Raw genomic sequence first — 41,254 nt, forward strand, 5'->3', positions numbered from 1 at the left:
GCGGTGGCGCGGTACCTCCCGCCGGCTCGAGACAAGGTCCCGGGCCGTCTCGGAGGGCAGACCCCGGGTGGGCGCCAGGACGGGCCGCGGGTTCCTGCCGTTCGTGCTCGAGTCGGGCTGCCTCATAACCCTTGTCCTGCCGCCTGGTAGGCCTCGGTGATGCCGCGCCTCGCCGCATCTCCCCAGGCTGCCACCACAGGGAGGGATCCGCTCGTCCACCCGTTCGACAGCACGCCGCGCCTGCGGGCGGGGGCACCCCCTGCATGCTGACTGTGCGACCCATTCTCCCGAGGATCGAGGACGGCATCCACCTCGTCGTCGCGGCGCTCCTCGTACTGTTCGCGGGGCTCCTCGCCGTCGGGGGCCTCCCTGACATCATCAGGTCGATCCAGGAGCCGTACCGCGAGGAGCCAGGCGGAGAAGTCCTTCCGGTGGAACGTCGAGGGGATCCAACTGCTCATCCTGGCGGGGCTGATCCTCGTGATGGCGACGGCGGTGTACGTGTGGCGGCGCTCGAAGCCGCCGGGAGACTACTTCCCGCCCCAGGTCGCCGGAGCCCTCACCCACCCCGGTGCGCGGGCCCTGATCCGTCACCTTCCGCAGCCCCGGCAGCCCGCACCCGTTGCTCCTCGCGAGCAGAGCCGACGTCCCGTTCCAGGGGTGTGCGGCTCACTGCTGCCGCGAGGTCCTCCAGGGCCCGCTTCTGCAGTTCCGCCCCGCGCCGCAGCACCGGGCTCCGGTCCCCGGCGACGCCTTCCCACGCGTGGAGCGCCTCCTCCACGCGCCCCCAGTCGGGATTCCTGTGCTCGCGCACGTCGTCTGCCGCCTGCGCGGTGTCCGCCTCCAGGGCCTCGGCGAACCGCTGCGCCTCGGGGACGAAACGACTGTCGGCCCGCGGGACGTGGCTCTCCATGAGCATCGCTGCCCGGTCGAACCCCTTGAGCGCCTCCTGCGCATCCTCCGCCTCGCGCGACGTCAGACCCCGGGGGCGGACCGGTTCCTGCCTTGCCTGGTCGTAGGCCTCCTGCCAGGCGGCACGCGCCTGCCTGCTCGCCAGCAGGGCCCTGCGCATGTCGGCCCGATGCTCCCGGGTCGGTTCGGCGTAACTGCGGAGCACCGCGGCCGCGTAGCGGCCGTCGGCGGCGAGCCAGTCCGCGAGCCGGCCCGGCAGCCGGGGGGTCTCCCATGCGGGGAACACCACGTACGCCAGCATGGCCAGGGCCCCGCCGAGCAGGGTGAGCACCACCCGCTCCGGGACCGTCTGCTCCCATGCCTGGCCGCCCATGCCGAGCAGGAAGACGACGTACGCGGCAGTGAAGCACTGGGAGTAGGCGTAGCCGGTACGGAGCAGCGTGTACGACAGGGCCGCCGAGACCACCGCCAGCGCCCCGAACACATGGGCGTCCGGGCCCAGGGCCCGCACCATCCCGGTGGCGAGCGCGACCCCCGCCAGGGTCCCGGCGAGACGGCCCACCGCACGTGCGTACGTCCGGTGGAAGTCCGGCCGCATCACCATCACCGAGGCGATGGGCGCCCAATAGCCGTGGCCCACGGGTAGCCGGGAAGCGATGAGATAGCCGAGCGTGGCCACCGCCGCCAGGCGGACGGCGTGCCGGAACACGGGCGAGTCCCGGCGGAGCTCACGGCGGACCGCCTGGACGACGACCGGGAGCAGTCGGAACATGGTCGGGCGCACCAGGAACTGGGCACTCGCGGGGCCGGGCGGCGTAGGCGCCTTGTCGCGCGCGCCGCCGCTCCCGGCGATGTCCAACGCCTCGGCGAGCAGTTCCACGAGCCGTTCGGCGGCCTGCCGGGCGGGCCCCTCCAGCACCTCGTGTTCATCGTCGACGCGCAGGACGTCCGCACTCCTGGGCGGCACCTCGGCGGGAGTGCCGCGGCGGATCGAACGGGCGGCCGCGTCCAGGACGTCGGCGGCCGCGTCGAGCAACTCCCGTGCGCGGTCCCGCCCGGGTCCCTCCGCCGGGGCGCCGACGTCCGGGTCGGCGAGTGCGGCGACGACCGGCAGAATGCGCTCGGCGAGGCCCCGGGGGCCGTGGAGGACGGGGGGACGGGTGCGGGCTTGGGATGGCGTCACGGCGGCCGCGTCCCGGGCCGTCATCAGTGGCTCCGGGTCGAACGGCACGGTCGGGTCCTGTCGCAGCCGGCGGGCGTGGTCCGCAACGGCGGCCAGCGCGTCGGCGAGGGCGTCACGATGTGCCCCCCATCGACGGATCGGGAAAAGCAAGATCAGTACGGCCTGTGCCACGCCTCCGAGCGCGATGACCCCGGCGTGTTCCAGGGCTCGTGCGACGCTCGTGGGCAGGGTGATGGTCACCAGCATGCTGCCGACCGTCGTCGCTGCGACGATTCCAGCGGTCGATCCGAGGGACCACGCCATCCCCGCGGCAAAGGCCCATACGGCCAGGAGGGGGAGGAAGGTCACGAGTCGCCCCGCTGCCAGGTAGCCCACGAAGGTGCCGAGCGCCAAGCCCGCGCCCGCGCCGAGCGCGATCACCTTGCGCGGACGCCAGGTGCGCTGGAAGGTGGCCGCACCCGCGGAGTAGGCACCGAGGGCGGCGGACGCGGCGTACGCAGGGGAGACCAGCCACAGCGCCGGCCCGATGACGAGCGCCACCCCAGCAGCCGTGCGCAGCGCGAGCAGGGGCTCCAGCCGCGTCTCCTCGATCGTGAGCCCGGATCGCACGACCTCCCCGAAGGTCCGCAGCCACCTCACGGTGTGAGCCCGGTCGGAACGCCCTGCCGGGTCGCGACGGGCTGGTCGAGGTGCGGCCGCAGGACGAGGAAGTCTCCCGCGGGGCCCAAGAACTGAGCATCGGTGAATACGCGACACATCAGCATGTGGCCTCACCAGTCCCAGGTTTCCTCGCACGCATGTCCGGCGGGGTCTTCGCCTCCGGGCCGGCCGGCATGCGGGGGCCACGGTCCGTCCTACCGGGCCGAACTCCAGTGGTCGCCGCCGGCTCAGCCCCTGCCGGAATCAGGGTGACTGCCACCCGTCACCCGGACTGGTCCAGGGAGACAGACGGGCGGCGGCCCCTGAGTTCCTATCGCTTGCTGCCGTTCCCGTGCCCGTTGGGATGCAGCACCACCTTCGTCCAGCCCTCGTCGCGGGCATCGAAGTGCTCATACGCAGTGGGGGCATCGTCCAGACTGAGTTCGTGCGAAACGACGAAGCTCGGCTTTGCCTTTTCGCCGGCGATCAGATCCCGCAGCGCCCGGTTGTACTTCTTCACTGGCGCCTGCCCGGTGCCCATGCGCTGGCCCTTGAACCACATCATGCCGAAGTCGATCGGGACCTTCCCCTGTGCTTCCAGCTCCCCCTGTGCCTCTGCGCCGCCCGGATCCTCGGGCAGGAACACGCCCACCACGCCGATGTGGCCCGTGAACCTGACCGTGTCGATGAGTCCGTTGAGCGTGAGACTGGCGTCCTCGTGTCCCTCGTGGTCGTGTGCTTGGTAGCCGACGCATTCACAGCCGTTGTCGGCGCCCAGGCCGAGGGTGGCTTCCTTGACGACCTGAGCCGGGTCCTGCTCGGCGGTGTTGATCGGTATGGCCCCGATCTCCTCCGCCTTGCGCAGCCGGTCGGGCTGGTGGTCGGCCACCCAGACGCGGCCGGCGCCCTTGAGGAGGGCGGAGTAGGTCGCCATCAGCCCGACCGGACCGGCCCCGAAGACGATGGTCTGGTCGCCCGGTTGGACGTTGGCCATCTCGGTGGCGTGATAGCCGGTGGGGAAGATGTCGGCGAGCATCACGTAGTCGGTCTGCCGCTCGGCGGCGTCCTCGCCCAGGCGCAGCGCGTTGAAGTCGCCGTAGGGGACGCGCAGCAGTTCCGCCTGGCCGCCCTGGTAGGGGCCCATGTCGGCGAACCCGTAGGCGGCTCCGGCGAGGGCCGGTTCCGGCTGCATGGTCAGGCAGTAGTTGGTCAGTCCCCGCTCGCACTGCTTGCAGAAGCCGCAGGCGATGTTGAAGGGCAGTACCACATAATCGCCGACCTGGACCTTGCGGACCGCCGAGCCGGCCTCCACCACCTGGCCCAGGTTCTCGTGTCCCAGCGTGCGGCCGGACTCGAACGAGGTGCGGCCCTCATACATGTGCAGGTCAGAACCACAGATGTTGGTGGCGGTGATCTTGACGATGATGTCGCAGGGGTGCTCGATCTTCGCGTCCGGTACGTCCTTCACCGCGACCGTTCGCGGGCCTTCGTATACCGCTGCTTTCATGACTGCGATCCCTTGATGTCGTGGCATGACCGCACCATGGCGGTGATGGAGACGGCGCGAAGAGCCTCACTGTCGGGAGTTGAACGCGTGGGGGGACGCGGTCCGTACTCCGGCATGCCTCTGCGGGTCGTTCACCCGGATCAGGTGCGACGGCGCCGCCGGCGGCTTGCCACGCGGAACACCGGCGTCCGGCGGCGTGCTGTCCGGGTCCCCGTCGGTCCTCGACGCGAAACGAGCACGCGCGCATCGATCAGCGAAACCTTCCCCTCCGGACGACCACCGACTACCGCCGTGTCTCCGACTCCGACGTCGGCCAGTCATCGTGGCCGTCCTGGAGCCTGTGGCGACGTTCCTGTTCGCGCTTGGAGTAGGCGGCTGCCCGGATCGCATCGTCGCTCTCCAAGCCTGATCCCAGCGCGCCGCCCACGGTGGCGACCGAAGCGACGAACCAGGACAGCGTCACGTACTCCCCAGCGTGCAGTGGAGTTCGTGTCACGGAAGCGAACGCTTGGCCGTTGAGGATGAACAGCGCCCACACCCAGTTGATGACCATCAAACCCACGTAGCAGACCAGAACGCCGATACCCACGGTCACGACCGTCGAGGCGTTGTACAGCCGCGCCCTCTGCCTCGCCTCCGGCGAGCTGTCTGTTGATCGATGCCACAGCTCCGCGTCTATGATCAGCCAGCCGATCATGATCGCGAGAGATCCGACCGTGGCAATCACGAGGCGTGGCGTGCTGAGGGACGAGGCGAGGGTCCAGACGGTGGAGTTCACGGTGGCGACCGCTCCCGTGGCGAGTGCGGCCGCCAGGGCTTTTGACAAGCCCGGTACCAATCGCCACGGCCGGTTGGCGCGGACCATACCGGCGAGCACCCGCAGGTAACCGCGCGGCCCGCTGACGACGAACCGAAGATCGTCGGTCTCCTTCTCATCGGTTCGGCCCGGATGAAAAGGGGCGAGACGATTGACGGAGGGCCCCGGAGGTGGCTGACTTCGCGGAGTTCCCTCAGCCCCATCGGTTTGCGGACTCGCCATGCCGAGCACGGCTTCTTCGACGGCCCGCCGGGCCCTCGTCTGCAGCCGCAGGCCCCCCAGTGAAGGTAGAGACAGCAGCACCAAGCCGTGTTCGTGATTCAGATTCACAGCTAGCTTGCGCCCGTGTGAGTGCAGCGGAAGGTCGGTGAGGGCCACGACGATGTCCCAGTTCTCCGCACTCCCACGGTTCATGATCCGGCCCATCAGGGTGGGCGGGTCCTCCGTCCCCGAGGTGAAGGGCTCGCTGACCACCTCGACGTCGAACCGTCGCCCCTGGCCCGACTTGTCGGCGAGCCGATCAGGAAGTGTCCGGGCCATGCGCTGCGCGATCTCCGTCGGCGCGTCCGGATCCGCCAGGAGAGCCACGACCGTAACGCCCTGAGACCGCACCTGCATGACCGGACCCTCCTCGTCGGCTACCCCGCCGATCCCGAGTGCCCGCAGACGCCGCCGCGGTAACGTCCACGCCACGTGACACGTCGGCCTCTCCGCCTGCAGGGGCGGGGCTCACCGGCCTCTCCCGAGCGCTCTCCGGCCCTGCTGTCGGTCCGCCCGCCCGTCCGACAACCCGGACAGTCGGGCGCATGGGCCTGGCAGGGCAATACAGGGAGGCCAATTGGGCCCGACATGCGCAAGCGTTCGCGCGCCCCCGTCGGCCAGGCTGACTTGGAAGCCCAGGGGTCGGGAGCCACCCGGCTCCCGCAGCCGGAGGTTGCCATCATGACCGTGATGTCCATCGTCAAATTCGAGAGGTTCTTTCGCGCGGCCGCAGGACTGAACGTCGACAAGAACGATCTCAAGCGCTACAGCGACTTCGTCGACGCCAAGCTCTACGATCTGCTGACCGTCGCCCAGGCCACTGCCAAGGCCAACGGGCGCGACATCATCCGGACCTGTGACTTGCCGATCACGAAAGGCCTGCAGGAGAGCATTCACCACTTCCGGAAGATCGACCAGGAAATGGAACTCAAGCCGATCCTGGAACAGCTCGCCACCCACCCCGCTCTGGACCGCACGCCCGATGAGGAGACCGAGGCGGCCTATCCGGACATCATCGGCGGACTCAGCCTGGCCCTTGCCCAGAGCTTCAAGATCATCCACCCCGACCTGAAAAACCCTCAGACCCAGCACTGGGACGAGGCTCGAGCCGTCTTCGACCTCCTGCTGTGAGTGGCGACCGGAACAGGCGGTGCAGGCCACGGCCGAACAGCGTCAGCGCGTTCCGCTTCCTCGGCTGCGCAGCGGCCTGATCGGCCCCCGGCTCGGGTGCCGGAGAGCTCAGATTGTGACGGCTCGTCCTTGAAGGGATCATCGCAGGCATGGACAGGAACGTGTCCGTCGGGCCCGGGGAGCGGCTGCTGGATGAACTGGTCAGGGCTGCGCAGCTGGCATCACCTGCGGAACTGCCCGCGGTCCTGAACCGGTATACCGAGGCCATGGGCTTGGGCAGGGCCGTTGTCTATCTGGTCGACATCCAGCAGAGACTGCTGGTGCCGTTCGTCGAAGGCGAGCCGGAACTGGAGCTCGACACTTCGCTGGCCGGATGGGCCTACCGCACCGACTCACTCCGAGTGGAAGAAGACCCCTCCGAAGGTCTGAACGTGTGGTTGCCCCTGGCCGACGGGGCGGAGCGGCTGGGCGTCGTGGAGCTGAACGTGAGCACCCTGGACGGGCTCAAGCTACGGCGCTGCCGAACCGCGGCGCTGCTCCTCGCACTGATCATCACATCCAAGCGCACCTACAGCGACACCATCGCGCAGCGCATGCGTACCCGGCCGATGCACCTGCCCACGGAGATGGTGAGGGCATTTCTCCCTCCCCGGTCGATCGGCACCGGGCGGGTCGTGTCGACGGCGGTTCTGGAGCCTGCGTACGAACTGGGCGGCGATGCTTTCGACCATGCGTTCACCGAGGACGTTCTGCACGCCGCAGTACTCGACGGCATGGGGCACGATCTGGCCTCCGGACTTGCCACCTCTGTCGCCATGGCAGGCTGCCGTAACGCCCGGCGCAGCGGGGCAGAACTGAACGAACTCGTGGGCACCGTGGACGAGGCGCTGGCGAAGTGGCTTCCGGAGCAGTTCTGCACGGGTGTCTTCACACAGTTGCACATGCCCACGGGTGTGCTGCGATGGTGCAACTGCGGTCACCCGCCTCCGTTGCTCATCCGTCGCCATCGTCTGCTCCACGAGGCATTGGAGCGGCCATCTGAGCCACCTTTGGGTCTGCCCGCCGGTCTCGCCGGGACCACCCGTCAGGTGCACGACGTCAGCCTCGAGCCCGATGACCGAATACTGCTCTACTCGGACGGCGTCGTGGAATCACGCGACGAGGCGGGCGAGGAGTTCGGTCTGGAACGCTTCACCGACTACGTCATCCGGTCGACCGCGGCAGGGCAGAGCGCCCCGGAAGTGCTGCGCCTGCTCATCCACGCCATCCTCGAGCATCAGCACAACGAACTCAGCGACGACGCCACGATCTTGATGTTCGAGTGGCAGCCCCCTGATCCGTGACCGCCCGCGACCTGGTACTGGGGCGGCCGGGGCGCCGCTGCGTGGGCCTTTCGTTCTGAGCGCTGCACGAGCTCAGTCCGCGAGGTCGGCCTTTCCGAACAGGACCGCGTAACTGGAGGGGAGTTGGCTGATGATCTGATTCAGTTCTCCGCCGGTCACAGCGTCGGCGACGGTGGTCAGGACCGCGCTGGCGTCCCACTGTGCCGTACGCGGCCGGGCACCCGTGCGCTCGGCGACCCGGCGGTAGAACTCTTCGATCCCGAAGCTCTGCGCCTGCTGGGGCGTTGCATGGTCCAGAACCTGTCCCAGCGGGCCGGGCATCTGGGATGCGAGGTCCTTGACCTCTCCCGGGCTGATCCGTTGGGCCAGCACTTCCAGCACGGCGTTGGTGACGTCTGCGGCTTCGTCCGGGTTCTTGTATTCGCCTCGTTCGCGTACGTGGGCGAGGAATCCGTCGTATTTCATCTTTGCCTCCTTCTGCGCCGGTCATCGCTGGTCATGGGGTCGCCCGGTGCGCTGTCGAGCCCGCCGGGTGCTTTTGCCATGAGGGCGACACGATGCTCTGGCGCTGCGCGCGTGGGTGCGGAGAGGAGGGAAGCAAGCGATATCCGACAGCCCAGAACGCTGAGCGTTACGCACGGGCATTCGACCGCGAGGACCAGGCGGACATGGGCCGGCGAGCCCCGCTCGGTCTGCTCCCCCTTCGGCTGCTGCGCGCCTGGCGTCTGCGGAGCCGAAAGGAAGCGGGTGGCGAGCCACATGCCGACCCTCCGCCGCGGTGAGGGCTTGTGATACGGGTCGTCATTCATGAGTCACCCCGGATGTCGAGCCTCGCCGGCCGGCCGCGGTGCCGGACGGGTGACCGGAACCGCGGCCTTCGTGTCTCAGCCGCTGCTCCCGGTGCTTTCACTCGTCTCGCTGATCTCGACGTGCCGGGGCTTTGCGACCTCGGCCTTGGGGACGGTGATGGTGAGCACCCCGTCCGACATCTGCGCGTTGATCTTTTCGGTGTCGACTTCTCCGGGCAGCCGCAGCCGGTACTCGAAGGCTCCGGTGCGGCGGGTGCTCCGTCGCAGGACGCCTTTGCGTTCCCTCTCCTTGATCTCTCCGGTGACCACCACTTCCTGGCCGTTCGCTTCGACGTCGATGTCCTTGCTCTTGACGCCGGGGAGTTCGATCTCGATGTGGAAGGCGTCGTCGGACTCCGTGACATCCGCCAGGGGTGTCCACGCGACTGCGGGTGCCGCGCCTCCCACCGTGGATTCGATCAGTCCGCTCATCTCGCTGAGCAGTTGGTCGAACTCCGTCAGCGGATTGCGTGCCCAGCCAAGCGGCCTGGCCTGCATTGCGGCACCCCGTTGGTGCCGGACGGGCGTAGTCATTCCCATCGCCTCCTTCTCCTTCTCGTGATCTCGTCGCCCGCTGGGTGTCATGCGAGCCAAGCGGACTCCTTCGGACGGGTGTGCGGTGAGCTGTCGGTGCCGCCGGGCGCGGCCGTGTGGCCCAGGTAGCGGTGCACGAAGTGGATGCTCATCGCGCCTTCGCCGACCGCGGAGGCCACGCGTTTCACCGAGCCGCTGCGGACATCGCCGGCGGCGAAGACGCCCGGCAGGCTGGTCTCCAACGTCAGGCAGTCGCGGCCCTGGCTCTGCCAGAATCCGGGGGCGGAGCAGGCCTGCGCCTCCGCGCCGGTGAGCACGAAGCCGCGCGCGTCGAGGGCGAGCGCGCCGGACAGCCACTCGGTGTGGGGGTCGGCGCCGGTAAAGACGAACAGGGCGCGCACCGCGAGGTGGCGATGCTCGCCCGTACGGTGGTCGACCACGGTGACCGCCTCCAGCACCTTGTCGCCGAGTGCCTCGGTCGTCTCGGTGTGCAGCAGCACGCGCACCCGCGGGTGGCGCTCGACCTGATCGATCAGGTAGCGGGACATGTGCGCCTCGAGGTTCGCCCCACGGACGAGCAAATACACCTGCGGTGCGTACCCGGCCAGGAAGAGCACGGCCTGGCCCGCGGAGTTGCCTCCACCGACGACGGCCACCGGGTCGGTGCGGCACTGCTGGGCTTCGTAGACGGTCGCCGAGTAGTGGACGCTCGTTCCCTCCAGGCGTTCGATACCGGGCACCCGGAGGCGGCGGTAGCGAGCGCCGGTGGCCAGGACGACTGTGCGGGCGGTGATCTCGCTGCCGTCGGCGAACCCGACGGCGTAGTGCCCGTCCCGCGGTTCGAGCCGAGCCGCCTCCGCCGGGACGCTGATCCTGGCGCCGAACTTGTCGGCCTGGAGCACGGCGCGTTCGGTGAGTTCGGCGCCGGAGATGCCGGAGGGGAAGCCGAGCAGATTCTCGATGCGGGACGACGTGGCGGCCCGGCCGCCGCTGGCCATGGCCTCGACCACGGTCGTGCCCAGGCCCTCCGAGGCGGCGTTCACCGCGGCGGCGAGACCAGCGGGTCCGGAGCCGACGATCAGGAGATCGCCGTGATGGTTTCCGGCAGGCAGCGACGGCAGGCCGATGAGCCGGGCCAGTTCCGCGTTACTGGGGTTGCGCAACAGAGTGGTGTCCCGCCAGATGACGAGCGGTGTCTCCGCCGGGCCGACGCCGAAGCGGCGCAGCAACTCCTCGGCCTCCTCGTCGGTCTCCAGATCGATCCAGCGGTACGGCAGCCGGTTGCGGGCGGCGAACTCACGCAGCCGCCGGGTATCGGGCGAATAGCGCGAGCCGACGATGCGGAAACCGGCGCCCTGACCGACGAGCAAAGCACGCCGGCCCAGGCAGGCGCGCAGCACCACATCGCCGAGGACGGAGTCCCGGGTCACCAGGTCACGCAGCTGGTCCATGGACAGGGCGAGGACCTCACCGGGGTCCCTGATCACGGCGGTGTAGAAGGCCACCTGCCCGTTCAGGAGGCCGAGTTCGCCGATGAAGCGGCCAGGGCCGTGCACACGCAGCAGGCGTTCGTCGGGCGTGCCGTAGTCCTCGACTATGGCGACCGAGCCACTGAGGACGACAAAGAAGGTCTCGCACCGCTCCCCCTCCCGGATCAGCACGTCACCAGCGTCGACCGCGCGCCGCCGGCCATGCTGCGCCAGGCGGTCCATCTGGTCGTCCGGCAGGCGGGGATAGGCGCCGTAGATGTCGGCGGTCTCGAAGGGGACGCTCTCCTCCGCCTCGTCCGGCACAGGCGCTGCGCCCGGCCGCGTCTCGTCCCCGGCCATCACACGAACGCCTCGTGGGCGAAGCACCACCGCCAGTCCTCGCCGGGCTCCAGCGACGCCACGATCGGATGGCCGTCGGCGGCGGCGTGACGGCGCGCGTGCCGGTTGGGCGAGGAATCGCAGCAGCCGACGTGGCCGCAGGTCAGGCAGAGCCTGAGGTGGACCCACGGGGAGCCGAGCAGCAGACACTCTTGACACCCTTCGGGGGTCAGTGGCCGGACCGGCCGGACGAGCGCGAGGTGGGGGTCGGTTCCTACGGTCATGGCTGATCACCCTTTCCCGGCCGGTTCGCGGCCCGCGATCGACTGCTCCACCCACCGCTGCAGGGCAGGGGCAGGTGCGGCACCCGCCTGCCGGGCGATGGTCTGTCCTTTGTCGAGGACCAACAGCGTCGGTACCGCCTGGACCTCGAACCGCTGCGCCAGCCGCGGGTTCCTGTCGATGTCCACCTTGACCAGCTTGATCTTTCCCGCGAGATCGACGGCGACCTTCTCCAGCGCGGGGCTCACCATGCGGCAGGGGCCGCACCAGGTGGCCCACAGGTCGACGACGACGGGCACGGTGGCCTGCTCGACGACCTCGGTGAAGTCGTCGTCGCCCGCGTCGGCCATCCATGGCAGAGGCTGCTTGCAGTTGGCGCACCTGGGGCGGCCCTCGGCGGCCACGGGTATCCGGTTGGTGCGCCCGCAGTGCGGGCAGGTGACGTTGGTGGCTTGTACGGTGCTCATGCCGCCCTCGCTCCCTTCACGTCCTCGGGCTGGTCGTAGGTGACCACCAGCTCTCCGTGCTGGGCGTCGACGCGGACCTTCGCGCCGTCCTGGACGTCGCCGCGCAGCAGGGCGCGCCCGACCAGTGTCTCGACCTCGTGGGAGATGTAACGCCGCAGCGGCCGTGCACCGTACACCGGGTCGTAGCCTTGGTGGGCGATCAACTCCCGTGCTTCGTCGGTGAGTTCGACGGTGATGCGGCGTTCGGCGACTCGCTGCCGCAGCTCGTCGAACTGCAGCTCCACGATCCGCTCGATCTGCTGCTCACCGAGCGGCTTGAAGAGCACGATGTCGTCGACGCGGTTGAGGAACTCCGGACGGAAGTGCCCGCGCAGCTCACCCATCACCAGGGCGCGGGCGTCCGGCTTGATCTCACCCTCCGCGGTGGCGCCGTCGAGGAGGTGCTCGGAGCCGATGTTGGACGTCATGATGATCACGGTGTTGCGGAAGTCGACGGTGCGGCCCTGGGCATCGGTGATGCGGCCGTCGTCGAGGATCTGCAGCAGGGTGTTGAAAACATCGGTGTGGGCCTTCTCGACCTCGTCGAACAGCACAACCGAGTACGGCTTGCGGCGTACGGCCTCGGTGAGCTGGCCGCCTTCCTCGTAGCCGACGTATCCGGGCGGTGCGCCCATGAGCCGGCTGACGGTGTGCCGCTCCTGGTACTCGCTCATGTCGAGGCGGACCATGTTCTCCTCGGAGTCGAACAGGGCCCGGGCGAGGGTCTTGGCCAGCTCGGTCTTCCCGACGCCGGTGGGGCCGAGGAAGATGAACGAGCCGATGGGGCGGCGCGGATCCCGGATGCCGGAACGGGCGCGGATGATGGCGTCGGCGACGAGCTTGACGGCCTCGTCCTGGCCGATGACGCGCTCGCGCAGGATCTCGTCGAGGCGCAGCAGCTTCTCGCGTTCGCCCTCCTGGAGGCGGGCGACGGGGACGCCGGTCCAGGCGGCGACGATCTCGGCGATCTCCTCCTCCGTCACGACCTCGCGCAGCAGCCGGTTCTCCCCTTGCTTCGCGGCCAGTTGCTCCTCCTCTGCGGCGAGTCGGCGCTCCAGGTCCTGGAGGCGGCCGTAGCGGAGTTCGGCGGCGCGGTTGAGGTCGTAGGCACGTTCGGCCTCCTCCGCCTCGTGGCGGACCTGCTCCAGTTCCTGGCGCAGTTCCTGCACGCGGCGGATGGCTTGCCGTTCGGCCTCCCACTGGGCGTGCTTGGCGTCGGCCTCGCCGCGCAGGTCGGCGAGTTCCCTGCGCAGCTCCTCGAGGCGGGTTTTGCTGGCGGGGTCGGTCTCCTTGGAGAGGGCGGCCTCCTCGATCTCCAGGCGGGTGACGCGGCGGGTGATCTCGTCGAGTTCGGCGGGCATCGAGTCGATCTCGGTACGCAACCGGGCGCACGCCTCGTCGACGAGGTCGATGGCCTTGTCGGGCAGGAACCGATCGGTGATGTAGCGGTGGCTGAGGGTGGCCGCGGAGACCAGCGCGGTGTCCTGGATCTTCACGCCGTGGAAGATTTCCAGGCGTTCGCGCAGTCCGCGCAGGATGGAGATGGTGTCCTCCACGCTCGGCTCGTCGACCAGGACCTGCTGGAAGCGGCGTTCGAGGGCGGCGTCCTTCTCGATGTGCTTGCGGTACTCGTCGAGGGTGGTGGCGCCGATCATGTGGAGTTCGCCGCGGGCGAGCATCGGCTTGAGCATGTTGCCCGCGTCCATGGCTCCTTCGGCGGCGCCCGCGCCGACGACGGTGTGGAGTTCGTCGACGAAGAGCAGGATGTGCCCCTGGGCGGCCTTCACCTCGGACAGCACGGCCTTGAGGCGTTCCTCGAACTCGCCCCGGTACTTCGCCCCGGCGACCAGGGAGCCCATGTCGAGTGCGAACACCGTCTTGTCGCGCAGGCCCTCGGGGACGTCGCCGCGGACGATGCGCTGGGCCAGGCCCTCGACGATGGCGGTCTTGCCGACGCCGGGATCGCCGATGAGGACGGGGTTGTTCTTGGTCTTGCGGCTGAGGATCTGGGTGACGCGGCGGATCTCGGCGTCCCGGCCGATGACCGGGTCGAGTTTGCCGCCCCTGGCCTCGGCGACCAGGTCGCGGCCGTACTTCTCCAGGGCCTCGTACGCCACTTCGGGGTTGGCCGAGGTCACGCGCTGGTTGCCGCGGATCTGGGTCAGCGCGCTCAGGAACGAGTCCCGGGTGATGCCGTGCTCCTTGAGCAGCCGTCCGGCGGCGGTGGACGAGCCCTCCTCGGCAAGGGCCAGCAGGAGGTGCTCCACGGACACGTACTCGTCCTTGAGGCGTTTGGCCTCCCGCTCGGCCGCGTCCAGCAGCCGGGACAGGCGCTGGGTGACGAACACCTGGCCCGGCGCCGCACCCGGGCCGGTCACCTTGGGCCGGCGGGAAAGCTCCGCACGCACAGCCGCACGGAGTTCCTCGGGCTCCCTGCCCGCCTGTTGCAGCAGCCGGGGGATCAGGCCGTCCTCCTGGTCCAGGAGCGCGAGCAGCAGGTGCTCACCGTCGACCTCGGTCTGGCCCATGCGGACGGCGGCGGTCTGCGCCTCCTGGAGGGCTTCCTGTGACTTCTGGGTGAGACGGTTCATGTCCATGGGGGTGAGTCACTCCTCCTGCCGCGGTCGCGCAGTGCGGCTTCGAGCAGGCTGATGCGGTCGAGCAGGTCGAGCACCAGACCGATGGATGCGTAGTTGAGGCAGAGTCCGGAGCGCAGCCGCTGGACGCGGGCGAGGACCGCCGGGGCCGCGGGGTCGAACACGAGGTGCCCCGCGGCGTCGCGTTCGGCGTCGACCAGGCCGAGGGCGACGAACCGGCGGACCAGGTCGGGGTGGAGGCCCGAGCGGCGGGCCACGGTGTCCAGGGAAAGCCTGGGCACGGGGACGAGCGCGTACCGCACGGCCGTGGAGCCGGCGCTCGTCCGTACGGGACGCCCGCCCGCGTGGTCCCGGGCGGTCCGACCGCCGGTGGCCGCCCATGAGGGTCGGTCGCTCATCACGTCCTCCTGGGGTCGTACGAAGAGGTGGCGGCGAGCTCCTCGAACAGCTCGCGCTCCCGGTCGCTGAGCTTGGGCGGCACCATGATGCGGAGTTCGGCGTAGAGGTTGCCGTCGGCACCGCGCGGGTTCGGCATGCCCTCGCCGCGCAGCCGCAGCCGCCGGCCACTGGACGAGCCCGCGGGCACCGTGACCTTGGCCGTGCCGCCGCCGGGGGTGGGCACCGGAACCGTCGCACCCAGCGCGGCCTCCCAGGGAGTGACCGGAAGCTGCACGTACACGTCCCGGCCGTCCAGCCGGAACCGAGGGTGCGGTTGGATACGCACCCGCAGATACAGATCCCCCGCGGCGGCGTCACCACTGCCCCGTCCGCCCTCGCCCGCCAGGCGGATGCGCTGCCCGTCGGTGACGCCGGACGGTACGTCGACCTCGTACCGCCGCGGCTGACCGGTGGGGCCGGCGAGCGTGACGGTGCGGCGGCCGCCCCTGTACGCCTCCTCGACGGTGAGCGGCAGCTCGGCCTCCTGGTCGGCTCCCGGTACACCGCCGGGGGCGGCGCCCGCTCCGAAGAGCGAGCCGAGCAGGTCCTCGATGTCGACGCCCCCCGCTGCGAAGTCGTCGCCGAAGCCGGTGTACCGGACATGGGGGCCGCCCGCGCCCGCGGTCCTGCGAGCACGGAAGCCGCCGCCGGGTCCCGCGCCGGCACCGACCCGCTCCTCCCAGTCCTCGGGGACCTTCCGGAAGTCCTCGCCGAAGCGGTCGTAACGGGCCCGTGTCTTGGGGTCCGACAGGACGCTGTACGCCTCGTTGAGGTCCTTGAAGCGTTCCTCCGCCCCCGGGTCCTTGTTGACGTCGGGGTGGTACTTGCGGGCGAGTTTGCGATATGCCTGCTGGATCTCGTCCTGGCCGGCGGTCCGTGACACGCCCAGCACCTCGTAGAAGTCCTGTGCCATGACCGGTCACTCCCGCTTCGCGACAGTCACGGCGGCGGGCCTGAGCTGGCGTTCACCGTCCCCGTAGCCCGGGCGGAGCACCTCGACGACCGTGCCCGGTGGGGCGTCGGGGTCCTGGACGACGCCGACGACCTCGTGCCGGGCCGGGTCGAAGGCGACGCCGGTCTCCGCGTGCCGCGGGTAGCCGAGCAGTTCGAGGACGTTCACCGCCTGGTCGCGAACGGCCCGGACGCCCTCGACGATCGCGCCGGGGTCGGATCCGGCATGGGTCAGGGCGAGTTCGAGGTTGTCCACGACGGGCAGGAAGGCGGCGGCCGTGCGGGACCGCTCGGCCGTCCGCTCCCGCTCCAGTTCCCTGGTGTGGCGCTTGCGGAGGTTGTCGAGGTCGGCGAGCGCGCGCCGCCAGCGGTCCTCGAGTTCCTTGAGCTCGGCCGTGTGCTCGTCCTCGGACGGTGCGGGGCCGCCGGCCGCGTCGGGGCCGGGTTCCTCGTCCGTGTCGGGCTTCGGCCCGGTCGGCGGGCCCGAGCGCGGAAGATCCCCTCGGGGAGGGCGTGCGGCGTCCTCCGGAGCCGGGTCGGCCGGGTCCGGCACGGCCGGGTCGGATTCCCTGGGGTGGATCGGCATGGCGGTTCCTCAGTCCTTGTCGAACTCGGCATCGATGACGTCGTCGTCACCGCCACCGCCGCTCGGGCCGCCGCCGGTCGCGCCGTCCCCGGTGGTGTCCTGGTCGGGACCGCCCGTGGTGGCACCAGCCTGATGTGCCGACAGCCCTGACAGCACCTGCTGGAGTTCGGAGGTCAGGGGCCGCACCCGCTCCACGCCCGCCTCCTCCTTGACCGCCGCCCGGGCATCCGACACCAGCATCTCGGCGCGTGCCTTCTCGTGCGCGGGTGCGGCGTCGCCCAGCTCGGCGAGGCGCTTGTCGACCTGATAGGCGACGGCGTCGAGCTCGTTGCGGGCGTCGACGGCCTCGCGCAGGGCCTGGTCCTCGCCCTGGTTGCGCTCGGCCTCCTGGACCATGCGTTCGACTTCGCCGCGGTCGAGGTTGGAGCTCTCGGTGATGGTGATGCCCTGTTCCTTGCCGGTGTCCTGGTCTCGGGCCTTGACGTTGAGAATGCCGTTGGCGTCGACGTCGAAGGTGACCTCGATCTGCGGTTCGCCGCGCGGCGCCGGGCGGATGTCGGTGAGCTGGAAGCGGCCGAGCACCCGGTTGTCGGCGGCCCGTTCGCGCTCGCCCTGGAGGACGACGATGTCGACGGCGGGCTGGTTGTCCTCGGCGGTGGAGAAGGTCTCGGTGCGGCGCACGGGGATGGTGGTGTTCCGCTCGATGATCTTCGTCATCACGCCGCCGCGTGTCTCGACACCCAGCGACAGGGGCGTGACGTCGAGCAGCAGGACGTCCTTGACCTCGCCCTTGAGCACCCCGGCCTGGATCGCGGCGCCCAGGGCCACGACCTCGTCGGGGTTGACGCTCATGTTGGGTTCCTTGCCGCCGGTCAGCCGGCGCACGAGAGCCTGGACGGCGGGGATGCGGGTGGAGCCACCGACGAGAATGACCTCGTCGATGTCGCTCTCGCCGACCTTGGCATCGCCCATGGCCTGCTGGACCGGTCCCAGGCACCGCTCCACCAGATCGCTGGTGATCTGCTCGAACGTGGACCGCATGACCGAGTCGGTGAGGTGCTTGGGGCCCGAGGCATCGGCGGTGATGAACGGCAGGCTGACCTGCGTCTGCGTCACCGAACTCAGCTCGGTCTTGGCCTTCTCCGCCGCCTCGAACAGGCGTTGCAGGGCCTGCGGATCCTTGCGCAGATCGATGCCGTTCTCCTTCTGGAAGTCGTCCGCGAGGTAATCCACCAGACGCCGGTCGAAGTCGTCACCGCCCAGGTGACTGTCGCCCGCCGTGGAACGCACCTCCACCACGCCGTCGCCCACGTCGAGGATGCTCACATCGAACGTGCCGCCGCCGAGGTCGAAGACCAGCACCGTCTCGTGCTGCTTCTTGTCCATGCCGTATGCGAGGGCGGCCGCGGTCGGCTCGTTGATGATCCGCAGCACTTCCAGTCCCGCGATCCGCCCGGCGTCCTTGGTGGCGGTGCGCTGGGCGTCGTTGAAGTAGGCGGGCACGGTGATGACCGCCTCCGTGACCCGTTCCCCGAGCTGCTTGGACGCGTCGTCGGCAAGTTTGCGCAGCACCTGGGCGCTGATCTCCTCGGGCGCGTAGAGCTTGTCGCGCACCTTGAAGCGGGCGACGCCGCCCGGGCCCTCGACGACGTCGTACGCCACCGCCCTGGCCTCGTCCGGGATCTCGTCGAAGTGCCGGCCGATGAACCGCTTGGCCGAGTAGATGGTGCCCTTGGGATTGAGGATCGTCTGGCGCCGGGCCAGCTGGCCCACCAGCCGTTCCCCGGTGTCGGTGAAGGCCACCACGGACGGTGTCGTACGGTTGCCCTCGGTGTTGGGCACGACGGAAGCTTCGCCGCCCTCCCACACGGCGATCACCGAGTTCGTGGTGCCCAGGTCGATGCCCACTGCCTTGGCCATGAGGAACTCCTCCCGTGCGGCGGCAAGCGCCGGCACTGTGGATCCGATCGTTCAGGTATGGGCGGGGCGTCCACCGGCGGTCCGCAATCCGCCGAGCAGCCGTACCGCCTCGTCGGCGACCGCTTCGTCCACGACGACGTCGTACCGGCTGGGCTGCATCGAGCGGACGGAGGCGAAGTCCCGTCGGCCGCCCTGCAGGGCGTACAGCAGCAGGCCGAACAGCGCACCCACGATCGCTCCGAAAATCAGGCCGTAGAGGGCGACGAGCAGGGCGGAGACGAGCGGGTCCACCCAGTCGACCAGGCCGAAGAGCCAGCCGATCAGCGCCCCGGGAAGGGCCCCGCTCGCCGCTCCGTGCAGGGCGGCCCTGCCATAGTCCATACGGCCGACGACCTGCTCGACGAGGCGGACGTCCTGGCCGATGATGGCCACCCTCTGCACGGGAAACCCCTGGTCCGAGAGGTGGTCGACAGCGCGTTCGGCTTCCTGGTACGTCTCGTACGTGGCAACGGTCCTACGAGGCTGCTCGCTCATCGCCCAGCCCTTCCTGCCGGTGTGCACGGCGGCCCCGGCACGCCCCAGACTCGCGAACCGATCAGCTCTGCGCCTGCACCCGGCAGGTCAAAGAACAACGGAGCCCGTCCCCCCGCGAGCACGAGACGGAGCCTGCCGGACATCTCGGGTACGTTGTCGGGGAAGGCGTAGAGGAAGAGGCGCTGTCACCTCTCTGGGGGCTCAGGGAAGGGTGTAATCCCATGGCCGACTTCAGGGGCCGGAGTGCGTACCGACGCCGTCCCGACCGGGAAGGCGGCCTTCCGCCGGGCCGTCTGGGACAGCACCCCACGATCTCTCGGCGAGGGTCTCGCCCGCCCCTTTCCACCCTGGCATCCCGCAAGTGGCCGGCAGTCTCTCGCGCCCTGTTCGACACTCGGGACGAAAGCGAGATCCTGCGCCTGGCCATGGACCACGTGTCGGCTGTCGGCCCGTACAGAGCCGAGGCCGGATACCTCAGGGTGCACGGCCATATGGTCCCCAGCCCGCAGGTCGGGCCGGGTCATGCGTCAGCCGTGGACCGGACGGTGCGAGAGCTGACAGGGCGGGACGTCCCCGTAACCGTTCCCGGCCGGTCCTGGGGCCGGGCCTTGGCCCTGCACGGCCCCGGTGGACTGCACGGCTACCTTGTGGTGACGTCTCGGTCCCGGCCCACCGAAGCCCAGCACTTCCTGCTCGCCACGCTCGTACGCCTCACCGCCGCGGCCCTGTCGGTCGCCGTCGCGCACCGCCGCCAGCGGGAAGACGCCCTGGAGCTGCACCGACTGCGACGGGAACGGGCAACACTTCAGCAGCGGTTGGTCTCTTTCGTGGTCGAGCTGGGATATCAACGGGCCGTGCACGAGGCCCTCGCCGAGGTCGCGGCCTCGGGCGGCGGCGAGGAGGCCATCACCGGCGCCCTGCACGAGCTCACCGGATTTCCCGTGCTGGTGGAGGACCGCTTCGGCCGACTGCGGTCCTGGACCGGTCCCGGCCGGCCCGACCCCTATCCGGAACCGGACCCCGCACGCCATGAGGAGATGCTCCAGGGGGTCGCTCGGAGAGGCGGGCCCGTGCGCATCAGCGACCGGCTGATCTCCCTGGTACGCCCCCGCGGTGACGTCCTCGGAGTACTGGCACTGGTCGATCCCAAGAACGACGCCGACGAGTACACCGTGTTCGCGCTGCAGCACGCCACCACGTCACTCGCCGTGGAACTGTCGCACCTGCGCCATCTGGCGGAGGTGGAGCTGCGGCTGCGCCGCGAACTGGTCGACGATCTCCTGGGGGGCACGGACGAGGCGAGCGCCTACGCCCGGTCCGAGGCGTTCGGACACGACCTGCATCAAATCCAGTACGTGGTCGTCGTGCAGTGGAGGAACCGGGCCGCGGACGACGCTTTCGCGCGGACCGTGGGCCGGGCGGCTTCGGCCGTGGGTATGCCGTCGCTGGTGACTCGGCGTGCCGACCACGTGGTCCTGGTCGCCGAGGGCAGCCCCCGCGTCCACGCCTTGTACGAGACGCTCGCCCGGGAGACCGGGACACCGGACGGGACGATCGGGGTGAGCGCCCGCTGCGACACCCCGGACGGTATCCCCGGCCGTTACCAGGAAGCACTGCGTGCCCTGGAGGTGCGCCGCCGGTCCCGAAGGCCCTACGGCACGACGTTGTTCGACGATCTGGGCCTCTACCGCATCCTGGGGCCTGGAAACGAATACCAGGAGCTGGAGGCGTTCGTTCGGGAATGGCTCGGACAACTCGTCGACTACGACGGCCGGCACCGTACGGAGCTCGTGGAGACCCTGTCCCGGTACTTCGACTGCGGCGGCAACTACGCCGAGACCGCCGAATCGCTCGCGATCCACCGCAGCACGCTGCGCTACCGACTCCAGCGCATCCGTGGGATCAGCGGCCATGACCTCACGAACGTGGAGGACCGCCTCAACCTGCAGGTCGCGACCCGGGTGTGGAAGATCATGCTGGGCGGACCTGGTTGAAGCACCCACGTACCTCGGGGCCGTCCACTGTCCCCATCGCCGTATGAGCAGGCTTCCCCTCCGCCGAATCCAAGAATCCTCGTCACAACCCGTCAGCGCCGCACTCTCGGCATCCCCAGCCCGATCCACGAGATGATCTCCCGCTGAATCTCGTTGTTGCCGCCGCCGAAGGTGAAGATGACGGCCGAGCGGTATCCGCGTTCCAGTTCGCCGTGCAGGACCGCGCCGGCCGAGCCCTCCTTCAGGGTGCCGGGGGCGGCGACGATCTCCATGAGCCAGGCGTAGGCGTCGCGGCGGGCCTCGGAGCCGTACACCTTGACGGCCGAGGCGTCCTGCGGGGTGAGGGTGCCGTCCTGGACCGCGCCGACCATCTGCCAGTTGAGCAGTTTCAGCGCCTCCAGCCGGGCGTGCGTCCGGGCCAGGAGGCGGCGTACCCAGGGCAGGTCGGCGACACGGCGGCCGTCGGCGAGCTTGGTCTCCGTCGCCCAGCGCCGCACGTCGTGCAGGGCGCGGATCGCCATGGTGCCGTGGGCGGCCAGGGTCACGCGTTCGTGGTTGAGCTGGTTGGTGATCAGCCGCCAGCCCTGGTTCTCGGCGCCCACCCGGCGCGAGACGGGGACGCGGACGTTCTCGTAGTAGCTGGCGGTGGTGTCGTGCGAGGCGAGGGTGTTGATCAGGGTGCAGGAGTAGCCGGGGTCGGAGGTCGGCACCAGAAGCATGGTGATGCCCTTGTGCGGCGGTGCGTCCGGGTCGGTGCGCACCGCGAGCCACACCCAGTCGGCCGTGTCGCCGTTGGTCGTCCAGATCTTCTGGCCGTTGACGACGTACTCTCCCCCACTCTCGGCTTCGCTCGAGCGGGAGGTGCCCCCATCCCGGCGTACCGCCCTGGTGCGCAGGGACGCGAGGTCGGTGCCGGCGCCGGGCTCGCTGTAGCCGATGGCGAAGTCGATCTCGCCGGAGAGGATCCTCGGCAGGAAGTACGCCTTCTGTTCGTCGGTGCCGTACTGCATGATCGTCGGACCGACGGTGTTCAGCGCCATGAGCGGCAGCGGGACACCGGCCTGGGCGGCCTCGTCGAAGAAGATGAACTGTTCCATGGCCGTGAGGCCGCGCCCGCCGTACTCCTTCGGCCAGCCCACGCCGAGCCAGCCGTCCGTACCGAGCCGCCGGATCGTCTCGCGGTAGAACCGCTTCCGGGCGGCCGGGTCGTCGTGCCGCGCGTACGCCTGGTCCGGGACCAGTTCGGCGAAGTAGGACCGCAGTTCGGTGCGCAGTCGCTGCTGCTCGGGCGTGTATTCGAGGTGCACGGCGCCTCCAGGCTCCCAAGGCCGGTCCTGTCGGCGCACACCGTAGAACGTGTTTCAGAAATAAGGAATGGCGTTGTCAGTTCAGAGTGGCGAGGAAGTCCGTGCACGCCCGTGCGCACGCACGGCAGGCCGCCGCCGAGTCCTCCGCTCCCTGTTGCCGGTCGAAGACGTGGGCGGCCTCCAGGCACACGGTCCGGCACCACTCCACCTGGATCCGGATGGTGCTCTCGTCCACCTGGTTCTGCTCGGACAGCACACGGCAGGTCGCGTCGCAGACCTCCGCGGCCATGATGCCCTTGCGTCGTACGAGTTCCTGGTTCTCGGTGCCGTCGGGATCCACGAGGCTCGCGCGCAGCGCGCACGCCCGCGCGCACTCGGTACACGCCTGCGCACAGGCGAACCGGTCCTCCAGGAACCGGAACAGCTCCTGCTGGGATGTCGTCGAAGTCACATAGCGCGGGTAGCCCCGGTCGGCTCCGGTCAAACCGGTGTTTCCCGCGGAATACCGCTCACGGACGGGCCCGCTCCGAGCGGAGCGGGCCGGGTTCATGGTGAGGACCAGGGGTACCCGCGGGCCATGACTGACACATGGATGGAGATGGCCGCGGGCGGCGACGCCCCCGGCTTCGGGTTCGTCGTGACGGGTCTGGTGGTCCTGGCCCTGCTGCTGGGCGCCTTCATCCTGGGCCTGCGGCACAAGCGCCGGCGCCCGCCGCGGCCCGACGAGCAGCCCAGGCTGCCCGACGGCGGACCGGTCCGCGAGACGCTGGAGCGCCGCGAGCCGGACGAGATGCCGAGAAGTGAGGAGCGTCTGACGCCGCACGAGCTGAAGACCCACGGCAATCAGAGCGACCGGACCAGCGCCTCGCAGGAACGCCCGCGCTGGAACGAGGGCAGCAGCGGCGGCTTCGGCAGCGGCGGCCCGGGAGCCCGCTGACCCCCCCCGGCTCGCACGGCGCGTCGTGCACAGAGAAGTGAGAACCATGGCCGATCCCGCCCGCAGCACCCTGCCCCTGCCCGACTACGACCATCTGCCGATCGACGGCCTGGAGAGCCGTGTGCGGTCGCTGTCGGGGGACGAGGTCGAGCAACTGCTCGCGTACGAGCGGTCGCACGCCGACCGGCTGCCGGTGACCCGACTGCTGGGCTCACGGCTCGACGCACTGCGCGCTGGCGCCGAGCCGACGTCCGGTGACCCGAACGCCCGGCGCCCCGAGACGGGAGAGGGTGGCCGGGCAGGCTCGCCCGTGTCGCCCGCGACGTCGCCGCAGCCGCACAGCCCGCCGCCGCACGGTACGCCCGACCAGCCCGCCCAGCCTAAGGGCGACCGCACCTAGGAAGCCCACGCCTGCCCGGAAAGGGGCCCGTGCCTGTGCACGGGCCCCTTTTCCGTGCCCGGATCCGGCATCCGTCGAGGTGAGGTGGATCACAGGCTTCGAGTGCATCGTGAAGCGGGGGCCGGCGTCTTTTGAGAGGTGTAGGGGGCCACTGAGACGCAGGACGGTGAGGATGGAGCAGTTTCGGGCGGACGGCTTCGACGAGTTCGCGGCCGCCCGTTGGTCGGCGCTGCTCCATGTCGCGCGTCTGCTCACGGGAGGCGACCGGCAGCGGGCCGAGGATCTGGTGCAGGAGGCCTTGGTCAAGCTGTGGTTCGCCTGGCCGAAGGTGGCCGGACAGGCTCCCGAGGCGTACGTCCGGACGGTGCTGGTGCGACTGGCGGCCCGCTCGGCGCGACGGCGCTGGTGGGGTGAGCGCCCGGTGGAGCACCTGCCCGACCGCGCCGACCCGGGCGACGTGTCGTCCGCCGTCGCGGAACGTTCGCGGCTGGAGGCGGCACTGGCCCAGCTGTCGCCGAAGCAACGGGCCGCCGTGGTGCTGCGCTACTACGAGGACCTGCCCGAGGCCCAGGTCGCCCAGGCCCTGGGCTGCCCGGTGGGCACCGCACGGTCCCATGCGTCACGCGGGGTCGCACGGCTCCGCCAGATCCTGTCCGACACCGTCAGGCCCGTGGGGTGAAAGGAGTACCGATGGACGACTTCGAGCGGGACCTGTCGCGGCTGATGCACGACACCCGGCAGCACACCCCCTACGAGCCCGCGCACCGGCAGCGGCTGCACGCGGGCATCCGGGCCCGCCGCCGGTCGCGGCTGCTGTGGAAGGCGGGCGGCTCCGCCGTGGCGGTGGCCGGGCTCAGCGTCGGACTGGCCCTGCTGCCCAGCATGTTCACCCGCGCCCAGCCCGCAGACCACCGGCCGCGGCCGGTGACGAGCCCGACGACCTCACCGGACAGGACCCCGACGAGCCTGGCGCCGGCACCGAGCGCGACCCCGACCGAGCAGCCGGAGACGACCCTGCCCGCGACCGCGACCACCACCGGCGGCATCACCCCGTCCGGGACGACGAGCGAGCCTGCCGACCCCGCACCGACCACCACGGCCTCCGAGAACCGGACCTCCTCGACACCGCCCGCGCCCCCTCCCTCCTCCACACCGACGACCGCCCCTCCGTCGGCTCCGCACTCCGAACAACCCTCCGCATCGGTCTATCCCGAGTAGCCGCCTGAGCGGCCCCCTCCCAGCAGCGGCCCTCCCAGCAGCGGCCCTCCAGCAGGGGGCACCCCCCGCCCCGAACCTCTCGATGCTCCACCCGTCACGGGCGCCTTCGGCATGCCCGGAACCGGCGCGCGGGCATGCCCCCACGCCAGAAAGAGACCGTGAGACAGCCATGCGAACCGTATTGCGGCCGGTCCTGATCGACCGCACACCGACCGAACCGTCCGCGTTGCCCCGCCGGGCGCCCCTGCCGGCGCACCACCCGGACCCCGTCCTGGACGTGGTCGTTCCGGTGTACAACGAGGAGAACGACCTCGAACCCTGCGTCCGGCGCCTGCACGCACACCTCGGCGAGACCTTCCCCTACGCCTTCCGCATCACCATCGCCGACAACGCGAGCACCGACGCGACCCCGCGGATCGCCGCCCGGCTGGCCGCGGAACTGCCCGGCACGGACTGGATCCGGCTGGCGGAGAAGGGGCGGGGCCGTGCACTGCACACCGCGTGGTCACGCTCCCGCGCCCCGGTGCTGGCGTATCTGGACGTGGACCTGTCCACCGACCTCGCCGCGCTGCTGCCGCTGGTCGCGCCGCTGATCTCGGGCCACTCGGACATCGCCATCGGCTCCCGGCTGGCCCGCGGCTCCCGGGTGGTGCGCGGGCCGAAACGGGAGATCATCTCCCGCTGCTACAACGGGCTGCTGCGTGGCACCCTCGCGGTGGGCTTCTCCGACGCGCAGTGCGGGTTCAAGGCGGTGCGGCGAGACGTCGCCGAGCGGCTGCTGCCGCTGGTGGAGGACCGCGAGTGGTTCTTCGACACGGAGTTGCTGGTCATCGCCGAGCGGGCGGGCCTGCGGATCCACGAGGTGCCGGTGGACTGGGTGGACGACCCCGACAGCCGGGTCCACATCCTCTCCACGGCGCTGGCCGATCTGCGTGGCATGGCCAGGATCGGCGGAGCCCTGGCCTGCGGCAGGCTGCCGCTGTCCGCGCTGCGCCGCAGCGGCGGCGACCTGGCCGGGGAGCCGGCCGGGGAGCTGCCCGCGGCTCTGGCCCGGCAGGTGGTGCGTTTCGCCGCCGTCGGTGCCGCCAGCACCCTGTGCCATCTGCTGCTGTACACCGTGCTCAGACCGGTGACAGGAGCGCAGGCCGCCAACGCGCTCGCCCTGCTCTTCAGCGCGATCGCCAACACGGCGGCCAACCGGCGGGTCACCTTCGGTGTGCGGGGCCGTGGCGGCGCACTGCGCCATCACCTCAAGGGCCTCGCCGCCTTCCTGATCGGACTGGCCCTGACGAGCGGTTCGCTCGCCCTGCTCCACCACACCGCGCCGGGGGCCGGTCACCCGGTCGAGCTCGTGACTCTGGTCGTCGCCAACCTGGCCGCGACGCTGCTGCGCTTCCTCCTCTTCCGGGCCTGGGTGTTCCCGGCCCGCCGCACGACAGGACCCTCCGCCGCATGAGCACCGTCCAGCTGCGCCGTCCGCCCGTCGGTACCGCGAGGCCCGAAGCCCCGCACGGCGCACGGAAGTTCCGGCCGCGACTGCGGCTGCGGGTGCGGGTGCGGCTGCGCACCGTCGCCGAGCGCTACGGGCCCGTGCTGCTGACGTACGGCGTGCTGAAGCTGGCCGGCTTCGCCGTCTTCATGTTCCTGCTGGACTCCGCGGGTGACTTCCGGAAGAAGAACCCGCGCTTCGGCGGCGGCGAGCACGCCTGGGACGTCCTGGCCAGCTGGGACGGCTGGTGGTACCAGCAGATCGCCGCGCACGGCTACGACCCGGCCCTGAAGCCGGTCCCGGGCGCGACGGGCCTGATCACGCTGGAGGGCAACTCGGCGGCGTTCTTCCCGCTGTACCCGACGCTGATGCGGCTGGTCTCGGAGTGCACCGGACTCGGCCTGTACGGCGCCGGCATGACGGTTTCCGTCCTCGCCTCCTTCGCCGCCGCGCTCGGCATCCACACCGTGACGAAACGCCTCGGCGGCCACCGGGCCGGTCTGGTCGCGGCCGGTCTGTGGGCGGTCTGGCCCGGATCGGGCACGGAATGGTCGGGCTACTCGGAGTCCCTCTACACGGCCCTCGCCGCGTGGGCCTGCCACGCGGTCATGACCCGCCGCTGGCTCACGGCGGGCCTGCTGACCTGCGCGGCCGGGCTGTGCCGGCCCACCGCCGTCGCGCTCGTCGCCGCCCTCACCGTCGCAGCGGTGCTGTCCCTGCGCCGACGCGAGGACGGAATCCGCCGTCCCCTGGCCGCTGTGGCGATCGCGCCGCTGGGCCTGTTCGGCTACCTCGGCTGGGTCAACTACCGCATGGGCGACATCAACGGCTACTCCAAGCTCCAGGACGGCGCCTGGGCCCACAAGTTCGACTGGGGAGTCCACACGTTCCACGTGCTGACCTCCATCCCGGTCGGTCACTTCGACTACCGCTTCGCGATGCCCTTCGAGGACGTGATCGGCGTCTGCGTGGTGTTGATGGTGCCGGTGCTGACGGTGCTGCTGACGCGCCTGCGACCGCCTGCCGTGCTCGTCGTCTACACGGTCCTCTCCTACCTCATGGTGATGACCACCCAGCAGTACTTCGGCAACGTCTCGCGCTATCTGCTCCCGCTCTTCCCGCTGTTCGTCCCCCTCGCTCTCGCGATGCGCCGGCTCCGATGGCCGTCCCTGGCCGCGGTCCTCGGCACGGCCGCGCTGGCCTCCGGGTCGTACGCGGGATACGTGCTGTTCGTGCTGGGGGTGCCGTAGAAACGGGCGGCGGCGCCGTTCAGATGGCTCCGAAACATTCCTTTCACCCAGGAAGTATTCAGGGGTAACGGCCACTGCCTACCGTGCCTGCCTTGTCAGTCACCGACCCGCAGCAAGGAGGCGTGGCATGAGTACCGAGCCACGACCGGCCGAAGTCGCCGAGCCGGATCCCGCACCGCGGGTGGCGCCGGGCACGGACCAGGCCGTCAAGGAGACCCTCGAGGACTACACGCTCCGTTTCGCGCCGCGCAGTTACCGGCGCTGGACCCCGATGGTGGTGGCGACGACCGCGCTCGGCGGTATCGCCTACATGGCCGACTTCTCCATCGGGGCCGGCATCGGCCTGGCCCACGGCACCGGAAACGCCCTCCTCGCGATCGCCGTCGCCGCCGTCGTCATCTTCGTGACCGGCTTCCCGTTGGCCTACTACGGGGCCCGCTACAACATCGACCTGGACCTGATCACCCGCGGCTCGGGCTTCGGCTACTTCGGCTCCGTCCTCACCAGCGTCATCTTCGCCAGCTTCACCTTCATCTTCTTCGCCCTGGAAGGCTCGATCATGGCCCAGGGCCTGAAGCTGGGCCTCGGACTGCCGCTGTGGCTGGGCTACCTGGTCTCCACCCTGATGGTGATCCCCCTGGTCATCTACGGCATGACGGCCCTGAGCAAGCTCCAGGTGTGGACCACCCCGATCTGGCTGCTGTTGATGGTCGGCCCGCTGGTCTACCTCGTCGCCACCGACCCCGGCACCGTCGACCGCTTCCTCGCCTACGCGGGCACCGACGGGGACGGCGGCATCGACACCGCCTCCGTGCTGCTCGGTGCGGGCGTGTGCCTGTCGCTGATCGCCCAGATCGGCGAGCAGATCGACTACCTGCGCTTCATGCCGCCCAAGACCGAGGCCAACAAGCGCGGTTGGTGGACGACCGTGGTGATGGCCGGCCCGGGCTGGGTGGTGCTGGGCGCTCTCAAGCAGGCCATCGGCGTGTTCCTCGCGGTGTACATCATCGCCGAGGTCGGCGCTTCCGCAGCGCCCGAGCCGATCCAGCAGTTCAAGGGTGCCTTCGACGCGATGATGCCGTCCTGGCTCGTCGTCCCCCTGGCCGTTGTGCTGGTCGTCATCAGCCAGATCAAGATCAACGTGACGAACGCGTACTCCGGCTCCCTCGCGTGGACCAACTCCTTCACCCGGGTCACCCGGCGCTATCCGGGCCGGATGGTCTTCGTCCTGGTCAACCTGGGCTTCGCGCTGGCCCTGATGGAGGCCGACATGTTCAGCTTCCTGAACAGCATCCTGGGCTTCTACTCGAACTGCGCGATCGCCTGGGTGGTCACCGTGGCCACCGACATTGGCATCAACAAGTACGTGCTGAAGCTGTCCCCGCACGCCCCCGAGTTCCGCCGCGGCATGCTCTACGCCGTCAACCCCGTCGGGGTCGTGGCCTTCGTCGCCGCCTCGGCGCTGTCCATCGCCATGTACTTCCACGCCCTCGGCGACACGCTCCAGCCGTACTCCCCCGTCGCCGCGGCCGTCATCGCCTTCGTCCTCACACCGCTGATGGCCGTGGTCACCAAGGGCCGGTACTACCTGCGCCGCACCGACGACGGCATCGCCGAGCCGCTGCTGGAGGAGGACGGCAACCCCAGTGCCGTCGCCTACGAATGCCATGTGTGCCGACAGCAGTTCGAGCGGCCGGACGTGGCCGCCTGCCGGACGCACGACGCGGTCGTCTGCTCGCTGTGCCTGAGCACCGACAAGGTCGGTGACCACGTCCTGCCGGCCACGGTCTGAGCGGTGCGGCGGGAGTGCGGCCGGGCCCTCCCGCACACGGCACGTTCCAAGTCGGTCTCGGACGTCCCGTCCGCCGCCGGACGGGGGGCGGTTCCGGTGCCCGGGCGGCATACTGATCTTGCGCTGCGCAGTGATCAGGCGCCGGCGAGAGGGGATGACAGGACGTGACCACCGAAGAGCCGGACGGGCGGAGAACTCCCCACGAGCCGCCCGGCGTTCCGCTCCGCGACGACGTGTGGCTGAGGTTCCTCACGGACACCGAGTCCGCCATACGCGTCTCCGCTCCCAGGGAACCCTCCGCCGAGGAGCGGGCTGCGGGGCGGCAGCTCCAACCCCCGCACGCCGTCGGCGATCTGTGGCAGCCGGAGGACCTCTGGGTCCGCGTGGCGTGGCGGGACCTGGACCGCCGCGCCAAGGCCCGGCGCGCGGGACGGGTGGTCGCCACCGCTGCCGTCGTCGCGCTGGCCCTCGGGGCCTGGTCCCAGCTGTCCACCGGCGCGGGCACGGGCGACCGGCCGGGCGAGAGCACGGTGCGGCAGGTCGAGGGTGCGACCGCGCGGCTGCCCACCGCCACACCCCTGCCGTCCGCGTCTCCCCTCCCCCAGCCGTCCCCCTAGCCCACGCGGGGCCGGGGGCGTTCCACCGCGCCACCCACCTGCACCGCTGCCCGCCCTGGCCCTGCGGACGTCACCGCTCCGGGTGGGCCGGGGGCGTTCCACCGCCCCGCCCACCTGCACCGCTGCCCGCCCTGGCCCTGCGGACGTCACCGCTCCGGGCTGTCCAACACCCAGGTCTCCAGCGACGAAGATCGTCCCCGGGCCCCGAGCGGCACCCGAGGGGCACAGGCACGCCGGAGCCGGTCCCGGGGTTGCAAGCACGCCAAGACCGGGTCCAGGCGTCGCGGGCACCACGCCGAAACCGGCTCCAAGGGCCGCGGACGCGCTCCGAATCAGGTCCGAGGGCCACAGGCGCCGGAGCCGGGCCGACGGGGGCGGAAGGTGCGTCGGCGGGGCGGACGACACCAGGTCCGCCAGGCCTGCGCAAGAGCGTCGTGTTCAGCCCGTCTTCCAGCCCCTCCGCGTGTCGATCCGCTCCCACTCCGCGCCCCACTGGGCCATGCGGCGCCGGTCGAGGCCCGTGCGGGTCAGCCAGGTGGCTCCCAGCACCGCGGCGCCCGTGAAGATGCCGGCGAGTGCGCCGCCCATGGCGATGTGCAGCCAGGCCTCGCCGCCGGACACGGGCGGGGTCGTGAGGTCACCGCTCCGGTTCACCCACACCGAGTGGGTGCTTCCGGCGGGTGCTCTCGCCGGTACCCGGGCCGCCTCCCGGTGGGTCGAGCCGTCGGGCGCGGTCCACCGCACCTTGCCCCACACCCGGTGGTCGCTCGCCTCGCGGGCCGGTGACGGGCCGGGTGCGTCCTCGACCACCACCGCCTGGACCTGGCGGCTCTCGGCCCGCTGCCGCTCTACGGCCCGCTCGACCGTGTCCGCCGCGAGCAGCCCCGCGACCAGCCCTCCCAGCAGGGCGAGCACCCAGCCTGCGAGCACGATCCAGGCTTCGACGACGTCGACGCGCCGTTTGAGCGCGTTGCGCCGCCACCGCCACCACCGCACGGTCACACGTTCTGACGATTCCACGGGCCGACACCCCCTCATGAGCACCGGCAGCACCCTTCCAGTGTGCGCCTGTCCGCCGGGAACGCCCGCCGATCAAAGCCGGGAAAGCGCCTCCCCGAGCGGCGCGAGTCCCGGTTCAGTCGGCAGAGGCCGCGATCCGTACCCGGTCGCTCTCGTCGCCGGAGAGGAAGGAGGCCATCGCCCGCCCTTCCTCGGCGACGCCCGCGCGGTCGCTCCGGGAGAAGCGGCGCAGCGGGGTGACGAGCACCGTGCCCGCCTCGACGGTCCAGGTGGCGGCGGCCCTGCCGTCGACCAGGACGACTCGAGCGCCGGCGACGGACAGATGACGGTGCGCGTCGTCGATGATCCGGCTGCGGTCGTGATAGCCGAGGATCGCGTTGTCGAACGCCGGCAGGAACCTCACCGGCGCCGGGGTGTCGGGATCGGGGCGGGGCGCGTCGGGGAGGTCGAGCAGCTCGCGGCCGCGTTCGTCGCGGAAGGAGACGAGTTCCCCGCGGAGGGCGGAGACCGCGGCGGGCAGTCCGGCGAGACCGCACCAGGCGCGCAGGTCGGCCGAGGCGGCGGGGCCGAACGCGGCCAGGTAGCGCCGCACCAGCGTCTGGCCCACGGGGTCGGAGACGTCCGGGGAGGGCGGGTCGATGTCGCGTCCGAGCCACGAGGAGATGAGCGCGTAACGCGCAGCCCCTCTGGTGCGCCACAGGCCGCGCGGCGGCACCTGGACCGTCGGGAGGAGGGCCGCGACCAGCATTTCGCCCAGGGGGCGCGGCTCCGCCCCGGGCCGACGGTCGGCGACGGCTCGTGCGAGGTCGGGCATGGAGCGGGGTTCGCCGTCGGCCATGACCTCGCGGCCCGCCGCCTCCAGTTCGCCGGGATCGATCCCGGCGAGTTCGCGCCGGTACACGCCGAGAACCCGTTGGCGGAGCATGGCGTCGTGGCGGGAACGCCAGGCCACCACGTCGTCGGCGGTGACGAGATGGACGGTGCGGCGCATGAGGTGGGTGCGCAGGACACGGCGCCCGGTCAGCAGGTCCGACAGCTCCGCCGGGTCGAAGGCCCGCAGCCGCGACCACAGGCCGGGGAACGGCTCCTGCGGTTCCTGCGCCTGGAGTCCGCACAGGTGCGCGACCGCGTCGAGGACGGGCAGGTCGGCGCGCTCGAGGAGCAACTGCCGGGCCAGGGTGGCGCGGTTGAGCGCCCGGGCGTCGAGAACGGTCATCGGGGCACCTCGGCCTTCGCGTCGTGTGCCGACCCGCGGTCCTGGTGTCCGGGCGGCTTGCGCGCTCACGGTCGCACGGGATGCGGTCAGGTCGTGACCGCATCCGGTGTGGGCGTGGCCGGCCACCCGGTCGCGCGTGGAGGGCCCTTCCCGCGCCGAGGCGTTCGCCGCCGTCGCCGACCGGCCACCCGGTCGCGCGCGGAGGGCCCGCCCGGCGGCGGCCGGGAGCCCGCACGGCGCCACCGCCCCGAACTGCGGGTGTGCTTCGACGCCGACCCCTTCGGCCAGCGGCTGGCGGCGGGCGGCAGCGCGGAGTTCGACGCCGTGCCCCTCGCCGCCGACGACGTGCTGGGCCCCCCGTCGGCGGACCAGGACGTCCTGTCGCCCCTGACGGCTCTGGTGTCACCGGTCGGTCGTCTGCTGTCGGCGCAGCTCCGGCTCGGCATGGCGGAGGGCGTGCTCGCCGAGGCGCGTGAGTAGAGCAGGTCCGGCCATTCGCACTGGCACCCGGACTGGCCGGTCGGCTCCCCTCAGGATCCGCAGGTGCTGACGGCGTACGGGGAGCTCACCGTGCTCACCCGCTCGGCGTCCGCACTCGCCGACGAGGCACGCCAGGCCGTGCAGGGCGGGCTGGACCACGGCGAGGACCTCACCTACGAGGACTACGCGGAGATCTCCGTCCTGGTGGCCATGGCCGAGGCCGCCGCGTCCAAGGCCGCCCAGGAGTCCACCGCTCGCGCCCTGGACATCATCGGCGCCCGCTCCGCCTCCGCCCGGCTCGGCTTCGACCGCTTCTGGCGCAACGCCCGGACGCATACCCTGTACGAGCCCGTCGGCCACCGGCTCCAGGACGTCGGGGACTACTTCCTGAACGGGGCGCACCCTCCGTTCGTCCTTCCCGTCTGACCGGACGACCCCTCTGACGAGAGGAACCTCGGACCAGAGGACCTGTCCGGCCAGAGGACCCGTCTGCCACAGGGCCCCGTCCGGCCCCACGACGACCGGCGCGCCGGGGATCCCGCCGGTCCCGGCCGGCCACCTGACTCAGGAACGGCCCCTCGCGGAGTTTCAGTCCTTGTCCATCGCCTTGCGGACGGCGTCCTTCGTGCGGTCCACCAGGGCCGCGACGGGGCCGAGGGCCACATTGGCCAGGCCGGACTCGACGCCAGGGTGGGGGCGGGTGGGTGCCATGGCCTCGGCGGCCTTCACAGCCTTGGCCAAGGTGGCGAGGCCGTCGGCGTCGGTGCTGCGGCGGATGTGCGTGAACTCGTAGCGTTCCTCCGCCCGGGCGTGCTCCTGCACGTCCTTGCGCAGCTTCATCAGCTGGAGCATGAACTTCGGATCGTCGGTGTCCAGTTCGTCCAGGGCGGCCAGGGTCTCCTTGGCCGCCCGCTCCTCGGCGAGCCGGTCCTCCACGACCTGCTCGCCACCGGGCAGCGCTCGCCGTGCGAAGGGATGGACGACCTCCTCCTCGGCGGTCTCGTGCACGGCCAGCAGCCGCACCAGGCGGCGGAAGGCGTCACGGCGTTCCTCGCCCCGGCTCTGCTCGACCTCGTCGAAGAGGTTACGGATGTCGCCGTGCTGGCGCATGAGGAGCGCGACCACGTCGTTGTCCGCGGTGCGATCGTCGCCGGCCTGGGGAGTGTGCGTCTCGGGCATGGTCGGCCTCCTCACTTCTCGCGCATCGCGGGGTCGGGGTGCTCGCCCTCGGTCTGAACGCGGTACTCACGGCCGAACATCTCGTCGTGCTGGACCATCACTCGCTCGCTGGGCGGCTGTTCACCACCATGGATCTGCTCCTGCATCTTCTCGAACCGCTCGTGTGCCTCGCGCACATATCCGGCGCCCAGCGTGGTCAGGTCCATCTGGGTGTCCAGCAGGTGGCGCAGGTACTGCTTGTTCGGCTCGAAGGTGAGCACGTTCGGCAGCTCCGGGGCGAGGACCTCCTGCGGTTCCCGGCCGTCGTGGCGGCGCATGAGGTCGCAGGCGATGTGCAGGTGCTCCAGCTCCATGTTCAGGTGCAGCTCCCAGATCGCCTTCACCTTGGGGTCGCTCTCCTGCTCCATGAAGGAGTAGTACAGGTAGCACTCGTTGTACTCGTGGTTGACGAGCTGCTCCCACCACGTCTCCCCCGGGGCGACGAGCGACTCGTAGTGGGTGACGTGCTCCTCCTCGATCAGCCCGATCTCCTGGTACAGCTGCCGGGCGATCGGCTCCATGTAGGTGGGGCCGGTGTTCATGTAGAAGTTCATGGTCTGCTGCTCCGCCGCCGTGATCGTCAGGGCGTGCAGCTTGGACAGCGGGTTCGTGCCGCTCTTGTCGTAGGGGTCACGGACGTTGTCGTACGGGTCGCGGTGGTGGTACTTCGTCGGCCGGCCCGGCATCACCTCGGTGAGGTCGTCGACGATCGACTCCGCCTTGCGGTGCTCGATCATCTCGTAGAGGTTGGCGTACCGGTACAAATGGTCGAAGTCCTCCAGCACCCCGAACTCGTACGCCTGCTTCAAGTAGGGGTCCGGCTCCATGCGCGCCACCCACGCCGTCAGGTCCACCGCGACCTGCTCGTAGGCGATGGTCGTCTCCAGGACCGAGGACACGCCGGGCAGCAGCCAGTTGACCACCTTCTGCTGCTGCGCCTCGATGTAGCGGGTCCGGGCGAGCTGCCGCTTCACCTCCGGATCGACGGTGTTGCGGGCGAGCTGGTGGCTGAAGAGGATGGCCTCCACCTCGATGCCGTTCATCGCGATGATGCGGCAGCGGGTGTACGGGTCGCAGCGGTCGGGGTCGATGGGCTGCACGTTCAGCTCGCGCCAGCTGCGGAGCTGGCGGTCGAGAGGGATGCCCCGCTGTTCCAATGGGTTGAAGCTCATGGGACGGTCTCCTGGGGGTGTAGGAACTCGCGCGCGGACGGAGTGCCCCGGCAGGACCGAAGGGAACGGGTTCGTCTCCCCCACTCTTTCGGCAGGGTCGCCTTCCGGCCATCACGCGTCCCCCGAGTGGGTGCTCACCACATGGGTCTCCCGGCACCGGCCGGACCGCCCCGGAGTGGCTGTCCGTCCTGGGGTCGGACATCACCACCCGGGGACCACGCCGGCCAACCGGAGAGCGCGCACGGCCCCGGCGGGGACGGTGCGGGAGCGGCGCCGGCCCGGTGGGGCTTCGAACGGCCGCCCCCGGGTACTTCCACGGCCGAACGACCCGCCGACAAAGGAAACGGAGGAACGGAGGCCGTGTTGCTGTCCCATTCGCTCGATCACGGAGTCCTCGTCATCACGGTCCACCAGGACCCCGGCATCGGCGGGCGTGCCACGCTGCTCACGAGGATCAGCGACCTCGTCCAGGCCTACCGGCCGGCACCCGTGGTCATCGTCCTCGACGAGCCGGCCGCTCGGAGCGCGGTGGTCAGCGTGGTCCTCCGGGTCCATCACCGGTGCAGCCGGACGGGCACCCTGTTGTCGGTGGCCACGCACAGTGCGCCCGTCCGCCGCGCGCTCGAGGCGGACGCCGGCGCCGGCGGCACACGACTGGTCGTACACGCCCGCGCGGACACCGCTGTCGCCGCCGCCTGCGCCGCGATGGCCTGAGGAGCGGACCGGGGCGTCAGGGCATCGTGCTCTGGGCGCTGATCAGCTCGGTGACCGCGCGGAGACCGCCGTGCGCGAGAGCGGCGCGCTGCCGGTCCGCGCCGGTCCCGTCCTGCAGCAGCCGGTGGATCAGAGACGCGACCTGCCGGGAGTCGCCGGATGCGTCGAGGGCGGGAGCGACGTGCCGCAGGAACTCGTAGAGCTCGTCGCCGGCCCGGTGCGGGGTGCCGCTGGGGTCGAGAAGGGTGTCTCCGAGCCCGTGCCGGGCGGCGTGCCACATGGCGGCCTGCAGCAGCTCCGGCGCGATATCGGGCAGGGGCGCGTCGGCGGCCGCTTCCGCCAGGGCGGTCTCCACGAGGGCCCGGATGAGCGCGGCGAGCATGACCGCCTCGTCCGCGCGCAGCTGGACGTCCAGGCACCGCACCTCGATGGTGGGGTAGGTGGCCGAGAGGCGGGCCTGCCAGTAGAGCTGACCGACGTCCGAGATCAGACCCGACTCCAGCAGCCGTTCCACGCGCCGGTCGTAGTCGGTGGCGTCTCGGAAGTGCGGAGGCATGCCGCTGACCGGCCACCGGCTGAAGATCACGGTGCGCCAGCTCGCGAAGCCTGTGTCGTGGCCGTCCCAGAGCGGGGAGTTCGCCGCCATGGCCGTCAGCGTCGGCAGCCGGGAGCGGATCCGGTTCAGCACCTGCACGCCCGCTTCCCGGTCCGGCACTGCGACGTGTACGTGCGTGCCGTTGACCAGTTGCTCCGCCACCAACTGGGGGGCCTGGACGACCATGGCGCGGTAGCGGGCCTGATCGGTGACGGCGATGGGGCGGCCGTGCCGCAGCGGCGGGGTGCCGCAGACTCCGATCCGGCAGCCGTGCTCCTCGGCGGCCACGCCGACGGCGTGTCGCAGACGCAGGAGATGGCCTCCGACCTCCTCCAGGGTGTCGCAGACCGGGGTGGCCACCTCGACCTGCGCCTGGAGCAGCTCGTACTGCACCTCCTGGTCCGTCACGAGGTGCCCCACGCCCGCCGCGGCGCGCACCTTGTCCGCCTGAGGAACCGGCAGGCCCGTGACCGGGTCGAGCAGCAGGTATTCCTCTTCCACGCCGATCGTCGTCATCGACCACCCTCTGTTCCGCCCGGCGGCCGGGCCGGATTCCGGCGCGCGTCAAGGCGCACCGCACGCAGCGAAGGTCACCTCTCAGGGGGAGCACGCTCGTGCTGTACCGAGTGCCGCGCCCGGGCCGGAACAAAACATGACACAGACACTGAAACCACTTACCCGATCGTTCCGCGACGACCGCCCGGCAACGCACTGCTCGGCGTGCCGCTCAGTCTCCACGACCGGATACGCGACGGGCTGGGACTGAACTTTCCCTCGGCGGTGGCGCAGAGGGTTCTGACCGGACCCGCCGGCCTCTCGCAACCGCCGCGGTCACCGCGATCGTGCGCACACGGGCGTTGAGCCCGCCGCTCGGGCGAATGGATTTCATTGCACCATTCGGCTCAGGGACACCCGACGGCAGATAAAGATGACAAATCCTACCGAATAGGTTCCTCCGGGGCAGACGACCGTCCGCCTGTTGCTGCCGATCGAGGAACTGATGGCGACACACACTGAACCGGTTTCACCCGTACCCGCAGTGGAGCGCCGCGGCAGAGGGAAGGTGGTCGTCTCCTGGCTGACGACCACCGATCACAAGAAGATCGGGCACCTGTATCTGATCACGTCGTTCGGGTTCTTCCTGGTCGCCGGGGCGCTGGCGATGCTCATCCGGGCGGAGCCGGCCCGGCCGGGACTGCAGATCGTCTCCGGCGAGCAGTACAACCAGGCGTTCACCACGCACGGCACGATCATGCTGCTGCTGTTCGCGACGCCCACCTTCGCCGGGTTCGCCAACGCCGTCATGCCGCTGCAGATCGGTTCACCCGATGTGGCCTTCCCGCGGCTGTTCGTCGGCTTCCACACCACCTTCCTGGTGCAGCACTGGCTCGGCGCCGAGGGCATGCCGCGCCGCTACGCCGACTATCTGGCCGCCGACGGTTTCACCGCGCTCAACACCGTCTCCTCGATCGGCGCGTTCCTGCTGGGCCTGTCCACCCTGCCGTTCCTGTACAACGTGTGGCGGACCGCCCAGAAGGGCGAGAAGGTCGGGGTCGACGATCCCTGGGGCTACGGCCGCTCGCTGGAATGGGCCACGTCCTGCCCGCCGCCCCGCCACAACTTCGTCACCCTGCCCAAGATCCGCTCCGAGTCGCCGGCCTTCGACCTGCGCCACCCGGACCTGGCGAGCCTGGACGAGGCGGAGAACACCGGACAGCGCGATGTCGTCGACGCCGAGGGCCACAAGGGCGAGCGGCAGTGAGACGGAGCAGGCGGCAGGTGCCGCTGGGCGAGCCGCGCAGCGCACTGGCCGACGAGACCGAGGGCTTCCTTCTCGCCCACGCTCATCGCGACCAGGCGCAGCGCGAGGCCGAGGAGCTCTGCGCACGATTGCCGTGGCTGACCACCGCCCAGGCCGAGGAGCTCACCGGCCACTACGTCCACCGGCGTCTCGACGTCACCCGGCAGCACATGCTCGCCACCGTGCGACGCGCCGACGAGCTGCGGCAGGAGTACGAGAGCCGCTACGCCCACCTCCGGCGCGCCCTGCTCCGACGCCACGCGGCCGGGGCCTGCGCGGTCCTGGCCTGTGCCGCGGGGGCGGGGGCGCTGGCGGGTGTGCTGACCCGCTGAGCCGAGGACCGGGCTCAGCGGCCGCAGCCGTCCTCGCGGGACAGCGGCCCGGCACCGGCGCGGCGGCTTGGGCGGCGGGCGGCGTGGCGCTCGCCCGGGCCGGGGCCTTTCCGGGCGACCCGCCCGCGCAGCCCGGAGGATGTACGTGCCCCCGGCCTGTACCGCCGCAGGCGGGGCTCAGGCCAGGCCGAACCGCTCGGCGTGCACTTGCCGGTGGGGAACCTTCAGCCCGCGCAGGGCCCCGAGCACGGCCGAGGTCATCGCGGGCGGGCCACAGACGTACACATCGCGTTCGGCTATGTCGGGAACCAGGACCCGGAGACTGTCCGGCTCGAAGGGCTGGTTCCCCTCCCCCGTGCGGCCGGTGAGCAGGCGCAGTTGCCCCCCGCGGTCCGCGATAAGGGCTCGCACCTCGTCGGCCAGCACGGCGTCGTGCTCGCTGCGCACCCGGTAGAGCACGACGACGTCCCCGGCCGGTTCCTCCTCCAGCAGGGCCCGGACCGGCGTGATCCCCACCCCTCCGGCGATCAGCAGCGCACCGGGCCGCGTGCGATGCAAGGAGGTGAACGCCCCGTACGGGCCCTCGACGTACGCGCGACTGCCGATCGGGATGTGCCGCAGGCCGGCGCTGGTGCTGCCGACCGCTTTGGCGGTCAGGCGCAGACTGCGGCCGTCGGGTGCCGCCGACAGCGAGAACGGATTCGCCGCCCACCAGTGGTGGTGCCCGGGGAAGCGCCAGATGCAGAACTGGCCCGCCCGGGCGGGAAGCCTGTCCAAGTGGCGGCCGGTGACGTGGACCGACACCACGTCGTCCGACTCCGGCACCACCGCGGTGACGTGGAACCGGTGGTAGGCGTTGCGCCACACGGGTATGACGAGCCGGCCCGCGACCAGGGCGCCGAACGCGAACAGCCACAGGGCCCACCAGTAGATCTTGGCGGGCGTGGAGGAGCTGAAGGTGGTGGTCTCCTGCAACTGGTGGACGAACGCCAGCCCCAACGCCAGGTACAGCAGCAGGTGCAGGCCGTGCCACGTCTCGTACCGCAGCCGCTGCCTCACATGCCGTGCGGAGACGGCGCCGATCACGACGACGATCGCCGCTGCCCCCATCCCGAGCAGCGAGGCCGGCACTCCGGCCAGCGCGAAGAACGTCTTCGCCATCGACGCGTCATCGAGCCGGGCAAAGCCCAGCACCACCAGAACGGCGTGGGTGAGGACGGTCCACAACAGGGTGAAGCCGACCCACCGGTGCCACACCGTCAGCCGGTCCATGCCCAGACGGCGGTCGAGCCACGGCAGCCGGGCCACCAGCAGCAGCTGGAACAGCATCAGCACAGCGGCGTGCAGGCCGAAGAACTTGGCGACGGTGAGTATCCCGTTCTTCCCGGTCCCGGCGTTGAGGAACAAGATCTCGACGATCGCCACGTTGGCCATGACAAACGTCCACAGCGCCCACCGCGCCGCAACCACCGGAGGTACGGTGCGTCGCCGCACCCGCATCTGTGAACCAGCCGCTTCCACCGCTTCCCCCTCATGTCCAGGTGACGTGGCGCTTCGGGCACGCATACGGAACGCGCTGCAGAAAGCCTCGACCGCCCGTCGGTGGCCCCCTGAATAGCACCTCGTGAACCCGTGCGTCACCCGGACGGGCGGGTTTGTTCGTCACCCGATCACTCGCAGAACAGGACACCGTATGAGAAGGCTCTGATTTCTCCCCCTCTGATCACGCTCGTCGTTGCCGTGTCGGGGGCGACGGTCGCAGGTGCGCCACCCGCCGCCCCCGACACGCCCTTGCGGGGCGTGCCGTCGGGTGACTCGATCACGTGGGGCGTGGGCAGCAGTTCGGGCGAGTGCCTCGACGTGGCAGGCGGCGGCACCGCCGGCGGCACCGGCGTGCAGCCCTGGGCCGGCCACGGCGGTGCCAACCGCCGCCCTCACCTACCGGAACCGCGGTTCACACGCGGCTCCATTTCTGGTGGGCCTGCCCGTTGCAGGTCCACAGGACCAGCGGGGTTCCGCCCGCGGTGCCGGACCCGTTGACGTCCAGGCACAGGCCGGCGTGGACGTTGCGGATCGTCCCGTCGGAGCCGACGGTCCACTTCTGGTTGTTCTGGCCGTTGCAGGGCCAGGTGATGACGCGGGTGCCGTTGGTGGTGCCCTGGTTGTATGCGTCCAGGCACTTGTCGCCGAAGACACGGATCTCGCCACCGGCCCACGTGGTCCACAGCTGGTTGGCGGCCGTGTGGCAGTCCCAGATCAGTACGGCGGCGCCGGCCGCGGTGGAGGCGTTGTCCACGTCCAGGCAACGGCCGGATGCGTTGCCGCGCAGACGCGAGGTGGTGGCGCTCTGCGGGCTGCCCCCGGTCACGCGGAACACGGCCACGCCGTGCGCGGGGACGCTCGCCGAGATCTGGCCGGAGGTGCTGGACGTGGCGCCGGTCCACAGGTCCGTAAGGGTGAAGGCCCCGCCGGACAGGCCGACTTGCGCGGCCGTGGTGGTGACCGTCGCGGCACCCGCGCCCCGGTTGAACAGGCCCACCGCGACCGAGCCGTCGGACAGGGGTTTGGCGAACACCTCGGCGCTGCCGTCGTCGCGCACCCTGCGCCCGCCCGCCCCCAGCGGGTCCTGGTTGACCGCGAGCAGGCGCGGGTTGCGCAGGATGGCGCTCACGTCGGAGGACATGGTGCGGATGTCGTTGCCGGCCATGAGCGGGGCACTCATCAGCGCCCACAGGGCGAAGTGGGAGCGGGACTCGGTCAGGGACAGACCGGGGCGGCCGACGACGAGCATGTCGGGGTCGTTCCAGTGTCCGGGGCCCGACTGCGCGGCGAGCGGGGCGGTGACGTCGAGGACGTTGCCGACGCCCATCGGGTAGCTGTTGGTGTTGCCGTTCTGCCAGATGTC

Annotated in this window: 37 protein-coding genes and 1 pseudogene; 15 read left to right on the forward strand and 23 right to left on the reverse strand. The window is 70.7% G+C overall.

What is annotated here, in order from left to right:
• Nucleotides 1–559: 559 nt before the first annotated feature.
• From ACZ7EG_RS37425 to ACZ7EG_RS37435, 3 genes are all read right to left on the reverse strand, one after another.
• Nucleotides 560–2,734, reverse strand: a complete 2,175-nt coding sequence (locus tag ACZ7EG_RS37425) for an FUSC family protein (RefSeq protein ID WP_471088899.1) — start codon at nucleotides 2,732–2,734, stop codon at nucleotides 560–562.
• A 331-nt stretch (nucleotides 2,735–3,065) separates the two neighbouring features.
• Entirely contained in the window at nucleotides 3,066–4,241 is a 1,176-nt protein-coding gene (locus tag ACZ7EG_RS37430; RefSeq protein ID WP_471088901.1) for a glutathione-independent formaldehyde dehydrogenase, read from the reverse strand.
• A 283-nt stretch (nucleotides 4,242–4,524) separates the two neighbouring features.
• Entirely contained in the window at nucleotides 4,525–5,676 is a 1,152-nt protein-coding gene (locus ACZ7EG_RS37435; RefSeq protein ID WP_471088903.1) for a hypothetical protein, read from the reverse strand.
• A 324-nt stretch (nucleotides 5,677–6,000) separates the two neighbouring features.
• Between ACZ7EG_RS37435 and ACZ7EG_RS37440 the strand changes: the two genes are divergently transcribed.
• Both ACZ7EG_RS37440 and ACZ7EG_RS37445 read left to right on the forward strand, forming a co-directional pair.
• Nucleotides 6,001–6,450, forward strand: a complete 450-nt coding sequence (locus ACZ7EG_RS37440; RefSeq protein ID WP_471088970.1) for a DUF1931 family protein — start codon at nucleotides 6,001–6,003, stop codon at nucleotides 6,448–6,450.
• A 149-nt stretch (nucleotides 6,451–6,599) separates the two neighbouring features.
• The gene (locus ACZ7EG_RS37445; protein ID WP_471088905.1) at nucleotides 6,600–7,793 is read left to right on the forward strand and encodes a PP2C family protein-serine/threonine phosphatase; all 1,194 of its coding nucleotides are present in this window, start codon (nucleotides 6,600–6,602) and stop codon (nucleotides 7,791–7,793) included.
• A 72-nt stretch (nucleotides 7,794–7,865) separates the two neighbouring features.
• On the opposite strand, the gene ACZ7EG_RS37450 is transcribed toward ACZ7EG_RS37445, so the two are convergent.
• The 11 genes from ACZ7EG_RS37450 to ACZ7EG_RS37500 all read right to left on the reverse strand — a co-directional run bounded on the left by ACZ7EG_RS37450 (nucleotide 7,866) and on the right by ACZ7EG_RS37500 (nucleotide 18,797).
• Nucleotides 7,866–8,258: a DUF2267 domain-containing protein gene (locus ACZ7EG_RS37450; protein WP_191848385.1), complete on the reverse strand. Its 393-nt coding sequence runs from the start codon at nucleotides 8,256–8,258 to the stop codon at nucleotides 7,866–7,868.
• 419 nt (nucleotides 8,259–8,677) lie between these two features.
• Entirely contained in the window at nucleotides 8,678–9,175 is a 498-nt protein-coding gene (locus ACZ7EG_RS37455) for an Hsp20/alpha crystallin family protein (RefSeq protein WP_471088908.1), read from the reverse strand.
• Between the two features lie 47 nt (nucleotides 9,176–9,222).
• Nucleotides 9,223–11,004 carry an FAD-dependent oxidoreductase gene (locus ACZ7EG_RS37460; RefSeq protein WP_471088910.1) on the reverse strand — a complete coding sequence of 594 codons (1,782 nt, stop codon included), beginning with the start codon at nucleotides 11,002–11,004 and terminating at the stop codon, nucleotides 9,223–9,225.
• Complete coding sequence (locus tag ACZ7EG_RS37465; RefSeq protein WP_471088912.1) at nucleotides 11,004–11,267, reverse strand: UBP-type zinc finger domain-containing protein; 264 nt, start codon at nucleotides 11,265–11,267, stop codon at nucleotides 11,004–11,006. Before ACZ7EG_RS37465 ends, ACZ7EG_RS37460 begins: the two co-directional genes overlap by 1 nt.
• A 6-nt stretch (nucleotides 11,268–11,273) precedes the next feature.
• Nucleotides 11,274–11,732 carry a thioredoxin gene (gene trxA, locus ACZ7EG_RS37470; protein WP_471088914.1) on the reverse strand — a complete coding sequence of 153 codons (459 nt, stop codon included), beginning with the start codon at nucleotides 11,730–11,732 and terminating at the stop codon, nucleotides 11,274–11,276.
• The gene (clpB, locus tag ACZ7EG_RS37475) at nucleotides 11,729–14,368 is read right to left on the reverse strand and encodes an ATP-dependent chaperone ClpB (protein ID WP_471088916.1); all 2,640 of its coding nucleotides are present in this window, start codon (nucleotides 14,366–14,368) and stop codon (nucleotides 11,729–11,731) included. The genes trxA and clpB overlap by 4 nt, the downstream gene beginning before the upstream one ends.
• Entirely contained in the window at nucleotides 14,359–14,766 is a 408-nt protein-coding gene (locus ACZ7EG_RS37480) for a chaperone modulator CbpM (protein WP_471088918.1), read from the reverse strand. The genes clpB and ACZ7EG_RS37480 overlap by 10 nt, the downstream gene beginning before the upstream one ends.
• Nucleotides 14,766–15,719 carry a DnaJ C-terminal domain-containing protein gene (locus tag ACZ7EG_RS37485; RefSeq protein ID WP_471088920.1) on the reverse strand — a complete coding sequence of 318 codons (954 nt, stop codon included), beginning with the start codon at nucleotides 15,717–15,719 and terminating at the stop codon, nucleotides 14,766–14,768. The genes ACZ7EG_RS37480 and ACZ7EG_RS37485 overlap by 1 nt, the downstream gene beginning before the upstream one ends.
• 6 nt (nucleotides 15,720–15,725) lie before the next feature.
• Nucleotides 15,726–16,343, reverse strand: a complete 618-nt coding sequence (locus ACZ7EG_RS37490; RefSeq protein ID WP_471088922.1) for a nucleotide exchange factor GrpE — start codon at nucleotides 16,341–16,343, stop codon at nucleotides 15,726–15,728.
• Between the two features lie 9 nt (nucleotides 16,344–16,352).
• Nucleotides 16,353–18,263 (reverse strand): molecular chaperone DnaK, encoded by a 1,911-nt coding sequence (gene dnaK / locus ACZ7EG_RS37495; protein ID WP_471088924.1) that lies wholly within the window; start codon nucleotides 18,261–18,263, stop codon nucleotides 16,353–16,355.
• Between the two features lie 51 nt (nucleotides 18,264–18,314).
• Nucleotides 18,315–18,797: a YflT domain-containing protein gene (locus tag ACZ7EG_RS37500; RefSeq protein WP_471088926.1), complete on the reverse strand. Its 483-nt coding sequence runs from the start codon at nucleotides 18,795–18,797 to the stop codon at nucleotides 18,315–18,317.
• Nucleotides 18,798–19,018: 221 nt separating this feature from the next.
• Between ACZ7EG_RS37500 and ACZ7EG_RS37505 the strand changes: the two genes are divergently transcribed.
• Nucleotides 19,019–20,791, forward strand: coding sequence for a PucR family transcriptional regulator (locus ACZ7EG_RS37505; RefSeq protein ID WP_471088928.1), 1,773 nt, complete (start codon nucleotides 19,019–19,021; stop codon nucleotides 20,789–20,791).
• 92 nt (nucleotides 20,792–20,883) lie between these two features.
• Here the strand turns inward: ACZ7EG_RS37505 and ACZ7EG_RS37510 are convergent, their stop codons facing one another.
• Nucleotides 20,884–22,098: an acyl-CoA dehydrogenase family protein gene (locus tag ACZ7EG_RS37510; protein ID WP_471088930.1), complete on the reverse strand. Its 1,215-nt coding sequence runs from the start codon at nucleotides 22,096–22,098 to the stop codon at nucleotides 20,884–20,886.
• 76 nt (nucleotides 22,099–22,174) lie between these two features.
• Nucleotides 22,175–22,549 carry a four-helix bundle copper-binding protein gene (locus ACZ7EG_RS37515; RefSeq protein WP_471088932.1) on the reverse strand — a complete coding sequence of 125 codons (375 nt, stop codon included), beginning with the start codon at nucleotides 22,547–22,549 and terminating at the stop codon, nucleotides 22,175–22,177.
• 126 nt (nucleotides 22,550–22,675) lie between these two features.
• Here ACZ7EG_RS37515 and ACZ7EG_RS37520 point away from each other — a divergent pair, with 126 nt between their 5' ends.
• The 8 genes from ACZ7EG_RS37520 (at nucleotide 22,676) to ACZ7EG_RS37555 (ending at nucleotide 29,801) form a co-directional block, all read left to right on the forward strand.
• A complete protein-coding gene (locus tag ACZ7EG_RS37520) occupies nucleotides 22,676–23,035 on the forward strand; it encodes a DUF6479 family protein (RefSeq protein WP_471088934.1) in 360 nt (119 codons plus the stop codon).
• A gap of 46 nt (nucleotides 23,036–23,081) precedes the next feature.
• Nucleotides 23,082–23,435 (forward strand): DUF8129 domain-containing protein, encoded by a 354-nt coding sequence (locus ACZ7EG_RS37525; protein ID WP_471088936.1) that lies wholly within the window; start codon nucleotides 23,082–23,084, stop codon nucleotides 23,433–23,435.
• A 172-nt stretch (nucleotides 23,436–23,607) separates the two neighbouring features.
• Entirely contained in the window at nucleotides 23,608–24,114 is a 507-nt protein-coding gene (locus tag ACZ7EG_RS37530; RefSeq protein WP_471088938.1) for a SigE family RNA polymerase sigma factor, read from the forward strand.
• Nucleotides 24,115–24,125: 11 nt separating this feature from the next.
• Nucleotides 24,126–24,653, forward strand: a complete 528-nt coding sequence (locus ACZ7EG_RS37535; protein ID WP_471088940.1) for a cellulase — start codon at nucleotides 24,126–24,128, stop codon at nucleotides 24,651–24,653.
• A 169-nt stretch (nucleotides 24,654–24,822) separates the two neighbouring features.
• Complete coding sequence (locus tag ACZ7EG_RS37540; RefSeq protein ID WP_471088942.1) at nucleotides 24,823–26,109, forward strand: bifunctional glycosyltransferase family 2/GtrA family protein; 1,287 nt, start codon at nucleotides 24,823–24,825, stop codon at nucleotides 26,107–26,109.
• Nucleotides 26,106–27,392, forward strand: a complete 1,287-nt coding sequence (locus ACZ7EG_RS37545; RefSeq protein WP_471088944.1) for a hypothetical protein — start codon at nucleotides 26,106–26,108, stop codon at nucleotides 27,390–27,392. The genes ACZ7EG_RS37540 and ACZ7EG_RS37545 overlap by 4 nt, the downstream gene beginning before the upstream one ends.
• Nucleotides 27,393–27,519: 127 nt before the next feature.
• Nucleotides 27,520–29,184 carry a purine-cytosine permease family protein gene (locus tag ACZ7EG_RS37550; RefSeq protein ID WP_471088946.1) on the forward strand — a complete coding sequence of 555 codons (1,665 nt, stop codon included), beginning with the start codon at nucleotides 27,520–27,522 and terminating at the stop codon, nucleotides 29,182–29,184.
• A gap of 164 nt (nucleotides 29,185–29,348) precedes the next feature.
• A complete protein-coding gene (locus ACZ7EG_RS37555; RefSeq protein WP_471088948.1) occupies nucleotides 29,349–29,801 on the forward strand; it encodes a hypothetical protein in 453 nt (150 codons plus the stop codon).
• 438 nt (nucleotides 29,802–30,239) lie between these two features.
• Here the strand turns inward: ACZ7EG_RS37555 and ACZ7EG_RS37560 are convergent, their stop codons facing one another.
• Both ACZ7EG_RS37560 and ACZ7EG_RS37565 read right to left on the reverse strand, forming a co-directional pair.
• Entirely contained in the window at nucleotides 30,240–30,821 is a 582-nt protein-coding gene (locus ACZ7EG_RS37560) for an Rv1733c family protein (RefSeq protein WP_471088950.1), read from the reverse strand.
• A gap of 115 nt (nucleotides 30,822–30,936) precedes the next feature.
• A complete protein-coding gene (locus tag ACZ7EG_RS37565) occupies nucleotides 30,937–32,037 on the reverse strand; it encodes a winged helix DNA-binding domain-containing protein (RefSeq protein WP_471088952.1) in 1,101 nt (366 codons plus the stop codon).
• A 267-nt stretch (nucleotides 32,038–32,304) separates the two neighbouring features.
• Here ACZ7EG_RS37565 and ACZ7EG_RS37570 point away from each other — a divergent pair.
• A pseudogene (locus ACZ7EG_RS37570) lies at nucleotides 32,305–32,943 on the forward strand (acyl-CoA dehydrogenase family protein); the annotation flags it as partial.
• Nucleotides 32,944–33,105: 162 nt separating this feature from the next.
• Here the strand turns inward: ACZ7EG_RS37570 and ACZ7EG_RS37575 are convergent.
• Nucleotides 33,106–33,696, reverse strand: coding sequence for a hemerythrin domain-containing protein (locus ACZ7EG_RS37575; RefSeq protein WP_471088953.1), 591 nt, complete (start codon nucleotides 33,694–33,696; stop codon nucleotides 33,106–33,108).
• Nucleotides 33,697–33,707: 11 nt separating this feature from the next.
• Nucleotides 33,708–34,907 carry a hypothetical protein gene (locus ACZ7EG_RS37580; protein ID WP_471088955.1) on the reverse strand — a complete coding sequence of 400 codons (1,200 nt, stop codon included), beginning with the start codon at nucleotides 34,905–34,907 and terminating at the stop codon, nucleotides 33,708–33,710.
• Nucleotides 34,908–35,270: 363 nt separating this feature from the next.
• Between ACZ7EG_RS37580 and ACZ7EG_RS37585 the strand changes: the two genes are divergently transcribed.
• Nucleotides 35,271–35,621, forward strand: coding sequence for a hypothetical protein (locus tag ACZ7EG_RS37585; RefSeq protein ID WP_471088972.1), 351 nt, complete (start codon nucleotides 35,271–35,273; stop codon nucleotides 35,619–35,621).
• 16 nt (nucleotides 35,622–35,637) lie between these two features.
• Here the strand turns inward: ACZ7EG_RS37585 and ACZ7EG_RS37590 are convergent, their stop codons facing one another.
• Nucleotides 35,638–36,732, reverse strand: coding sequence for a carboxylate-amine ligase (locus tag ACZ7EG_RS37590; protein ID WP_471088957.1), 1,095 nt, complete (start codon nucleotides 36,730–36,732; stop codon nucleotides 35,638–35,640).
• A gap of 484 nt (nucleotides 36,733–37,216) precedes the next feature.
• Between ACZ7EG_RS37590 and ACZ7EG_RS37595 the strand changes: the two genes are divergently transcribed.
• Entirely contained in the window at nucleotides 37,217–37,978 is a 762-nt protein-coding gene (locus ACZ7EG_RS37595) for a cbb3-type cytochrome c oxidase subunit I (RefSeq protein ID WP_471088959.1), read from the forward strand.
• Entirely contained in the window at nucleotides 37,975–38,349 is a 375-nt protein-coding gene (locus ACZ7EG_RS37600; RefSeq protein WP_471088961.1) for a hypothetical protein, read from the forward strand. Before ACZ7EG_RS37595 ends, ACZ7EG_RS37600 begins: the two co-directional genes overlap by 4 nt.
• A 177-nt stretch (nucleotides 38,350–38,526) precedes the next feature.
• Here the strand turns inward: ACZ7EG_RS37600 and ACZ7EG_RS37605 are convergent, their stop codons facing one another.
• Both ACZ7EG_RS37605 and ACZ7EG_RS37610 read right to left on the reverse strand, forming a co-directional pair.
• Nucleotides 38,527–39,783: a ferredoxin reductase family protein gene (locus ACZ7EG_RS37605; protein ID WP_471088963.1), complete on the reverse strand. Its 1,257-nt coding sequence runs from the start codon at nucleotides 39,781–39,783 to the stop codon at nucleotides 38,527–38,529.
• A gap of 520 nt (nucleotides 39,784–40,303) precedes the next feature.
• Nucleotides 40,304–41,254 (reverse strand): RICIN domain-containing protein (locus ACZ7EG_RS37610; RefSeq protein WP_471088965.1); only part of this gene is annotated, 951 nt, incomplete at its 5' end.

Source organism: Streptomyces sp. NPDC037100 (assembly GCF_055606225.1).

Excerpts from the sequence above, each read along its gene's own strand:
- ACZ7EG_RS37430 (WP_471088901.1), bottom strand. The coding sequence starts at position 4,241 with ATGAAAGCAGCGGTATACGAAGGCCCGCGAACGGTCGCGGTGAAGGAC.
- ACZ7EG_RS37435 (WP_471088903.1), bottom strand. The coding sequence starts at position 5,676 with ATGCAGGTGCGGTCTCAGGGCGTTACGGTCGTGGCTCTCCTGGCGGAT.
- ACZ7EG_RS37440 (WP_471088970.1), top strand. The coding sequence starts at position 6,001 with ATGACCGTGATGTCCATCGTCAAATTCGAGAGGTTCTTTCGCGCGGCC.
- ACZ7EG_RS37445 (WP_471088905.1), top strand. The coding sequence starts at position 6,600 with ATGGACAGGAACGTGTCCGTCGGGCCCGGGGAGCGGCTGCTGGATGAA.
- ACZ7EG_RS37450 (WP_191848385.1), bottom strand. The coding sequence starts at position 8,258 with ATGAAATACGACGGATTCCTCGCCCACGTACGCGAACGAGGCGAATAC.
- ACZ7EG_RS37455 (WP_471088908.1), bottom strand. The coding sequence starts at position 9,175 with ATGACTACGCCCGTCCGGCACCAACGGGGTGCCGCAATGCAGGCCAGG.
- ACZ7EG_RS37460 (WP_471088910.1), bottom strand. The coding sequence starts at position 11,004 with ATGGCCGGGGACGAGACGCGGCCGGGCGCAGCGCCTGTGCCGGACGAG.
- ACZ7EG_RS37465 (WP_471088912.1), bottom strand. The coding sequence starts at position 11,267 with ATGACCGTAGGAACCGACCCCCACCTCGCGCTCGTCCGGCCGGTCCGG.
- trxA (WP_471088914.1), bottom strand. The coding sequence starts at position 11,732 with ATGAGCACCGTACAAGCCACCAACGTCACCTGCCCGCACTGCGGGCGC.
- clpB (WP_471088916.1), bottom strand. The coding sequence starts at position 14,368 with ATGGACATGAACCGTCTCACCCAGAAGTCACAGGAAGCCCTCCAGGAG.
- ACZ7EG_RS37480 (WP_471088918.1), bottom strand. The coding sequence starts at position 14,766 with ATGAGCGACCGACCCTCATGGGCGGCCACCGGCGGTCGGACCGCCCGG.
- ACZ7EG_RS37485 (WP_471088920.1), bottom strand. The coding sequence starts at position 15,719 with ATGGCACAGGACTTCTACGAGGTGCTGGGCGTGTCACGGACCGCCGGC.
- ACZ7EG_RS37490 (WP_471088922.1), bottom strand. The coding sequence starts at position 16,343 with ATGCCGATCCACCCCAGGGAATCCGACCCGGCCGTGCCGGACCCGGCC.
- dnaK (WP_471088924.1), bottom strand. The coding sequence starts at position 18,263 with ATGGCCAAGGCAGTGGGCATCGACCTGGGCACCACGAACTCGGTGATC.
- ACZ7EG_RS37500 (WP_471088926.1), bottom strand. The coding sequence starts at position 18,797 with ATGAGCGAGCAGCCTCGTAGGACCGTTGCCACGTACGAGACGTACCAG.
- ACZ7EG_RS37505 (WP_471088928.1), top strand. The coding sequence starts at position 19,019 with ATGGCCGACTTCAGGGGCCGGAGTGCGTACCGACGCCGTCCCGACCGG.
- ACZ7EG_RS37520 (WP_471088934.1), top strand. The coding sequence starts at position 22,676 with ATGACTGACACATGGATGGAGATGGCCGCGGGCGGCGACGCCCCCGGC.
- ACZ7EG_RS37525 (WP_471088936.1), top strand. The coding sequence starts at position 23,082 with ATGGCCGATCCCGCCCGCAGCACCCTGCCCCTGCCCGACTACGACCAT.
- ACZ7EG_RS37530 (WP_471088938.1), top strand. The coding sequence starts at position 23,608 with ATGGAGCAGTTTCGGGCGGACGGCTTCGACGAGTTCGCGGCCGCCCGT.
- ACZ7EG_RS37535 (WP_471088940.1), top strand. The coding sequence starts at position 24,126 with ATGGACGACTTCGAGCGGGACCTGTCGCGGCTGATGCACGACACCCGG.
- ACZ7EG_RS37540 (WP_471088942.1), top strand. The coding sequence starts at position 24,823 with ATGCGAACCGTATTGCGGCCGGTCCTGATCGACCGCACACCGACCGAA.
- ACZ7EG_RS37545 (WP_471088944.1), top strand. The coding sequence starts at position 26,106 with ATGAGCACCGTCCAGCTGCGCCGTCCGCCCGTCGGTACCGCGAGGCCC.
- ACZ7EG_RS37550 (WP_471088946.1), top strand. The coding sequence starts at position 27,520 with ATGAGTACCGAGCCACGACCGGCCGAAGTCGCCGAGCCGGATCCCGCA.
- ACZ7EG_RS37565 (WP_471088952.1), bottom strand. The coding sequence starts at position 32,037 with ATGACCGTTCTCGACGCCCGGGCGCTCAACCGCGCCACCCTGGCCCGG.
- ACZ7EG_RS37575 (WP_471088953.1), bottom strand. The coding sequence starts at position 33,696 with ATGCCCGAGACGCACACTCCCCAGGCCGGCGACGATCGCACCGCGGAC.
- ACZ7EG_RS37580 (WP_471088955.1), bottom strand. The coding sequence starts at position 34,907 with ATGAGCTTCAACCCATTGGAACAGCGGGGCATCCCTCTCGACCGCCAG.
- ACZ7EG_RS37590 (WP_471088957.1), bottom strand. The coding sequence starts at position 36,732 with ATGACGACGATCGGCGTGGAAGAGGAATACCTGCTGCTCGACCCGGTC.
- ACZ7EG_RS37595 (WP_471088959.1), top strand. The coding sequence starts at position 37,217 with ATGGCGACACACACTGAACCGGTTTCACCCGTACCCGCAGTGGAGCGC.
- ACZ7EG_RS37605 (WP_471088963.1), bottom strand. The coding sequence starts at position 39,783 with ATGGCCAACGTGGCGATCGTCGAGATCTTGTTCCTCAACGCCGGGACC.